Origin of the sequence: Microbacterium rhizosphaerae, assembly GCF_034120055.1 — a bacterium.
In the GTDB taxonomy this organism is placed as follows: domain Bacteria; phylum Actinomycetota; class Actinomycetes; order Actinomycetales; family Microbacteriaceae; genus Microbacterium; species Microbacterium rhizosphaerae.
On the sequence record NZ_CP139368.1, the window covers coordinates 1,884,508 to 1,942,178 of the forward strand.

53 protein-coding genes and 1 tRNA gene (2 of these 54 only partly in view) are annotated in these 57,671 nt (G+C 68.2%); 27 read left to right on the top strand and 27 right to left on the bottom strand.

Annotation, left to right across the window (positions count from 1 at the left end; all coding sequences use genetic code 11):
- A protein-coding gene (valS, locus tag SM116_RS08310; protein WP_320944134.1) for a valine--tRNA ligase crosses the window boundary here: on the bottom strand, positions 1–2,242 show its 5' portion. Its footprint begins 344 nt before the window's first position; 2,242 of the gene's 2,586 nt are visible here — the first part of the coding sequence; the start codon lies at positions 2,240–2,242; its stop codon lies beyond the left edge, outside the window.
- Between the two features lie 513 nt (positions 2,243–2,755).
- On the opposite strand from valS, the gene SM116_RS08315 reads away from it, so the two are divergent.
- Complete coding sequence (locus SM116_RS08315) at positions 2,756–3,610, top strand: endonuclease domain-containing protein (protein ID WP_320943971.1); 855 nt, start codon at positions 2,756–2,758, stop codon at positions 3,608–3,610.
- A gap of 258 nt (positions 3,611–3,868) precedes the next feature.
- Entirely contained in the window at positions 3,869–5,302 is a 1,434-nt protein-coding gene (locus SM116_RS08320) for an MFS transporter (protein ID WP_320943972.1), read from the top strand.
- Here the strand turns inward: SM116_RS08320 and SM116_RS08325 are convergent.
- Both SM116_RS08325 and SM116_RS08330 read right to left on the bottom strand, forming a co-directional pair.
- A complete protein-coding gene (locus SM116_RS08325) occupies positions 5,204–5,866 on the bottom strand; it encodes a pentapeptide repeat-containing protein (RefSeq protein ID WP_320943973.1) in 663 nt (220 codons plus the stop codon). The two genes, SM116_RS08320 and SM116_RS08325, sit on opposite strands and share 99 nt — an antisense overlap.
- Positions 5,863–7,194 carry an MFS transporter gene (locus SM116_RS08330; RefSeq protein ID WP_320943974.1) on the bottom strand — a complete coding sequence of 444 codons (1,332 nt, stop codon included), beginning with the start codon at positions 7,192–7,194 and terminating at the stop codon, positions 5,863–5,865. The genes SM116_RS08325 and SM116_RS08330 overlap by 4 nt, the downstream gene beginning before the upstream one ends.
- A gap of 407 nt (positions 7,195–7,601) precedes the next feature.
- Between SM116_RS08330 and ileS the strand changes: the two genes are divergently transcribed.
- The 4 genes from ileS to ndk are packed head-to-tail and all read left to right on the top strand — an operon-like array spanning position 7,602 to position 13,324.
- Entirely contained in the window at positions 7,602–11,003 is a 3,402-nt protein-coding gene (gene ileS, locus SM116_RS08335; RefSeq protein ID WP_320943975.1) for an isoleucine--tRNA ligase, read from the top strand.
- On the top strand, positions 11,000–12,412 hold the full coding sequence (locus SM116_RS08340; protein WP_320943976.1) for a bifunctional folylpolyglutamate synthase/dihydrofolate synthase: 1,413 nt from the start codon (positions 11,000–11,002) through the stop codon (positions 12,410–12,412). Before ileS ends, SM116_RS08340 begins: the two co-directional genes overlap by 4 nt.
- The gene (locus SM116_RS08345) at positions 12,409–12,909 is read left to right on the top strand and encodes a DUF4233 domain-containing protein (protein WP_320943977.1); all 501 of its coding nucleotides are present in this window, start codon (positions 12,409–12,411) and stop codon (positions 12,907–12,909) included. The genes SM116_RS08340 and SM116_RS08345 overlap by 4 nt, the downstream gene beginning before the upstream one ends.
- Before the next feature lies 1 nt (position 12,910).
- Positions 12,911–13,324, top strand: a complete 414-nt coding sequence (ndk, locus tag SM116_RS08350; RefSeq protein ID WP_320943978.1) for a nucleoside-diphosphate kinase — start codon at positions 12,911–12,913, stop codon at positions 13,322–13,324.
- An 18-nt stretch (positions 13,325–13,342) separates the two neighbouring features.
- Here ndk and SM116_RS08355 read toward each other — a convergent pair whose 3' ends face one another.
- The gene (locus SM116_RS08355) at positions 13,343–13,759 is read right to left on the bottom strand and encodes a hypothetical protein (RefSeq protein WP_320943979.1); all 417 of its coding nucleotides are present in this window, start codon (positions 13,757–13,759) and stop codon (positions 13,343–13,345) included.
- 68 nt (positions 13,760–13,827) lie between these two features.
- Entirely contained in the window at positions 13,828–14,472 is a 645-nt protein-coding gene (locus SM116_RS08360; RefSeq protein WP_320943980.1) for a vitamin K epoxide reductase family protein, read from the bottom strand.
- Between the two features lie 305 nt (positions 14,473–14,777).
- On the opposite strand from SM116_RS08360, the gene SM116_RS08365 reads away from it, so the two are divergent.
- On the top strand, positions 14,778–17,201 hold the full coding sequence (locus tag SM116_RS08365) for an Rne/Rng family ribonuclease (protein WP_320944135.1): 2,424 nt from the start codon (positions 14,778–14,780) through the stop codon (positions 17,199–17,201).
- Positions 17,202–17,221: 20 nt separating this feature from the next.
- Here the strand turns inward: SM116_RS08365 and SM116_RS08370 are convergent, their stop codons facing one another.
- Both SM116_RS08370 and SM116_RS08375 read right to left on the bottom strand, forming a co-directional pair.
- A complete protein-coding gene (locus SM116_RS08370) occupies positions 17,222–17,830 on the bottom strand; it encodes a TMEM175 family protein (protein WP_320943981.1) in 609 nt (202 codons plus the stop codon).
- Complete coding sequence (locus tag SM116_RS08375) at positions 17,827–18,105, bottom strand: DUF4031 domain-containing protein (protein WP_320943982.1); 279 nt, start codon at positions 18,103–18,105, stop codon at positions 17,827–17,829. Before SM116_RS08375 ends, SM116_RS08370 begins: the two co-directional genes overlap by 4 nt.
- Before the next feature lie 238 nt (positions 18,106–18,343).
- Between SM116_RS08375 and rplU the strand changes: the two genes are divergently transcribed.
- From rplU to rsfS, 9 genes are all read left to right on the top strand, one after another.
- Positions 18,344–18,652, top strand: coding sequence for a 50S ribosomal protein L21 (rplU, locus tag SM116_RS08380; protein WP_320943983.1), 309 nt, complete (start codon positions 18,344–18,346; stop codon positions 18,650–18,652).
- A gap of 18 nt (positions 18,653–18,670) precedes the next feature.
- Entirely contained in the window at positions 18,671–18,928 is a 258-nt protein-coding gene (rpmA, locus tag SM116_RS08385) for a 50S ribosomal protein L27 (RefSeq protein WP_320943984.1), read from the top strand.
- Positions 18,929–19,046: 118 nt separating this feature from the next.
- Complete coding sequence (gene obgE / locus SM116_RS08390; protein ID WP_320943985.1) at positions 19,047–20,585, top strand: GTPase ObgE; 1,539 nt, start codon at positions 19,047–19,049, stop codon at positions 20,583–20,585.
- Positions 20,582–21,421, top strand: a complete 840-nt coding sequence (gene proB / locus SM116_RS08395; RefSeq protein WP_320943986.1) for a glutamate 5-kinase — start codon at positions 20,582–20,584, stop codon at positions 21,419–21,421. Before obgE ends, proB begins: the two co-directional genes overlap by 4 nt.
- Positions 21,418–22,686, top strand: a complete 1,269-nt coding sequence (locus SM116_RS08400) for a glutamate-5-semialdehyde dehydrogenase (protein WP_320943987.1) — start codon at positions 21,418–21,420, stop codon at positions 22,684–22,686. The genes proB and SM116_RS08400 overlap by 4 nt, the downstream gene beginning before the upstream one ends.
- A gap of 54 nt (positions 22,687–22,740) precedes the next feature.
- On the top strand, positions 22,741–22,965 hold the full coding sequence (locus SM116_RS08405; protein ID WP_320943988.1) for a hypothetical protein: 225 nt from the start codon (positions 22,741–22,743) through the stop codon (positions 22,963–22,965).
- An 8-nt stretch (positions 22,966–22,973) separates the two neighbouring features.
- Positions 22,974–23,570 carry a nicotinate-nucleotide adenylyltransferase gene (gene nadD, locus SM116_RS08410; protein ID WP_320943989.1) on the top strand — a complete coding sequence of 199 codons (597 nt, stop codon included), beginning with the start codon at positions 22,974–22,976 and terminating at the stop codon, positions 23,568–23,570.
- Entirely contained in the window at positions 23,567–24,721 is a 1,155-nt protein-coding gene (locus SM116_RS08415; protein WP_320943990.1) for a hypothetical protein, read from the top strand. Before nadD ends, SM116_RS08415 begins: the two co-directional genes overlap by 4 nt.
- The gene (gene rsfS, locus SM116_RS08420; RefSeq protein ID WP_320943991.1) at positions 24,718–25,107 is read left to right on the top strand and encodes a ribosome silencing factor; all 390 of its coding nucleotides are present in this window, start codon (positions 24,718–24,720) and stop codon (positions 25,105–25,107) included. The genes SM116_RS08415 and rsfS overlap by 4 nt, the downstream gene beginning before the upstream one ends.
- On the opposite strand, the gene SM116_RS08425 is transcribed toward rsfS, so the two are convergent.
- Entirely contained in the window at positions 25,108–25,533 is a 426-nt protein-coding gene (locus SM116_RS08425) for a VOC family protein (protein ID WP_320943992.1), read from the bottom strand.
- 120 nt (positions 25,534–25,653) lie between these two features.
- Here SM116_RS08425 and SM116_RS08430 point away from each other — a divergent pair.
- The 3 genes from SM116_RS08430 to SM116_RS08440 all read left to right on the top strand — a co-directional run bounded on the left by SM116_RS08430 (position 25,654) and on the right by SM116_RS08440 (position 27,618).
- A tRNA-Ala gene (locus tag SM116_RS08430) sits at positions 25,654–25,729 on the top strand.
- Positions 25,730–26,074: 345 nt separating this feature from the next.
- Positions 26,075–27,208, top strand: coding sequence for a tyrosine-type recombinase/integrase (locus SM116_RS08435; protein ID WP_320943993.1), 1,134 nt, complete (start codon positions 26,075–26,077; stop codon positions 27,206–27,208).
- A gap of 221 nt (positions 27,209–27,429) precedes the next feature.
- Complete coding sequence (locus tag SM116_RS08440) at positions 27,430–27,618, top strand: helix-turn-helix domain-containing protein (RefSeq protein WP_320944136.1); 189 nt, start codon at positions 27,430–27,432, stop codon at positions 27,616–27,618.
- A gap of 81 nt (positions 27,619–27,699) precedes the next feature.
- On the opposite strand, the gene SM116_RS08445 is transcribed toward SM116_RS08440, so the two are convergent.
- The 17 genes from SM116_RS08445 to SM116_RS08525 all read right to left on the bottom strand — a co-directional run bounded on the left by SM116_RS08445 (position 27,700) and on the right by SM116_RS08525 (position 44,240).
- Positions 27,700–28,209 carry a hypothetical protein gene (locus SM116_RS08445; RefSeq protein ID WP_320944137.1) on the bottom strand — a complete coding sequence of 170 codons (510 nt, stop codon included), beginning with the start codon at positions 28,207–28,209 and terminating at the stop codon, positions 27,700–27,702.
- 68 nt (positions 28,210–28,277) lie between these two features.
- The gene (locus SM116_RS08450; protein ID WP_320943994.1) at positions 28,278–28,721 is read right to left on the bottom strand and encodes a single-stranded DNA-binding protein; all 444 of its coding nucleotides are present in this window, start codon (positions 28,719–28,721) and stop codon (positions 28,278–28,280) included.
- Positions 28,722–28,904: 183 nt separating this feature from the next.
- Positions 28,905–30,680, bottom strand: a complete 1,776-nt coding sequence (locus tag SM116_RS08455; protein WP_320943995.1) for a type IV secretory system conjugative DNA transfer family protein — start codon at positions 30,678–30,680, stop codon at positions 28,905–28,907.
- Positions 30,681–30,720: 40 nt separating this feature from the next.
- A complete protein-coding gene (gene dprA / locus SM116_RS08460) occupies positions 30,721–31,614 on the bottom strand; it encodes a DNA-processing protein DprA (protein WP_320943996.1) in 894 nt (297 codons plus the stop codon).
- A 147-nt stretch (positions 31,615–31,761) separates the two neighbouring features.
- Positions 31,762–33,243 (bottom strand): ATP-binding protein, encoded by a 1,482-nt coding sequence (locus SM116_RS08465; RefSeq protein WP_425563275.1) that lies wholly within the window; start codon positions 33,241–33,243, stop codon positions 31,762–31,764.
- On the bottom strand, positions 33,237–33,989 hold the full coding sequence (locus tag SM116_RS08470; protein ID WP_320943998.1) for a hypothetical protein: 753 nt from the start codon (positions 33,987–33,989) through the stop codon (positions 33,237–33,239). Before SM116_RS08470 ends, SM116_RS08465 begins: the two co-directional genes overlap by 7 nt.
- Positions 33,990–34,023: 34 nt before the next feature.
- On the bottom strand, positions 34,024–35,487 hold the full coding sequence (locus SM116_RS08475) for an SCO6880 family protein (protein ID WP_320943999.1): 1,464 nt from the start codon (positions 35,485–35,487) through the stop codon (positions 34,024–34,026).
- The gene (locus SM116_RS08480; protein WP_320944000.1) at positions 35,484–36,788 is read right to left on the bottom strand and encodes a conjugal transfer protein TrbL; all 1,305 of its coding nucleotides are present in this window, start codon (positions 36,786–36,788) and stop codon (positions 35,484–35,486) included. Before SM116_RS08480 ends, SM116_RS08475 begins: the two co-directional genes overlap by 4 nt.
- A 23-nt stretch (positions 36,789–36,811) precedes the next feature.
- Positions 36,812–37,081 (bottom strand): DUF6112 family protein, encoded by a 270-nt coding sequence (locus SM116_RS08485; protein WP_320944001.1) that lies wholly within the window; start codon positions 37,079–37,081, stop codon positions 36,812–36,814.
- 76 nt (positions 37,082–37,157) lie between these two features.
- A complete protein-coding gene (locus SM116_RS08490; protein WP_320944002.1) occupies positions 37,158–37,424 on the bottom strand; it encodes a DUF6112 family protein in 267 nt (88 codons plus the stop codon).
- A 2-nt stretch (positions 37,425–37,426) separates the two neighbouring features.
- Positions 37,427–38,659 carry a M23 family metallopeptidase gene (locus tag SM116_RS08495; protein ID WP_320944003.1) on the bottom strand — a complete coding sequence of 411 codons (1,233 nt, stop codon included), beginning with the start codon at positions 38,657–38,659 and terminating at the stop codon, positions 37,427–37,429.
- Positions 38,592–39,245, bottom strand: a complete 654-nt coding sequence (locus tag SM116_RS08500) for a hypothetical protein (RefSeq protein WP_320944004.1) — start codon at positions 39,243–39,245, stop codon at positions 38,592–38,594. The genes SM116_RS08495 and SM116_RS08500 overlap by 68 nt, the downstream gene beginning before the upstream one ends.
- A 66-nt stretch (positions 39,246–39,311) precedes the next feature.
- Complete coding sequence (locus tag SM116_RS08505; RefSeq protein WP_320944005.1) at positions 39,312–40,367, bottom strand: ParB N-terminal domain-containing protein; 1,056 nt, start codon at positions 40,365–40,367, stop codon at positions 39,312–39,314.
- Positions 40,364–41,110, bottom strand: a complete 747-nt coding sequence (locus tag SM116_RS08510) for a hypothetical protein (RefSeq protein WP_320944006.1) — start codon at positions 41,108–41,110, stop codon at positions 40,364–40,366. The genes SM116_RS08505 and SM116_RS08510 overlap by 4 nt, the downstream gene beginning before the upstream one ends.
- Before the next feature lie 537 nt (positions 41,111–41,647).
- Entirely contained in the window at positions 41,648–42,262 is a 615-nt protein-coding gene (locus tag SM116_RS08515) for a DUF2637 domain-containing protein (protein ID WP_320944007.1), read from the bottom strand.
- A gap of 23 nt (positions 42,263–42,285) precedes the next feature.
- Positions 42,286–43,185, bottom strand: a complete 900-nt coding sequence (locus tag SM116_RS08520) for a bifunctional DNA primase/polymerase (RefSeq protein WP_320944008.1) — start codon at positions 43,183–43,185, stop codon at positions 42,286–42,288.
- Complete coding sequence (locus SM116_RS08525) at positions 43,182–44,240, bottom strand: ArdC-like ssDNA-binding domain-containing protein (RefSeq protein ID WP_320944009.1); 1,059 nt, start codon at positions 44,238–44,240, stop codon at positions 43,182–43,184. The genes SM116_RS08520 and SM116_RS08525 overlap by 4 nt, the downstream gene beginning before the upstream one ends.
- A 361-nt stretch (positions 44,241–44,601) precedes the next feature.
- Here SM116_RS08525 and SM116_RS08530 point away from each other — a divergent pair, with 361 nt between their 5' ends.
- The 7 genes from SM116_RS08530 (at position 44,602) to SM116_RS08560 (ending at position 53,544) form a co-directional block, all read left to right on the top strand.
- Positions 44,602–45,237, top strand: a complete 636-nt coding sequence (locus SM116_RS08530) for a helix-turn-helix domain-containing protein (protein WP_320944138.1) — start codon at positions 44,602–44,604, stop codon at positions 45,235–45,237.
- Positions 45,238–45,328: 91 nt separating this feature from the next.
- Positions 45,329–45,844: a hypothetical protein gene (locus tag SM116_RS08535; protein ID WP_320944010.1), complete on the top strand. Its 516-nt coding sequence runs from the start codon at positions 45,329–45,331 to the stop codon at positions 45,842–45,844.
- Entirely contained in the window at positions 45,844–46,800 is a 957-nt protein-coding gene (locus SM116_RS08540) for a hypothetical protein (protein WP_320944011.1), read from the top strand. Before SM116_RS08535 ends, SM116_RS08540 begins: the two co-directional genes overlap by 1 nt.
- Before the next feature lie 113 nt (positions 46,801–46,913).
- Complete coding sequence (locus SM116_RS08545; RefSeq protein WP_320944012.1) at positions 46,914–47,924, top strand: alpha/beta hydrolase family protein; 1,011 nt, start codon at positions 46,914–46,916, stop codon at positions 47,922–47,924.
- Between the two features lie 194 nt (positions 47,925–48,118).
- The gene (locus SM116_RS08550; protein WP_425563274.1) at positions 48,119–49,201 is read left to right on the top strand and encodes an IS110 family RNA-guided transposase; all 1,083 of its coding nucleotides are present in this window, start codon (positions 48,119–48,121) and stop codon (positions 49,199–49,201) included.
- Positions 49,202–49,557: 356 nt separating this feature from the next.
- Positions 49,558–53,019, top strand: coding sequence for a MobF family relaxase (gene mobF, locus SM116_RS08555; RefSeq protein ID WP_486348216.1), 3,462 nt, complete (start codon positions 49,558–49,560; stop codon positions 53,017–53,019).
- 135 nt (positions 53,020–53,154) lie between these two features.
- Positions 53,155–53,544 carry a sulfate permease gene (locus SM116_RS08560; RefSeq protein WP_320944014.1) on the top strand — a complete coding sequence of 130 codons (390 nt, stop codon included), beginning with the start codon at positions 53,155–53,157 and terminating at the stop codon, positions 53,542–53,544.
- Between the two features lie 71 nt (positions 53,545–53,615).
- Here SM116_RS08560 and SM116_RS08565 read toward each other — a convergent pair whose 3' ends face one another.
- Both SM116_RS08565 and SM116_RS08570 read right to left on the bottom strand, forming a co-directional pair.
- Positions 53,616–54,602, bottom strand: a complete 987-nt coding sequence (locus SM116_RS08565) for an ATP-dependent DNA ligase (RefSeq protein WP_320944015.1) — start codon at positions 54,600–54,602, stop codon at positions 53,616–53,618.
- 913 nt (positions 54,603–55,515) lie between these two features.
- Positions 55,516–55,977 (bottom strand): sulfite exporter TauE/SafE family protein, encoded by a 462-nt coding sequence (locus SM116_RS08570; RefSeq protein ID WP_320944140.1) that lies wholly within the window; start codon positions 55,975–55,977, stop codon positions 55,516–55,518.
- 65 nt (positions 55,978–56,042) lie between these two features.
- On the opposite strand from SM116_RS08570, the gene SM116_RS08575 reads away from it, so the two are divergent.
- Positions 56,043–57,671: the 5' portion of a glycoside hydrolase family 2 TIM barrel-domain containing protein gene (locus tag SM116_RS08575; protein ID WP_320944016.1), read on the top strand. It continues 342 nt past the right edge of the window; 1,629 of the gene's 1,971 nt are visible here — the first part of the coding sequence; the start codon lies at positions 56,043–56,045; its stop codon lies beyond the right edge, outside the window.

Consider the following 57,671-nt stretch of genomic DNA (forward strand, 5'->3'; position numbering starts at 1 on the left):
AGATCACCGGCGCGAGCAGGCGCAGGATCGCCGAGAGCGCCAGCCGCAGCGCGAGCGCCGCAGAGGGCTGCCCCACGTCGGCGCGGTCGTACGCGCGCTCCTTGACCAGTTCCAGATAGTCGTCGCAGAACGTCCAGAAGAACGACTCCGTGAGCTCGAGCGCGCGGGCGTGGTCGTATGCCTCGAAGGCCTTGGTGGCCTCGCGCACGACGCCATGGAGCGTCGCGAGCATCGACGCATCCAGCGCGTGCGTGATCTCCGCGTCCTCCGGCACCGGGAACGACAGCACGAACTTCGCGGCGTTGAGCACCTTGATCGCGAGACGGCGGCCGATCTTGACCTGCGTGGGGTTCTGCGGGTCGAAGGCCGCATCCGCGCCGAGCCGGCTCGACGCCGCCCAGTAGCGCACCGCATCCGTCCCGTGCTGCGTGAGGATGTCGGCGGGCGTGACGACGTTGCCCTTCGACTTCGACATCTTCTTGCGGTCGGGGTCCACGATGAAGCCCGAGATGGAGGCATCCGTCCATGGCGCGCGGCCGTCCTCGAGGACGCTGCGCAGCATGGTCGAGAAGAGCCACGTGCGGATGATGTCCTGACCCTGCGGGCGCACGTCGAACGGCGCCACGAGGCTCCACAGCTCACCGTCTTCGTCAGCACCGTCGCGCTGCCAGCCGCCGGCCAGCTGCGGGGTCAACGAGGACGTCGCCCACGTGTCGAAGATGTCGCGCTCGGCGTCGAATCCGCCGGGCACCCCGCGCTGGTCCTCGGTGAAGCCCGCGGGCACGTCGATCGTCGGGTCGACCGGGAGGCTCGCGGCATCCGGGACGATCACGTGGTCGTAGTCGCGCTCGCCGTTCTCGTCGAGCCCGTACCAGACCGGGATCGGCACGCCGAAGAAGCGCTGGCGGCTGACGAGCCAGTCGCCGGTGAGGCCGCCGACCCAGTTCTCGTAGCGCACCCGCATGAAATCGGGATGCCATGACATGGTGCGGCCGAACTCCACGAGGCGGTCGCGCAGCACCTCGTCGCGCGCGCCGTTGCGGATGTACCACTGGCGCGTCGAGACGATCTCGAGCGGGCGGTCGCCCTTCTCGTAGAACTTCACGGCGTGGGTGAACGGCTTCGGGTCGCCGACCATCTCGCCCGACTCCTGCAGCAGTTCGACGATGCGCTTCTTGGCGCTGAACACCGTCTTGCCGGCCAGTTCGGCGTAGGCGGCCCTGCCGGCGTCGGAGGTGATGGCGTCCGGCGCTTCGGCGATGACGCGGCCGTCCTGGCCGAGGATCGTACGGTTCGGCAGGTCGAGCTCGCGCCACCAGACGATGTCGGTCACATCGCCGAAGGTGCAGATCATGGCGATGCCCGAACCCTTGTCCTGCTGCGCGAGCGGGTGGGCGAGGACCGGCACCTCGACGTCGAACAGCGGCGTGCGGACCGTGGTGCCGAACAGCGGCTGGTAGCGCTCATCGTCCGGATGCGCCACGAGTGCGACGCACGCCGGCAGCAGCTCGGGTCGCGTCGTCTCGATGAACACGTCGCCGTCGGCGCTGTGGAAGGCGATGCGGTGGTAGGCCGCCGGCTGGTCGCGGTCCTCGAGCTCGGCCTGGGCGATCGCGGAGCGGAAGTCGATGTCCCAGAGAGTGGGTGCGAGCGATTGATATGCCTCGCCGCGCTCGAGGTTGCGGAGGAACGCGAGCTGGCTGGTGCGCATCGTCTCGTCGGAGATCGTGCGGTACGTCTGGGTCCAGTCGACGCTGAGTCCGAGCTGGCGGAAGAGCTGCTCGAACTGCTTCTCGTCCTCGACGGTGAGGCGTCCGCACAGCTCGATGAAGTTGCGACGGCTGACGGGAAGCTGGTCGCCCGGCTTGTTCGACTTGCCCTCGCCGCCCTCGAATGGGGGAGTGAAGTCGGGATCGTACGGCAGGCTCGGGTCGCATCGGACGCCGTAGTAGTTCTGGACGCGCCGCTCGGTGGGCAGGCCGTTGTCGTCCCAGCCCATCGGGTAGAACACCGTCTTGCCACGCATCCGCTCGAACCGGACCTTGATGTCGGTGTGCGTGTAGCTGAACACGTGACCGATGTGGAGGCTGCCGGAGGCGGTCGGGGGCGGCGTGTCGACCGAGTAGACACCGGCGCGGCCGCGCTCCCTGGCCTGGGCGCGGTCGAACAGGTATGTGCCCTGCTCCTGCCACGCGGCATCCCATTTCTGCTCGAGGCCTTCGAGTGCCGGCTTTTCGGGAATGGTCACGCGTCTCTCCTCGAGCGATATATGCGGCACTGTGTGAGCGTGCCTGAGTGTGGGATGTCCCGCCAGTCTACCGGGTGGGTCCCGCAGAGGCCGCGGCCGGCATCCCCCGCTCTCAGGCCCGCTTGTCGTCGAGGCTCTTCTGTTCCTCGTCGCCGGCCCACTCCCTTTCCTCGTCGCCGGCCCACTCCCTTTCCTCGTCGCCGGCCCATTCCCTTTCCTCGTCGCCGGCCCATTCCCTTTCCTCGTCGCCGGCCCACTCCCTTTCCTCGTCGCCGGCCCACTCCCTTTCCTCGTCGCCGGCCCACTCCCTTTCCTCGTCGTGAGGCGCGGAGTGGATGCGAGGGGCGGAGTCTGCCCCGCATCCCGATCGGACTCCCTTCCTCGCATCGCCTCCGTTCGCGACGCGCTGCGGAGGATGTCTCCTCCCTCGGGCGACCGGGACGGCGGTTGTCCACGGACATCGCGGGGCGGATGCGCCTTGTGCGCAGCGCGATCGACAGTAGACGGATGCCGCTCACGACACGCGTCGACGCAGCTGTCGCCGACATCGCATCCGCCGGTGGAATCGTGCGCAGCACGACGCTCCTGGCCGCAGGGCACAGCCAGCGTGTGCTCGACGCGGCGATCGCCGGTGGCCTGCTGCGACGGGTGCGGCGCGTGTGGCTCGCCGGTCCGACCGCAGACCCGCACCGGGTGGCCGCCGCGCGCGCGGGCGTTCTGCTCAGCTGCGTGACCGAGGCGAGGCGACTCGGGCTCTGGGTGATGGATGACGAAGCCCGGGCTCACGTCGCGGCGCCGCGCCATCGAGGGCACGTCGTCGTCGCGCCCGGAACCGTCGTGCATTGGGCGCGTCCTGTCGTGCCGCGAGGCCGGGACGATCTCAGCGATCCGATAGAGAATGTTCTGGCGCTCGTGGCATCCTGCTGCCCGTTCGAACACGCCCTTGCGGTGTGGGAGTCGGCGGTGCGCAAACAACTCGTGGATCCGCTGACTCTGCGGCGGCTGCCCTTCACCGGGGCCGCGCGAGAGGTGCGCGCCCATCTGTCGCCCGTGTCCGACTCCGGATTGGAAACCCTGTTCCTCGTACGGTCGCGGCGCTGGGGCGTGTCCGTCGTTCCGCAGGTCTGGATCGCGGGGCACGACGTGGACTTCCTCGTCGGAGACCGGCTCGTGGTCCAGATCGACGGCGGCACCCACGTCGGCGCACAGCGGACGAGCGATATCGAACACGACGCCAGGCTGACGCTCATGGGGTACCACGTCATCCGGATCTCCTACGACCACGTCATCAACCGTTGGCAGCAGGTGCAGGGTGTGATTCTTCAGGCCCTCGCGCAGGGTCTCCACCAGATCCGCGCCTGAACGGCATGCGCCGCGTCCTGTGCTCGTCGTCATGAGGGGAGTCGATGTGAGGAGCGGAGTCCGCTCGGCATCTCCATCGCACTCCCTTCCTCGCATCGACTGCGCTGCGGGCGGGGCGGGGCGGGGCGCGGAGCAGGACGGGCGGGGGCGGGCTGTCGACGATGCGCTGTCCTTCACGAGCGTGGTGTTAGATCGCAAGCATGCTCAGCCTCACGCTGTGGATCAACGGCACGATCGACGACCTGTACGGGTATCACCGTGCCAGCTGACGCCGGCATCCCGCTGCGCCAGATCTTCCACGGCGCGCGCGGGTCATTCCTGGCGGCGCTCCTTCTCGCCGAGCTCGCTGCCGCCATGCAGGGCATCGCCTACACCACGGTCCTGCCGGTCATCGCGAACGATCTCGACGGCTACGCCCTGTTCGGCGCGACCCTTGCCGCGGGCACCGTCTCGGCCGTGCTGATGCTCGGGTTCTCCGCCCCGATCCTGGCGCGCGTGCGCCCGGGGACCGTGCTGCTCGCCGCCACGGTCCTGTACGTGATCGGCGCAGCCGCGTGCGTGTTCGCGCCCACGATGGTCGTCGTGCTCGCCGGCTCCCTCGTCCGCGGCATCGCGGGCGGACTCATGGGCGGCTTCGGGATGGGAGCGATCGGCGGCCTCTACGACGAGCGCGAGCGGCCGAGGGTCATGGGCCTCTTCGCGTTCGTGTGGCTGCTGCCCTCGCTCGTCGGACCCGCGCTCAACGGCGTCATCACCGAGTTCGCCGGCTGGCGCTGGGCGATCGGCTGGCCCGCCATCGCCGTCGTGGTGGCGCGCATCTTCATGGGCACCGCTGTGCGGGCGATCCCGTGGCAGCGGCGCCACGAGCCGGTCCGCCCCGTCGCGGGCCTCGTCGTGACCGGATGCCTCGCCCTCGGCGCGTGGGGATCTGCCGCATCCGGATCCTGGGCCATCGTGGCCTTCGTCGTGGGCGTCATCGGCGCGGCGGCGGCCATCATCGTCTTCCTCCTGCGCGGCGCGGCCGCGGCGCGCATCCTGATCACCTTCGCGATCCTCTGCGCCGCGTTCTTCGGCGCCTACGAGCTGCTCTCGCTCGCGGTCATCGAGGGCTTCGCGTTCACCGTCGTCTGGGCCGCGGGAGTGCTCATGGCCGGACTCATCGCGTGGTCGGTCTCGGGGCTTCGGCCCCGGCCCGATGCGCGACCGGACCGCGTCGTCGTCGGAATCGTGCTCGCGGTGGTCGCCACCGGGGCGCTCGCGGTGACGGTGGCCACCGCATCCGGTCTCGTCGCGATCGCGCTGTCGGTCGCGGCGGCGGGCCTCGCCGGCTGGGGGATGGGTCTCGCCTACCCGCTGCTGTCGACCGAGCCGTTCGCGCTCAGCGCCTCGGCGTCGACGGCCGGTGCCCTCATCGCCTTCGCGGAGACGGCGGGCACGGCGTGGGCTGCGCTGCTCGGCGGCGGCCTGTACTCCGCACTGCACACGGCCGGATGGATGCCGCGTCCGAGCCTCGCGCTCGTGTACGGCGTGTTCGCGGTCGTCGGCGTCGCAGGGCTCGTGCTGGCGCTGCGGCGGCGCCGGGGCAGGGCCGCCTCAGTCCCGGACGTCGATGCCGAGGGCCGACGCGAGGTCGGCGGCGAGCAGCTCGACCTGCCGCGACGCGAGGGTGGCCCCGCGCAGCCCCGCGGGTGAGGTGTAGGCGACCGCATCCAGCCCGCGCAGGTCGACGTGCGTCGACCGCAGCTCGCGGGTGTCGACCTCGTCCGCCCGCACGCCCTCGAAGCGGACCCGAGAGAGCTTGGCGCTGGGGAGATCCAGCGTCCCGATCACGCAGTCGGCGATCAGGACGTCGGACGCGTCGGCCTCGCTGAGCGCCAGGTAGTCGATGCGCACGCCCCGCAGTTCCACGCTGTACAGCTCGGCGCGACCCAGATCGAGCGCGCCGATCCGGCCCCCGGTGATCCGCACGTTGCGCCACGAGCCGCGCGATGCGACCAGCTCCATGGCGCGGAGGTCGGTGATCTCGACGTCTGTGAGCCGTGCCAGCGTGAGGTCGAGCCGACCGACGTCTGCGTCGGCGACGACGGATTCCGACACCGTGGCGCGCGCCGCATCCACGTCGCCGCGCAGGCCCGAGATGCGCGCCTGGATGACGTCGTCCCCGGCCTTGAGCGCATCGACCTCGTGGAGCCGCTCGGGGAGGTCCGGTGCAGAGACCCGAGGCTCCTGCGGCTCGCCGACGCGCCGGGCGCTCATGCGTTCGCGAGCTCCGGCGACTCCTGGGACTCCGACTCCGGCACGCGCGGGCGCCGCGCCGCAAGCCACGCGCACACGAGCGTGACCGCCGACAGGACGGCGAGCACGATGCCGGGGTGCCACCAGGCGTACCCGGTCGCCTGACCGAGCCCGAGGGTCACGAGGGGGACGAACCCGCTGATCGTGGCGGCGATGGCGTACGCGATGGACAGCGCGGAGTAGCGGAAGTGATCGGGGAACAGATCGTTCATGAGCCCGCCGAGCGCCGCCCACGCGGCCGTCGGCAGGATCCCGCCGATGATCATCATGCCGACGAGCACCCCGAACGAGGCGGTCTGCAGCAGGAAGTAGATCGGGAACGCGATGATGAGCGTGCCGAGCGCACCCCACATCACGACCTTCGCGGAGCCGATCCGGTTCGCCCATGCGCCGAACAGCGGGATGGTGATGAACTGCAGCAGGCTGCCGATCGTCGTCGCGATGAGCAGCTGCGTGTAGTCGTAGTGGAGCTGCGACGCGCCGTACTCCATCGTGTACGTGTTCATGAGCGAGTACGACCCGATGCCGAGCACGGCCGCGCCGATCGCGATGAGGAGCGCGACAGGCGCCTGGCGGAACATGGCGAGCACCGGCATGCGGTCGCGACGGCGCTCGGCGACGACCTCCTGGAACACGGGCGTCTCGTCGATCGACCAGCGCAGGTAGAGCGAGACGGCGAGAAGCGGGATCGCGAGCAGGAACGGGATGCGCCAGCCCCAGGCGGCGAGCTGGGCGGTCGGAAGCGCAGCGGCCATGACGAGGAACACGACCGCCGTCAGAGTCGAGCCGACCGGCGAGCCGAGTTGCGGGATCGACGCGTAGAACGCGCGCTTGACGCGGCCCGAGTGCTCGGTCGCCAGCAGGATCGAGCCGCCCCACTCGCCCCCGAGCGAGAGACCCTGGATGAGCCGCAGCAGCACGAGCAGCACCGCGCCCACCCATCCGGCCTGCGCATACGTCGGGAGGAGCCCGATGAGGCCGGTCGCGACCCCCATGATCGCGACGGTCCACAGGAGCGTCGCGCGACGGCCGAGCCGGTCGCCCATGTGCCCGAACACGATCGCCCCGATCGGACGGATGACGAACGCCAGCGCCACGGTCGAGAATGATGCCAGCGTGCTGCCGAACTGCCCGAGCGGCGAGAAGAAGAGCGGCCCGATGAAGAACGCGGAGAAGTACGCGAAGACGTAGAAATCGAAGGACTCGAGGGAAGTGCCCACCATCGACGCCCACGCGACGCGGCGCGTGGGGGACATCGAGGGGAAGAGAGCGGGGGATGCTGCGGTCACGGTGTTCGATCTTGGCACGAGTCCAACAACTCGGGAGCCGGATGCCGCATTCCCGGACCCTTCCCACGGATCCGGCGCGCGGTCGGCGCGGCGGACCGCGTAGACTTGAGCCAAAGCATCGATCCGGCCATCACCGGGGAGCTCTCGGAAGAACGATCTCGCCCCTCGACAAGCTCGGGGACCGCCCCTCGACAAGCTCGGGGACCGGGACTCGACAAGCTCGGGGACCGCCCCTCGACAAGCTCGGGGACCGGGATCTACTAGAACCGAGCGGGGCAGGCCCGTCACAGCCGCTGTGAGAGCGGCCGGATCCGTCCGGCAAGCAGGGTGGTACCGCGGTGCACCTGGGTCAGCATCCAGGACGCGTCGTCCCGGCAGAAGCATCCGACGAGTTTCTGCGAGATGACATGACGTACCCGAAGACCTCCGCCCCTTCGACAAGCTCGGGGGCCGATGCTGCGCCCGACAACGGCCCGGTCGTCCCGAGTCCGCGCTTTCCCGACATCGAGCGCGAGGTGCTCGCCTTCTGGAAGGCCGACGACACCTTCCGCGCATCCATCGCCCGACGCGAGGGTGCGCAGGAGTGGGTCTTCTACGACGGACCTCCGTTCGCCAACGGCCTGCCGCACTACGGTCACCTGCTGACTGGATACGCCAAGGACCTCTTCCCGCGTTTCCAGACGATGCGCGGCAAGAAGGTCGACCGCGTGTTCGGCTGGGACACCCACGGTCTGCCGGCCGAGCTCGAGGCGATGAAGCAGCTCGGCATCACCGAGAAGGACCAGATCGAGCGGATGGGGATCGCGACCTTCAACGCGAAGGCCCGCGCCTCCGTCCTCGAGTACACGCGCGAGTGGGAGGACTACGTCACCCGCCAGGCCCGCTGGGTCGACTTCGAGCGCGGCTACAAGACGCTCGACGTCTCCTACATGGAGAGCGTCCTGTGGGCGTTCAAGACGCTGTACGACAAGGGCCTCGCGTACGAGGGGTACCGAGTCCTGCCGTACTGCTGGCGCGACGAGACCCCGCTGTCCTCGCACGAGCTGCGCATGGACGACGACGTCTACAAGATGCGACAGGACCCGTCGGTCACCGTGACCTTCCCGCTCGTGGGCCTGAAGGCCGAGGCCCTCGGGCTCACCGGCGTCCGCGCGCTCGCGTGGACGACGACTCCGTGGACCCTGCCGACGAACTTCGCGCTCGCGGTCGGTCCGGAGATCACGTACGTCGTCGTGCCGGGCGGCCCGAACGGCGCCGCCGACATCCCGGCGGGCGATGACCCCGAGGGCGCCACCGCGCACCGGTACCTGCTCGCCGCCGACCTTCTGGCGGGCTACGCGAAGGATCTCGGGTACGACTCCGCGGACGCGGCGAAGGATGCGGTCGAGCAGACCGTGCTCGGCGCCGACCTCGCCGACGTCGCCTACGACAGGCTCTTCGACTACTACGCCGACGAGGCGTGGGGCACGCAGCGCGCCTGGCGCATCCTCGTCGACGACTACGTCACGACCAGCGACGGCACCGGCATCGTCCACCAGGCGCCGGCCTACGGCGAGGACGACCAGCGCGTCACCGAGGCCGCCGGCATCCCGCTGATCATGAGCCTGGACGACGGCGGGCGCTTCCTTCCCCAGGTGACCGATGTCGCCGGCGAGCTCTGGATGGACGCGAACCGCCCGCTTATCCGCCTGCTGCGCGACCGCGGACGACTGCTGCGCGAGGCGAGCTACGAGCACTCCTACCCGCACTGCTGGCGGTGCCGGAACCCGCTCATCTACAAGGCGGTCTCCAGCTGGTTCGTCCGGGTGACCGCCATCAAGGACCGGATGCTCGCGAACAACGAGCAGATCACATGGGTGCCGGAGAACGTCAAGCACGGGCAGTTCGGCAAGTGGCTCGAGGGCGCCAGGGACTGGTCCATCAGCCGCAACCGCTACTGGGGCTCGCCCATCCCGATCTGGAAGAGCGACGACCCGGCGCACCCGCGCGTGGACGCGTACGGGTCGCTCGAGGAGCTGGAGCGCGACTTCGGCACGCTGCCGCGCAATCCCGAGGGCGAGGTGGACCTGCACCGCCCGTACATCGACGAGCTGACGCGGCCGAACCCGGACGACCCGACCGGCAAGAGCACGATGCGCCGCATCGAGGACGTCTTCGACGTGTGGTTCGACTCGGGGTCCATGCCCTACGCCCAGGTGCACTACCCGTTCGAGAATCACGAGTGGTTCGACACGCACTCGCCGGCGGACTTCATCGTCGAGTACATCGGCCAGACGCGTGGCTGGTTCTACCTCATGCACGTGCTGTCCACGGCTCTCTTCGACCGCCCGGCCTTCACGGGCGTCGCCTGCCACGGCATCGTGCTCGGCAGCGACGGGCAGAAGATGTCGAAGTCGCTGCGGAACTACCCGGACGTCTCCGAGGTGTTCGACCGCGACGGCTCCGACGCGATGCGCTGGTTCCTGATGGGCAGTTCCGTGCTGCGCGGGGGCAACCTCATCGTCACCGAGGAGGGCATCCGCGCGGGGGTCCGCGAGTTCCTCCTGCCGCTGTGGAACGCGTGGTACTTCTTCGCGACGTACGCCAATGCTTCGGCGGGCGGGTACGAGGCCTCCTGGCGCACCGACTCGACCGACGTGCTCGACCGGTACATCCTCGCGCTCTCCGGCGACCTCGTGCGCGACGTCGCGAGCGACCTGGAGGGCCTCGACTCGACGACTGCCGCGGAGCGCCTGCGCGACTTCGTCGAGGTGCTGACGAACTGGTACATCCGCCGCTCCCGCGACCGCTTCTGGGTGGGTGCGGAGTCGAACGCCGAGGCCTTCGACACCCTGTACACGGTGCTCGAGACGCTGACGCGCGTCGCAGCTCCGCTCATCCCGCTCGTGGCCGAGCGCGTGTGGCAGGGCCTCACGGGCGGTCGCAGCGTGCATCTGGAGGACTGGCCGAACGCGGACGCGTTCGCGCCGGCATCCGACATCCGTGCCGCGATGGATGCGGTGCGCGAGGTCTCGAGCGTCGCGAACGCCCTGCGCAAGAAGGAGGGCAAGCGCGTGCGCCTGCCGCTCGCGCGCCTGTCGGTCGTGACGACGGATGCCCCGTCCCTTGCGCAGTTCGAGGGCATCGTGCGGGACGAGCTGAACGTGAAGGCCGTGGAGCTGGTGGAGCTCGAGGAGGGCACGGCCGTCGCCTACGGCATCACGCACCGCCTGTCGGTCAATGCCCGTGCGGCCGGTCCGCGCCTCGGCAGGCAGGTCCAGCAGGCCATCGCCGGCGCGAAGTCGGGCGACTGGAGCGAGGTTGACGGCGTCGTGACGGCGGGCGGCATCGCGCTCGAGCCCGGCGAGTACGACCTCGTGCTCGAGACCTCCGGCCGTCCGGAGGGCGAGGCGCTCGCGCTGCTGCCCTCGGGCGGGTTCGTGCTGCTCGACACGACGACGACGCCGGAGCTCGAGGCCGAGGGCCTCGCGCGCGATGTCATCCGCGCCGTGCAGGACACCCGCAAGGCGGCCGGCTTCGACGTCAGCGACCGCATCCGTCTGCAGCTGCTGTTCCTGCATCACGTCGACGGGGATGCCGTCGCCTCGGCGTTCGACGTCGCCGACGTCGCGGGCGAGACGCTCGCCACCTCGCACGAGGTGATCGTGAACGGCCGCGGTGTGCACGTGCCCGACGACGCGCCGCCGGAGACGTGGCATTCGATCGTGTTCGGCGCCGCCCCGGAGCACGTCGCGTTCGTGCCCGCGGGGACGTACGCCAACACGGGCGACCTCCACATCGCCGTCACCAGGACGGGGGCGCGCTCGTGAGCGACCGCGACAGGGCGAATGCCGTGTACTCGGACCTGCTGACCCGCCAGGGGGAGCGGTGGGTGCAGCCGCGTGTGGAGCGCACCCAGCGCCTGCTCGACCTGCTCGACAATCCGCAGCGCACCTACCGCGTCGTGCACGTCACGGGAACCAACGGCAAGACCTCGACGAGCCGCATCATCGAGAGCCTGCTGCGCGCGCACGGACTGCGCACCGGCTTGTTCACGAGCCCCCATCTGGAGCGGTTCACCGAGCGGATCGTCGTGGACGGCGAGCCGGCTGACGACGGCGCCATCGCCGACGCATGGGAGGAGCTGGTCCCGTTCGTCGACCTGGTCGACGCGGAGCTCGCGGCCGAAGACGACGCGCCGCTGACGTTCTTCGAGCTGCTGACGGCGCTCTCCTTCGTCGTGTTCGCCGATGCGCCCGTCGACGTCGCCGTGATCGAGGTCGGGATGGGCGGCTCGTGGGACTCGACGAACACCGCCGACGGAGACGTCGCGGTGTTCGCGCCGATCGGCCTCGATCACGCCGACCGCTTGGGCGACACCATCGCCGCGATCGCCACCGTGAAGTCGGGGATCATCAAAGACGGCGCGGCGGCGGTGTCGGCGCGGCAGGATGCGGCGGCCGAGGCCGTGCTGCGATCGGCGGCGGCCGCCCGAGGGGCGATGATCGCGTTCGAAGGCGAGGACTTCGCGCTCACCGACGACCGCCTCGCCGTCGGCGGTCAGCAGATCTCCGTCCGCGGGCTCGCCGGCACCTACGACGACGCGTACTTGCCGCTGTACGGGCCCCACCAGGCCCGCAACGCGGCTCTCGCGATCGCGGCCGTCGAGTCGCTCATCGGCGGTGCGACGCAGCCGATCACCGGCGACATCCTCGCTCAGGGGCTCGGCGAGGCGACCTCGCCGGGGCGCTTGCAGCTCGTCGGCATCGCGCCGACCGTCCTCGTCGACGCCGCGCACAACCCGCACGGCGCGCACGCGCTCGTCGAGGCTCTTCGTGCGTCCTTCGATTTCGATGAGTGGGGCGTCGTGCTCGGGGTGCTGGCGGACAAGGATGCCGCAGGCATCGTCGCGGAGATCGCTCCCATCGCCGCGCATGTCTTCGCGACGGCGCCCGATTCGGAGCGTGCTGCCGACGCGGATGCGGTCGCCGACCTCGTCGAGAGTGTCGAGCTGCCGGTCACCGTCCACGCCGATCTCGCCGATGCCGCCGAGGCGGCGCGGGCGTGGGCCGCCGCATCCGATCGTCGCGCCGTCGTGATCGCGGGGTCGGTGGTGCTCGCCGGCGAGGCGCTCGCAATCGCCACGGCAGAGGACTGGGCCCACAGGCGCGGCGGCTCCGCGCGTCGCGCCGGCGACGGCTGGAGTGCGCCCGGGGAGAAGGCCGGGTGGGAGTCATGACCGACGCGGACGCCACGCCCGCCGTGCCGGACGGGTCGCAGGGTTCGGCCGAGACTGCGCGCGAGGACAAGCCTGTGCGGCAGCGCCGGCCGCGCGGCGCTGCAGAGTCGCTCGGCGCGATCGTGCTCGGCTTCGAGTCGATCGTCGTCTTCCTCGCGGGTCTCGTCGTGTACGGCCTCAAGGCGACGCCGCCCGGGGTCGAGCCGTGGTGGGGCGTCGTCGGGGGAGCGGTCGTCGCCGTCCTGATGATCCTGCTCTCCGGCCTCCTCCGATACAGGTGGGCGATCGTCGTCGGCTGGATTCTCCAGGTCATCGTGGCCCTCGCCGCGTTCTTCGTGCCGGCGATCCTCATCATCGCGCTGATTTTCGGCGGCATGTGGGCGTATGCGACGATCAAGGGGGCATCGCTCGACCGGCGCAACGCGCTCCTGGCACGCCAGGCGGCATCCGCCCCCGAATCCCCGGCATCCCCGCCCGAATCCTCGAACGGAGTCTGACATGGCCACGGAAGAGACCCTCGTCCTCGTCAAGCCCGACGGCGTCGCCCGCGGGCTGACCGGCGCGATCCTCGCCCGCATCGAGGCGAAGGGCTACGCGCTCGTCGACATCCGCCTCGTCGAGCCCGATCGGGAGCGCCTCGAGCAGCACTACGCCGAGCACGAGGGCAAGCCCTTCTACGAGCCGCTGCTCGAGTTCATGATGTCGGGCCCCACCGTCGCGATCCGGGTCGCCGGCAATCGGGTCATCGAGGGCTTCCGCTCGCTCGCCGGCACCACCGACCCGACGACCGCCGCACCCGGGACCATCCGCGGGGACTTCGGGCGCGACTGGGGCCTGAAGGTGCAGCAGAACCTCGTGCACGGCTCCGACAGCCTCGAGTCGGCCGCGCGCGAACTCGACATCTGGTTCTGAGGCCGTCGTCGCCGGCGGTCAGCGCGAGGCGACCCGGAACGAGCCCATCGGGCCCGCGCAGCTGGCGCCGGTGTCCTTGCAGCGCGAGTAGTCCCAGTTCCAGATGCCCGCGTGGGCATCGCCGGCAGCCATGTCGGCCGGCAGCTCGAGGGTGGTGGAGAACCTGCCGTCGGCGCGGGGGTGCACCATGACGCTCACGACCGGATCGGGGCCCGTGCCGTCGGGCGCGGCGCCGACCATCCATCCGCCGGGAGGAACCGGGGCACGGCATCGGTCGTTCGTCCAGACCGTGATGCGGTCGCCGGGATGCGCGTGGTGGGGAGCGACCTTCACCATCGGGACGCAGTATGCGTCGCCGGCGGCCGACAGCGAGCACCCGTTGAGCGTGCCTGCGAGCAGCACGGCGATCGTCGCGATCGCCAGCCGCCGGATCATGGCCCTACCGTAGACCTCCGGGTCTGAAGCCCGGGGTCACGATTCGGCCTCGGCGGCCTCGGCGGCGGTCAGTGGAACATCGTCTGCCAGATGTTGACGATGGCGTTCAGGCGCGCCTGCGCGATGAGCAGGATGATGAAGTAGCTCACGATCGCCATGAGGGGCACCCAGGCCATGAGCCGGTCCGCGATCTCGCGGCCGCGTTCGGGTACGGGGAACACGCCTGTTCGGAAGAGGTGCAGCGTCACCGCGTAGAAGGACGGGATCGTCACCGCCCACGTGACCATGCACCACGGGCACAGCGTCAGCAGGACGAAGATGCTCTGGGTGATCAGCCAGCACACGAAGCCGAACGCGAAGACGAATCCGAGCCAGAAGAGGACCCAGAACCACGCGGCGAAGCGGGCGCCGGCGAGGATCGCCACGCCGACGACGACCGGCGCCATCCAGGCGGTGAGCCCGATGATCGGGTTGGGGAAGCCGAACGCGGAGCCCTGCCACGACCCGAGGTTCTTGCCGCATTGCACGAGGATGCTGATGTCGCAGGATGCCTTCGAACCCGGGTTCTCGAGCAGGTGGAACTTCTCGAGCGTGAGCTGGAAGGCGGCCCACCATCCGATGACGCCGGCGACGATGAGCCAGACGGCCAGCACGGTCGGGCGGGCGGGGGAGGACGTGTCGGATGCGACGGTCGTCTCGGTGGTCTGCGCCATGGTTCGGATTATGGCATCCATCGCTATGCCGCCCCTGCCGTGGAGGAAGCGAAGCGCGCCCATGGATCGCCGGAAACCACCGCTTTCGCGCTGACGGCCATCTTGGTGCGATAATGGAGGTCGATGCGCAGCTGCGGCCGCGCCGCACCCGCGCATCACCGAAGACTTCAGGGCGACGAGTGCCCTCGCAGTCCGCGCCACGGGCCGACTGCAGACCGAGTGAGTTCGCGGCACCGCAGGTGCGGCGCCGCACGAGAATATCGCCGGGCGACGCGCGGTGTCGCCCCGCTGGGAGTACGCCGGTGATGGCCGATGAGAACAACAACGACAACCCCGACCTCCAGCCCGAATCGGATGCGGCGTCCCTGACGACCGGTTTCGACGGGGTTGCAGACGCGTCCATAGAGGATTCCGCCGAGCCGGAGGCCGAAGCGGTCTCCGAGGTCGCGGAGCTTTCCGAGGTGGTTGAGGTCGTCCAGGTCTCCGAGGTCGCGGAGGCTTCCGAGTCCTTCGACGGCCCGGAGCCGGAGGTCGCAGAGGTCGCAGGGCCTCTCGAGGAAGCGCAGCCCGACACGCCCGCCGCTCAGGCGACGGAGCCCGCAGAGGAACACGCGCCCGAGCCGCTCGCGGCGGCCGAGTCGCCCGAGGCCGAGCCCGAGCCCGGTCCCGTCACGGCGGTCTCGCTGGGCCTGCTGCCCGAGGTCTTCGTCTCCTCGGTGTCGACACAGCTCCACTTCTACGCGCCGGAGATCACGCACATCCCGGCCGCCCCTGAGCCCGAGGCCGAGGCCGAGGACGGCCAGAGCAGCAGCTCGCGTCGTCGTCGCCGCCGCGGCCGCGACGAGGCCGCCGAGGAGCAGCGCCAGCCCGTTGCCCAGCCGCGCCAGCGCGCCGTCGAGCTCATCACCGAGCCGCAGCGCATCAAGGGCTCCACGCGTCTCGAGGCCAAGAAGCAGCGTCGCCGCGACGGCCGCGAGGCGGGACGTCGCCGCCCGGTCGTGACCGAGGCCGAGTTCCTCGCCCGCCGTGAGGCTGTCGACCGCGTCATGATCGTCCGCTCCAAGAACGGCCGTATCCAGATCGCCGTGCTCGAGGACAAGGTGCTCGTGGAGCACTACGTCGCACGCAACCAGGACGCGTCCCTCATCGGCAACGTCTACCTCGGCCGTGTCCAGAACGTGCTTCCCAGCATGGAGGCCGCGTTCGTCGACATCGGCCGCGGCCGCAACGCGGTGCTGTACTCCGGCGAGGTCGACTGGGACGGCGTCGAGACCGGCAACCAGCCGCGGCGCATCGAGCTCGCGCTGAAGTCCGGCGACAAGGTGCTCGTGCAGGTGACGAAGGATCCGGTCGGCCACAAGGGCGCCCGTCTGACGAGCCAGATCTCCCTCCCCGGCCGTTACCTTGTGTACGTGCCGGGCGGGGCCATGAACGGCATCTCGCGCAAGCTCCCCGACACCGAGCGGGCGCGCCTGAAGAAGATCCTCAAGGAGGTGCTCCCCGAATCGTCCGGCGTGATCGTCCGCACGGCCGCCGAGGGTGCCACCGAGGACCAGCTGACCCTCGACGTGCAGCGTCTCACCAACCAGTGGGAGCACATCAGCCGCCAGGTCGAGTCGATCCAGGCACCCGCCCTCCTGCACTCCGAGCCGGATCTGCTCGTCAAGATCGTCCGCGACGTCTTCAACGAGGACTTCTCGAAGATGCTCATCCAGGGCGAGGACGCGCAGCGCACGATCGAGACGTACCTCGCGAGCGTCGCTCCCGACCTCCTCGAGCGCGTGGAACGGTACGAGGGCGACAACGATCCCTTCGACCAGTTCCGGGTCACCGAGCAGATCGAGAAGGCCCTCGATCGCAAGGTCTGGCTGCCCTCGGGCGGGTCGCTCGTCATCGACCGCACCGAGGCGATGACCGTCGTCGACGTCAACACCGGCAAGTTCGTCGGCTCGGGCGGCAATCTCGAAGAGACGGTCACGAAGAACAACCTCGAAGCCGCGGAGGAGATCGTCCGCCAGCTCAGGCTGCGCGACATCGGCGGCATCATCGTCGTCGACTTCATCGACATGGTGCTCGAGTCCAATCGCGACCTGGTCCTGCGTCGTCTCGTCGAGTGCCTCAGCCGCGACCGCACCAAGCACCAGGTCGCCGAGGTCACCTCGCTCGGCCTCGTCCAGATGACGCGCAAGAAGCTCGGACTCGGCCTTCTCGAGACCTTCAGCGAGCCGTGCGAGGTGTGCGCGGGCCGCGGGGTCATCGTCCACCACGATCCCGTCGTCAAGCACCGCGCGCCGACCGGCAACGGCAATGGCGGCGGCAGCGCCAACAGCGGCAACCGCCGCACCCCGCGCTCGAACGCCCCCACGACGAACACTCCGGCGACCGGAACGCACGTCATCACGGAGGGCGTGAAATCCGCGCTCGCGCAGATCGCCGCGTCGACGATCCACCCGCACGACGAGGTTCACCTCGACGAGCTGCACGTGGATGCCGGGCCGCGCGCCGACGAGGCGGCCCCGGTCGAGCAGCAGGGGCCCGAGCGCAAGAAGCGCCGCAAGAAGCCCGACACCGCGCGCAGGGCCCCGAAGACCGAGAAGGAGCTCCTGCTCGACTCGGTGCTCAACGCCCTCCCGGAGCCCAAGGCTCCCGGACAGGGCCGCAGCCGGCGTCGCGTGACCACGGCGGGCCTGCCCGGCACACCGGTGGTGCACACTCCCGACGCCGAGTAGATCGCGCCGCGAGGGCGACGTCAGGCGGCGTCGTCCTCGCCGGGCGCGTCCTGGTGCGCCTTGAGGTACCGCTCGACGCGCCGGTCGGGCACGAGCCAGATGATCGCCACCGCGATGAAGGGCAGCAGTGCGAGCCACGGCACGATGAACGCGAGCGCGATTCCGAGCACGTAGAGGGCCGGCGAGACCCACCCCTTGAGATCGCGGCCGAAGGCCTCGCGCACGCGCTCGCCTCCCGGCTGGCGGGCCATCGTGTTCTGCAGGATCGAATACGCGATCGCCGCGCCGAGGAGATTCAGCCCGTACACGACCGTCGGCACGAGCGCGACGCGCGTCTCGGTCAGCCACGCCGTCGTGAAGGGGTAGAGCGACAGCCAGAACAGCAGGTGCAGGTTGGCCCACAGCACCCCGCCGCTGACGGTGGGATGCAGCTGGAACAGGTGATGGTGGTTGTTCCAGTAGATGCCGATGTATACGAAGCTCAGGAGGTAGGTGAGCAGGCCGAGTCCCGACGTGTGCAGGAGGTCCGCCCATCCGTCGCCCTTGGGGACCGCGAGCCCGAGCACCATCACGGTGATGACGATGGCGAGCACGCCGTCGCTGAAGGCCTCCAGCCGCGACGAGCTCATCGCAGGCCCTCGCGCCGCTCGCGCGCGGTGACCCGCAGCCCCGAGGCGATGAGCCTGCGCACGAGCTCGTGCCCGTCGACGTGCTCGGCACCGGCGCCGATCAGGCGGGCGTGGATCTCGTCCGGGACGTCGTAGTGGTCGCGGTCGAATCCGCGTCGGGGGATGCCGTTGGCCTGCGCGAACGCGTGCAGCTCCTCGACGCTCTCGTCGCTGACGAGGTGCGCCCACAGGCGTCCGTGCGCCGGCCAGCGGGGGTCGTCGATGAGGATGGCCACGCGCCGATCCTAGGGGGAGCCGGCGACGCCGAGGGCGGGACGGCGCGCCGCAACCCCGCGCTTTTGCCTGGCGGCGGGGCATCGGGTAAAGTATTCCTTTGGTGCGTGCGTCCCCGGGACTGTGGCCGACGCCCGTCCCCGAACGAGTCGCTGTGCGACCCGGAGCTGGGCCGCACCAGAACTTCCCGTCTACCCAGACAATTCGGAGCCCTCGGCTCCCAGACGAAACAGGTGTGAAGTGGTTTACGCAGTTGTGCGCGCCGGCGGCCGGCAGGAGAAGGTGTCGGTCGGGACGGTCGTCGTGCTCGACCGCCAGAAGGCCGGGATCGGCGACACGATCGAGCTCCCCGCCGTTCTCCTCGTCGACGGCGACTCCGTCACGACGGACGCCGACGCCCTCGCGAAGGTGTCCGTCACCGCGGAGGTGCTCGGTGAGGAGCGCGGCCCGAAGATCGTGATCCAGAAGTTCAAGAACAAGACCGGCTACAAGAAGCGCCAGGGCCACCGCCAGGACCTCACGCGCGTCAAGGTCACCGGCATCAAGTAAGCCAGGAGAGGCGCAGAGATGGCACACAAAAAGGGCGCAAGCTCCACCCGTAACGGTCGCGACTCCAACGCCCAGCGACTGGGCGTGAAGCGCTTCGGCGGCCAGACCGTCAACGCCGGCGAGATCATCGTCCGCCAGCGCGGCACGCACTTCCACCCGGGCTCCAACGTGGGTCGCGGTGGTGACGACACGCTGTTCGCGCTCGCCGCGGGGGCGGTCGAGTTCGGCACCAAGGGCGGCCGCAAGGTCGTCAACATCGTGGCGGCCGCGGAGTAGCCTTCGACAGGCTCAGGCACCACGCCTTGATTCGCGGGGGGCGGGCTTCGGCCCGCCCCTCGTCCATTTCCGGCAGAATCCGTAGGGATCGCCGGGACGACACAACGTGAGGAGCGGCATGGTCACCTTCGTCGATCGCGTCACCCTGCATCTGCGGGCAGGCAAGGGCGGGAACGGATGCGTCTCCGTGCGCCGTGAGAAGTTCAAGCCGCTCGCCGGTCCAGACGGCGGCAACGGCGGTCACGGCGGCGACATCGTGCTCGTCGCCGACCCCCAGGTCACCACACTGCTCTCCTACCACCACTCGCCGCACCGCGCCGCCGGCAACGGCGGCTTCGGCATGGGCGACAATCGCTCCGGCGCCGAGGGCGAGGACATCGAGCTGCCCGTGCCGGTCGGCACGGTCGTGAAGGATGCCGACGGCGAGGTCGTGGTCGACATGCTCGATCCGGGCATGCGGTTCGTCGTCGCACCCGGCGGGCGCGGCGGCCTCGGCAACGCGGCCCTGGCGACGACCAAGCGCAAGGCTCCCGGCTTCGCGCTGCTCGGCACTCCCGGGTGGGAGGGCGATGTCCTCCTCGAGCTGAAGACCGTCGCCGACGTCGCCCTCGTCGGATTCCCGTCCGCCGGCAAGTCGAGCCTCATCGCGGCGATGTCCGCCGCGCGGCCCAAGATCGCCGACTATCCGTTCACGACGCTGCATCCCAATCTCGGCGTCGTCCAGGCCGGTGACGTGCGCTACACGGTCGCCGACGTTCCCGGCCTCATCGAGGGCGCCAGCGAGGGCAAGGGCCTCGGTCTCGAGTTCCTCCGTCACGTCGAGCGCTGCACGGCGCTCGTGCACGTGCTCGACTGCGCGACGCTGGAGCCCGGGCGCGACCCGCTCACCGACCTCGACGTCATCCTCGGCGAGCTGGCGGCGTACCCCGTTCCCGAGGGTCAGGTGCCGCTCATCGACCGGCCCCAGCTCATCGCGCTCAACAAGATCGACGTGCCGGAGGCGAAGGACCTCGCCGATATGGTGCGCCCCGACCTCGAGGCGCGCGGCTACCGCGTGTTCGAGATCTCGACCGTGAGCCACGAGGGCCTGCGCCAGCTGAGCTTCGCCCTGGCCGACATCATCGTCCGCCACCGCGCGGAGGAGGCGGCGAAGCCGGCCGTGCCGCGCGTGGTCATTCGCCCGAAGGGCGCGGATGCAGACTTCACCGTGCGGGTCGAGGGCGGCACGTACGGGCCCGTGTACCGCATCCTGGGCGACAAGCCGGTGCGCTGGGTGCAGCAGACCGACTTCCAGAACGACGAGGCCGTCGGCTTCCTCGCCGACCGCCTCGAAAAGCTCGGCGTCGAGGACGAGCTGTTCCGCGTGGGTGCGACGCCGGGTGCGACGGTCGTGATCGGTCCCGGCGACGGCATCGTCTTCGACTGGCAGCCCGCACTGACCTCGGCCGCCGAGCTCATGACCGCGCCGCGCGGCACCGACCCGCGACTCGACCAGAACGCCCGCCGGACGACGGCGCAGCGTCGCGAGCGGTACCACGAGATGATGGATGCCAAGGCCGCCGCACGCGCGGAGCTCGAGGCGGAGCGCCTGATGACCACGGCCGAGCTCGAGAGCGAGCGCATCGAGCACGGCGCCGCCGAGGAGGGGCACGAGTGACCCTTCGCGATCGATCCGAGCTGCGCGGCGTCCGCCGCGTCGTCGTGAAGGTGGGGTCGTCGTCGATCAGCGGCGAGAACTCCGCGAAGATCGATCCGATCGTCCGGGGTCTCGCGGCAGCGCATGCGCGCGGCACCGAGGTCGTCCTCGTCTCGTCCGGCGCGATCGCGACGGGCATGCCCTTCCTCGCCCTCGACTCCCGGCCGACCGACCTCGCGACGCAGCAGGCTGCGGCGGCGGTCGGCCAGAACGTGCTGATCTACCGGTACCAGCAGGCGCTGCGCGAGTTCGGGATCGTGGCGGGTCAGGTGCTGCTGACGGCGGGGGACTTCGAGGACCCGACCCACCGCTCCAACGCACGGCGTGCCATGGAGCGGCTGCTGGGGCTGCGCATCCTTCCGATCGTCAACGAGAACGACACGGTGGCGACGCACGAGATCCGCTTCGGCGACAACGACCGGCTGGCCGCCCTCGTCGCGCAGCTGATCGGCGCCGACGGCCTCGTGCTGCTCAGCGACATCGAGTGCCTCTACACCCGCCCGCCGCAGGAGGAGGGCGCCGAGCCCATTCGCACGGTGCCCTTCGGCGCCGACCTGCGCGAGTTCGAGTTCGGCTCGACCGTCGTCAACAGCGTCGGAACCGGGGGAGCGGCGACCAAGGTCTCCGCCGCGCGCCTGGCCGCGTCGGCCGGAGTCGGCGTGCTCGTGACGAGTGCCGACCTCATCGACGAGGCCCTGTCCGGTGCCGACGTCGGAACGTGGTTCGCACCGGACGAGGTCGCCGTGCTGCCCCTGGCGACCGGGCCGGTGCACACCGCCGATAAACTGACGAGATGATCTCGACCGCTGCGACCGCCGCCACCGCGCGCGAGCGCATGCTACTCGCCAAGGATGCCGCGCGCCAGATCGGACTCCTCTCCGACGAGCGCAAGCGCGATGCGCTGCTCGCCATCGCGGGTGCCATCGAGTCCGCAGCCCCGGCCGTCGTGGCCGCCAACGCCGAGGATCTCGAGCGCGGCCGTGCGACCGGCCTCTCCGCCGGACTGCTCGACAGACTGCGGCTCGACGAGCCCCGCGTCGCGGCCCTCGCGGCCGCCGTGCGCGACGTCGCAGCGCTTCCCGATCCGGTCGGCCGCGTGCTCGACGAGCGCGTGCTGCCGAGCGGAGTGCGCCTGCAGAAGGTCTCGGTGCCGTTCGGGGTCATCGGCTCGATCTACGAGGCCCGGCCGAATGTGACGGTCGACATCGCGGCGCTCGCGGTGCGATCGGGCAACGCAGTCGTCCTGCGCGGCGGCACGGCAGCCGAGCGCTCCAACGCGGCTCTCATCACCGCGATGCGCGACGCTCTCGCCGAGCAGGGCATCGATCCCGAGGCGATCCAGACGGTCGACGACTTCGGTCGCGAGGGCGCCCGCGAGCTGATGAACGCGCGCGGAATCGTCGACGTGCTCGTGCCGCGGGGAAGTGCGCAGCTCATCGAGACGGTGGTGACCGAGTCGTCCGTGCCGGTCATCGAGACAGGTGCGGGCGTCGTGCACATCGTCCTCGACGAGAGCGCACCGCTGGAGTGGGCGCGCGACATCGTCGTGAACGCCAAGGTCCAGCGGCCGAGCGTGTGCAACGCCGTGGAGACGGTGCTCGTCGTCCGGGGCGCAGCATCCCGTCTCGTCGACCCCGTCGTCGCGGCCCTGCAGGATGCGGGTGTCACCGTCCACGGCGACGAGGCGGTCGCCGCCCTCGCCCCCGGTGTCGTCCCCGCGACGGATGCCGACTGGCAGACCGAGTACATGAGCCTCGACCTCGCGATGCGCGTCGTGGATGACCTCGACGAGGCGCTCGCGCACATCCGCCGGTATTCCACCCACCACACCGAGTCGATCATCACGCAGGATGACGCGAACGCCGAGCGATTCCTCGCCGAGGTCGACTCGGCGGTCGTCATGGCCAACGCCTCCACGCGCTTCACCGACGGCGGAGAGTTCGGCTTCGGCGCGGAGGTGGGCATCTCCACGCAGAAGCTGCACGCCCGCGGGCCGATGGGGCTGCCGGAGCTCACCAGCACCAAGTGGCTCGCGCGCGGCTCCGGACAAGTCCGTTCCTGACGGCATAGACTGGCACGAGCGCTCTGCGCGTCCGAACCCCGAAACGGAGCCCCGATGTCCATCGCCACACTGATCGCCTTCGCCGCCGCCGAGGCCGGGCACTCCGGCAACGTCATGCTCGAGACGGTCATGTACCCGATCATCGCGATCTCCACTTTCGCACTCCTCGCGCTGGTCACCTCCTCGTATCGCCACGTCTCCAACCGTCACGCGAACAAGGCCGAGGCGTACGCCCGCGCTCACGCGGACGAACTGCAGCAGACGGGGCACGGGCACTAGGCAGCCGAATGACGGTGACGCGGACCCGGCGGATCGGGGTCATGGGCGGGACGTTCGATCCCATCCACAATGGCCACCTGGTCGCGGCGAGCGAGGTCGCGCAGTCCTTCGACCTCGACGAGGTGGTCTTCGTCCCCACGGGTGAGCCGTGGCAGAAGAGCGAGGTCACGGACAGCGAGCACCGCTACCTGATGACGGTGGTGGCGACCGCATCGAACCCCCGTTTCACGGTGAGCAGGGTCGACATCGACCGCCCAGGACCCACCTACACGATCGACACCCTCCGCGATCTGCGCGCTCAGCGGCCGGATGCACAGCTGTACTTCATCACCGGTGCAGACGCCGTGGCGCAGATTCTCAGCTGGAGGGACCATGATGAACTCTGGGAGCTCGCCCACTTCGTCGCCGTATCGCGGCCGGGGCACGTCCTGAGCACCGACGGCCTGCCCGAACACGTCGTCAGCCAGCTCGAGGTTCCCGCCCTCGCGATCTCGTCCACGGACTGTCGGGATCGCGTCGATCGAGGTCATCCCGTGTGGTACCTCGTCCCCGACGGTGTCGTCCAGTACATCGCGAAGCATCATCTCTATCGGAGCAAGGCATGAGCACACCTGAGCAGTCAGAAACTCCTCAGCTCACGCGGAAGCAGATGCGCGAGCAGCAGCGCGAGACCGGCGCTGTGCCGATCACGTCGGTGCCCGCGCCCGCCCCCGGACCCCGGCCCGTCGCCGTCCCCCCGGTTCCGCCGCTTCCGCGGCCGGCCGAGCCGGCGGCCGTGCCCCCGGCGCCTGTTCCCGACGCGAGCGTCGACCTCGGCGTGTCGCCTCTCACGCGGCGTCAGGCCCGCCAGCAGGAACGCATCCGCACCGCGTCGGTTCCGGTGATCACGCCCGAGGTGGCCGCAGCACATCTCGCCGCGACGGCCGCACCCGCGTCAGCCGCGACGCCGACGCCGACGCCTGCGCCGGCACCCCTGTCCACGCCGCCCGCGTTCGACCAGGCCCTCACGTCGCCGGCGCCCCGGCCCACCGAGCCCGAGCCGCTCACCGCCGCCTCGTCGCTGCGTTCGCTGTTCGAGGGGACGGACGACACACCGACGGATGCCACGCCGACGGACTCGTCTGCGCCGACGCCCGCTCCCGTCGCTTCGACGCGGGCCGTACCGCCGGCGCCGCAGCGCGACGAGTTCGCAGACGCGCTGGCGAGCCTCAACAGCGGATCCACCCCGGCCCAGGGCGACCGCCCGACTGTGAGCAGCGCCTTCGGCGCGTCGATGCAGCCCGGGGGACCGTCGCCCGCTGCGGCCACGCGCGGTGAGACGTTCGACGGTGTGCTCTCGCGCGATACGTCGACGAACGGCTCCGTCGCCTCACCGCACACGCTCATCGTGTCGCAGAATCCGACGGCCGGGCCGATCTCGGCGCCGATCGCGTCGACGGGCGAGGTCCTCGTGACCGGCACGTACGCCCTGCCCGACGGCCTGGGCTCGATGGGCCACGTGCCCGGCGCGGCCGACGGCAAGGAGGTGGACGCGACCCTCGTCGACGGTGAGCTTCCTGTCCACTCGTCACCGACCCCGATCGCGGCCAGTGCAGCGATCAGCACGGCCAAGGGCCAGGATGACCTCATCCGCCCGCCGGCTCCCGAGAAGAACAGCAGGCTCATGCTCACTCTTGCCATAACCGCCGGGGCGCTCGCCCTGGCGCTGGTCGGCGTCCTCGTCGTCGCCTTCGCCACGGGGGTGTTCAACTCATGACCGCCTCCGCGCAGGGCATCGAGATGACGCAGATCGCGGCGCGCGCCGCGGAGGCGAAGGGCGGCGAGGACCTCGTCGCCCTCGACGTGTCAGGACCGCTGCCGCTCGTCGATGTCTTCCTGCTCGTCACGGGCCGCAGCGAGCGCAACGTCGCAGCGATCGCGGACGAGGTGGAGGAGCAGCTGCTTCTCGCCGGGCACAAGCGCGTCCGGCGCGAGGGCCGCAACGAGGCGCGCTGGGTGCTGCTCGACTTCGGCGACCTCGTCGTGCACGTGTTCCACGAGCAGGAGCGCGTCTACTACGGGCTCGAGCGTCTGTGGAAGGACTGCCCGACGGTGCCTCTCGATCTTCCGAGTCGTGTCGCGGCTGGGCCCTCTGCCAGCTGATCACTGCAGGCAGAACTCGTTCCCCTCGGGATCGCGCATCTGGTAGTAGTGCTCGGGCCATGGGCCCCACATCTGGTGCACCAGCCGCACGACCTCAGCGCCCAGTCCGACCAGTCGGTCGCGTTCGGCGTCGAGCTGCTCGGGCGTCGGACGGCGACCCGGTGTCGTCGCGACATCGAGGTGCAGGCGGTTCCGTCCGCTCTTGGGGCCGTCGGCGTGGTGGAAGAAGAACCGGGGACCCACGCCTGCAGGATCCTCGGCGAGTCCCACCTTCGCGAGATCGTCCTCGGTCAGTCCCGCATCCAGCAGCTGCTGCTTGAGCGGATCCTCGAACTCCTGCGGGGGGTAGCCGAACACGCCGCCCCAGAAGCGCGCCAGCCGCTGCGGGTCGTCCGCGTAGAAGGTGATGTTGCCCAGTCCCGCCATGGTGTCTCCGTCCTTTGCGGGGAGGCTACGCGCGGGTGCGGACATCCGGCCCGATTTCGTGTCGCGCCCGTCCATGCAGTAAACTGGACGAGTTGTCCGGAGCGATCTGGAACAGCGTCTGGGCCTGTGGCGCAGCTGGTAGCGCACCTGCATGGCATGCAGGGGGTCAGGGGTTCGAGTCCCCTCAGGTCCACCAAACATCCCCGGAATTCCGCGATTCTCCGCCGATTTCCGGGTCCGGATGGGGGCTCCAAGGGGACTCGGTCGCCTTTTACTCGCCCTTTTCAACCGCCGGCGTCCGCGATTAATCAGAGCGAACCGCAGCCATCGCGGTCGCCGCTACCGCGCGGCGAGGCCTCTGGCAGTCGACATCATCGCCGCGCGCGGCCGGACGCGCACACCTATATGGAAGGTCGAGGCCCCGCCCGCCTCGCTGTGGACGTCCGCTCGACACGCGAAGCGGGGTGTTGAGATGTCGCGACCGAGATTGCAGCCCGGGACGTGGGGCGAGTTCAGCAAGGCGACTCTCCCGAACGGCAAGGTGGTCCTCACCGCGCGCTATCGCAGGCAGGATGGCATCGAGTCAAAGACCACGGCCCAGGGCCTGAACGCAGCCGAAGCGAAGCGCAAGCTGATGGCCAAGCTGCCGGAGCTCGTCGCGCAAGCGGAGGCGGGCAAGTCGACCCGGTCGCGTGATAACTCGCTGACGTTCCGCGACGTCGCGCTGGAGTGGATCAGGTATGACGAACTCCGGATGGAACAGCTTGAAATCAAGCGCTCGACATTCAACGAGCACCAGCGCATCGCACGCAACATCCTGATCCCACGCCTCGGCGACAACACGCTTGACGAGTTCACGACGCGCGAGATCGCGGTCACCTACCACCAGATGGTCCGAGAGTGGCCCGCGCAAGCGCGCAACGCGAAGGGCGTGCTCTCGCTGATCATGACGTTCGCAGCTCAGATGGGGCTTGTCGATCGCAATCTCGTGAGGGAGGTGCCCGCCATCCGGCGGAAGAAGAAGGAGATCTTCGCGCCAGGCATCGACGAACTGCGGGTGTTCCGTGATGCTGTGGTTGCTTACAACGAGGATCCGAACCGTCCCGGGCCGATGCCCGGTCCACTGCTGCTCGACTCGATTGACATGATCCTGGCCACGGGCATGCGCATCGGGGAGGTGCTGGGCCTGCGTTGGGAGAAGGACGTGTTTCTCGACGACAGGTCGCCGTACGTCGTTGTTAATGGGGCGATCAAGGAAAAGGGCGGCGCGAAGCGCTGGGAGCCATTCCCGAAGACGGAGGCCGGGCGGAGAGCGATCGCCATCCCCGACTACGCCTCTGCGATACTGCTCCGGCGGATGGTCGAGAACGTCGGCGGAAGCGAGTTCGTCTTTCACACGAGAACGCGGCGACCCAACGGCCCTCAGGATGTGCACCGGTCACTTCGGAATGTTCGCCGGCACGCGAATCTGGCGGACGATTATGTGCCGCACGCCCTCCGGAAATCCGTCGGCACCACCGTTGCCGACACGATCGGGCTGGAGCAGACGGCATTGCTGCTCGGTCACGAACGGTCGCGGGTAACCGAGCAGTTCTACGCGAAGCGCACCCACGAGACTCCAGACGTGCGCCATATCCTGCAGGCTGTCCACGAGAGCATTCTCGCCAGCGAGTAGCCAAGCCGGTGGTTGGGGAGAGCGACGGCAGTCGTCGCGGCTCTCGAGTGGCGACCTAGGCAATTCGCAATACCGTGGCGCCCTCCGGCGATGTCACGGTACACAACGGTTCGAGGCTAACCTTGCGGGTTGCCTAGGACTTCCTGGGGTGGGCGGCGTACCTCCTCGGTATGGACGTAGAGAACATCGCCACAGATAACCCCTGGGGGCTTGAGTCCCTGATGGACGTAACGGAGGTAGCCCGCCATCTGCATGTCCCGGTCTCGACTGTCTACGACTGGCGCACTCGGGGTGTTGCCCCTCGCGCATATCGCTTCGGCAAGCACCTCGCGTTCGCCGTGTCGGACGTGCGCACCTGGATCGAGCAGCACCACGAGCCGGAATTACCGGCCCGATCCGACGGATCGTAGAGGTCGGGGGATGCACAAGGAGCCGATCGTGCCGTCACACCCCGGGACAGTTGTGCTCCAGGTCGTGGGCGAACCTGCCGCTTATGCCGCAGGTCCGCCCATGGCGGCGTAGAACGCTTGTTCTGCTGCGCGGCGTTTGGCGACGTCCGCGGTGACGAATGCGATGAAGTCTTCGTCGCGGTCGGTGATCGCAACGTCTTCAACCGGTTCTGCGGCCTCTTCTCCTGGCCATGAGGTTTGGCGGGTGGCGCGGTCGCGATCGAGTCGCGTGCCGGAGTTGGTGACCCAGTCGTGGAGTCGCTGGCGTGCGTTGGCGAAGTCGCTGTGCCATCCGAAGGGGGCGGATGCGTGCTGGTCGGGGTCGTACGCGGCCAGCCAGTGAAGGTGCAGGGCGGATAGTTCCCACACCAGCTCCGGGTGGCGGTGCCACAGGGGAGGGATGACGGATGCCGGCAGCCCGTAGGTTCGGCGGAGCCAGTTCACCCAGCTGTTGAGCTCGATCCACGCGATCTCGGCCTCCTCGGCGGTGAGGAGATTCCAGTTCACCGGGCGCGGCGGGTCTGCGGTGGTCGGTCCGTCGTCGTCCTCCATCGACGGCGGCGCGGATGGCACCCCGGGCTGGTCAGGATACGAGTTGGGGTGCGGCGACATCCCGGTCCTCAGATTCCCATCCCGGTAGTAGTTGCTGCTGATTCCTTCGCCACCGTTGTGCGGGTGGTGGCGTCGCGTTCTGGCGCCTGCCTGCGCCGGCTGCGGTCGACTTCGTAGTTGGTGCGGGCGAGGTCGTGGCCGAGCTTCTTGGCCACGAACTCCTCAGTTTCGATGGCCTGGCCGTCGCGTTCGATCGTGAACTTTCGGGTGTAGCCCTCGGCGATGAAGCTGTCGCCCTTCGCGAGCCGCGTGAGCGCACGCTCCGCGGTTGCTCGATAGGCGACCATGTCGTGGAAGGTCGGCTCGAGTTCGGTGAAGGTTCCGTCGTCGTTGCGTCGGAAGGTGGGTTGTCCGATCCGCACGTAGAGGCGGGTGTCGCCGCTTTCGGTGACGGTCTGTTGCGGGTCAGAGGCGATGAATCCGGAGATCGACTGTTGGGTGTGCAGAGCCATGGGGCTGGCCTCTCGTTCTAGATGAAGCAGGGAGATCCGCTTCATCTGAGAGGTGTGCACGCGCAGCGTGAGGTGCAACGTCGGAGATGTGCTGATGGGTATGGGCGGACTTCGTGACCGGTTGCCCGGTGAGCTGGCGTCGTGGCCTCGTTCGGCAGTCGCGATGGTCGAGAAGGCGATGGCTCACCGTGGAGGTTCGCGCAGCAACGACTCGAGGTCGCGGCGGTCGTTCAGCAGTCGCTTCGCGTCCGGTCGCGAGGTCCAGATGCGCAGCCGGGTGACGATCGGCGGGGCGGCGCGCAGCATGACGAGGCCGGTGCCGAATGGCAGGGTTCGGATGATGTCTGGCGGCATGATGGCGACTCGGCGAATCGATCGCTGCGCTGACCGCGAGCCGCGGTCGCCCACGGTGGTGGAGTCTGTGGTTTCGTCCCGGTCGCCGATGAGGGTGGCGAGGTCCTGGAGGTCGCGGGAGTTCGACGCGCCGCCGAGCACGACTTTGACGATGGAGGCGTCCCAGATCGCGCCGGCCGCGTTGTCACTCCATTTCGAACGCGCCTGGGTGAGCGATTGGAGCACGGGCATCGTGGTGATACCTGTACCTCCGCCCTCGGCCATGAGGGTCGGCAGCGAGGGAAGCGGGGCGAGGTTTCCGATCTCGTCGAGGGCGAGTAGCAGCGGGGGATCGAGGCGCGCGCCGGGATTGCGGGCGGCGATACGTCGCGCTGATTCGACGACATCCTCGACGAACGCCGCGACGAGAGCTGCCGAGTTGTTGGCTCCGGCTCCCGTTGCGAGCAGATACAGCGTTCCGTTGCTCCGCAGGAAGGTGTCCGGGTCGAAGGACTCGCCGTCGGCCGGCGATACGGCTGCGAGGACGCGTGGGTCGGCGAGGGCTCCCAGGGCGAGGGACACTCCTTGCCAGATCGAGTCACGCGTTCGCGGGTCGGACTCGAGCATCGCTTGAAGCGAGTCCGCCCAGCCGGTCGCCGCACGCGGGTCATTCACGAGGATTGCGACCGCCTCGGATGCAACGGCCGGGTCGAGGGTCCACCGGAACAGCTCGCTGGGGGGTCTCTCAGCCAGCGCGGCCGCGTGCAGAAGTGATTGGAGTGCGGTGCGGGTCTTGGCTTCCCAGAATCCGCCCGAGTCAACACCGCCGGCCGACAGCCCTGTGCCAGAGGCCAGGCCGGCGGCACGGATCATCGCGGTCAGGGGGTTGTCGCAGCCGCGGATCGGCGACCAGCGCAGGCCGGCCGGGACGCCCTCGGCGAGCTGCTGCGGATCGAAGACGGCGACAGGACCGAGGCGTTCCCGGGCGCGAAGGGTCGCGGTGAGATTGTCGGGCCGGGTGGAGGTGGTCACGACGGCTCCGGGTGCATCGAGGATTGCGTTGATGACGATGTGGGCGCCCTTTCCCGACCGTGGTGGGCCGATGACGAGGATTGAGTCCTCGACGCTTGCCCATACGGAGGTGGAGCGGGCGTGGCCGATCAGGTAGCCGACGTCGGCTGGCTTCGCGTTCGTGAGGGACGGTCGCAGGTGCGCTGCCCGTCGCATCAGCGCCGCCTTCGATGCCGCCTTCGCGACGGCGTGTCGACCTGCGATTCCGGGGATGCTGTGGGGGTCTGATGCCGTGTTTCGGTGAACTTTGCCCAGGAGCCGCCAGACCAGGGTGACTGCGCTCGCAGCGGAGAGCAGGAGCACGGCAGCACAGCACCAGTAGGCGACGGGATTGAGTCCAGGTGCGTTCAGTGCCGCAGCGGGATCACCCGCATTCAGCAGTACGGCGAGGCCCGAATCGATCCCGGCAACGGGTTGGCCGATACCTGTCAGCCAGGTCGCGACCGACCCGGCCGCACGAAGTATCAGGGCCAACGCAGCTCCCGTCAACAGAATGCCGAGGCCGAGGTTTGTCAGCTCATCGCCGAGGGTGGTCACCTCCTTTGGTGCGGTCATTGCGAAACCAGACCCGTGCTCTCGCGGGCCGAGCAGCTCATCACAGGGAGATGTCGGGCTCGAGCCGGAGTCGCCGGCCGGGCGCAAGCGAATAGTCCAGGTAGCGGTCGGTCACCACCGTGCTGGTCGAATCGAGAAGATCCGTCGCGTCTCGCGCGTCGGTGACGATGGTCGCGATCCCTTCCTGCAGCAGTCTGTGACAGCCGGCACTGGCCGGGCTCGTCACGGGTCCCGGCACGGCCCCGATCGGCCTTCCGAGCGCGTGGGCTTGCGCCGCGACGTTGAGCGTGCCGGACCGGTAACCGGCCTCGACGACCACTGTTGCGCCGGCGAGGGCGGCGAGTATCCGGTTGCGTTGCAGAAAGCGCCACCGGGTGGGCGAGGAGCCGGGTGGAAGCTCGCTGAGCAGAAGCCCGCCGCCATCCTTGATCCGTTCGAAGAGCTGCTGGTTGCCGACGGGGTAGTACAGGTCGAGTCCGTTGGCGAGGACCGCGACAGTGGACCCGGGCTCGGCCATCATCGCCGCCCGGTGGGCGGCCCCGTCGATGCCGTAGGCGCCCCCCGAGATGATGATTCGGCCCTGGGTCGCGAGGTCGGCGGCGAGTTCCATCGTGATGTGCTCGCCGTAGCTCGTCGCTGCGCGCGCTCCGACGAGCGCGATGCGTCGGGCGGTCACTCCCTCGAGACCGCTCGGCGTGCCGCTGAGCCAGAGCGCGATCGGGGCATGGATGCCGAGCTGTTGCATCTCGGCTGGCCAGTTGAGATCCTCGACGCTGATCATTGCGAGGCCGCGTCGATCCATGTCCTGCCGAATGCGATCGACCTGCCCGGGGTCAAGTCGGGGCGCGAGGCGGCGTCGCCACAGCCCGCCTTCCGCCGGGTCGACTGCTCCCGGCAGTGGCCCGTCGGCGGTGACCAGAGCGAGAGTTTCCACGGCACCGACCCTCGAGATGAGGGCCCCTGTGACCGCGTCGCCCGGTTCCGAGATTGCCGCGAGGCTGATCCGTGCGAGTCGGTCTTCGGACCATGAGTCAGCCATGAGATGCCTCCTTGTGATGAAGGTGCGCGCGCAGTGCCCCGCCTATGCGGACATCCGGGCGGTGGTGTCGAAGATCGCCAGCTCGTCGGGATGCAGCTGGTGCTGAACGACGAAGCTGCGGTCTTTCACGCGCCACAGGCCCTGGCCTGTCCCGAGCGTGGGGAGGAGGTTCATCTCGGTTCGTGTGAGCCCGAGAGCCGCACCGGTGGAGCCGAGCTGATCCGGTTCTTGTCGGTAGACGATGCGGGTCTCTGCGTTGGCGAGAAGTGATGAGGCAAGCGCGCGCATGGCCGAGCCGGAGTCCCCGACGTTATCGAGGTCAGAGAGCTTGTGGAAGACCAGCATGTTGGCGATCCCGAAATGACGTGCCAGCCGCCATTGCGCATCCATACGCCGCAGCAGCGACGGATAGGCCATCAGTCGCCACGCCTCGTCGTAGATGACCCACCGCTGACCCCCAGCGGGGTCGGCCAGCGCTGACTCCATCCACGCCGACGAGCACGTCATGAGCACCGAGATAAGCGTGGAATTCTCCGCGACCCGCGACAGGTCGAGGGACATCATCGGCAACGACGGGTCGAATCGAACGGTCGAGGGGCCATCGAAGAGCCCGGCGAGATCTCCGGCGACCAGGCGTCGAAGAGCGTGGCCCACGAGGCGGCCGTCGTCGGCGAGGCGTTGGTCCCTATCAGCAACGGGGGCGGGGGAGAGGATGCGGTCCACGACCATAGGGAGGATGGGTACCTGGCAGCTGCGGACGACGTCGTTCAGCGCGAGATCGATCGCCGTGTGCTCCAGAGGGGTAAGCGAGCGGGTCAGCACCGTCTCGGCGAGGGCGCCGATGAGGTCGCGGCGGCGAGCGGCCGTCTGCGCGGCCCATTCGGAGTCGGACAGCGACGAGGCGCGGTGTCCTTCGTCCAAGGGGTTCAGGCGGTGCCGGAGCCCGTGTCCGAGGATGATGGCGCGACCGCCGACCGCTTCCGCCACCGCCGTGTGCTCGCCCTTGGGGTCGCCAGGAACGTAGACGCGTCTGCCGAAAGGAAGGGATCGGGTGTACAGCGACTTCGCGAGCGAGGACTTGCCCGATCCGACGATGCCGGCCAGGACGACGTTCGGTGCGGTGATGAGGCCTCGCTGATAGAGGACCCATGGGTCGTACACGAACGAGCCGCCGGAGTAAAGGTCCTGTCCCACGAACACGCCGGCGGCGCCCAGACCAGCCTCCGCGAGAAACGGGTAGTGTCCTGCGAGGGTGGCTGAGGTGTCCTGATGCTTCGGCAGTCGCAGTCGACCAGGGGTCCGCATCGCTGTCGGGCCCGCTTCGCCTGCGGCGGGCAAGTACGCGGCGGTCTTCGCCTCGGCGCGCTCCGCGGCCCATTGCTCCTTCGCCTCTCGCGCGAGCGCTTTCCGCGCGTCCGCCTCGAGACGCGTTGCCGCGCGTTGGCGGCCGCGTCGCTGGCGACGACGCTCGTCCGCCGGACTGACGAGGGGTGTGGCGTGCAGGCGTTCGTCGACGCTCACAATGCAACGCTCCGACCGTGCTCGCGGTGAGCTCGTGGTGGCGAGCAGAACCATGCCGGCACCGGCGAGGCCGCCGGCGGTGTACCTGGAGCGTGTTGCGGCTGGGCCGCGGCTGCGTCGGGCTCGTAGCGGCGGTGCAGAGAGACGTAGCCGAGCGTGGGGTTGAAGGTGATCGCGTATCCGGACTGAGGGTCTAGTGCGACGCGGTCGGTGGGGCTCGTCGGGATCGTGTCGTAGACGTATCCGTTGACCAGGGCGTCCTCGGTGGACTCGTCGCCCCTGTCCAGTCGTGAGAGCTGGCGGATGACGACGGCAGCGCCGAATCGGTCTATCAGCTGGAGCGCCTCGGTTGCTTCCGCCTTGTCGAGGAAGACGACGTTCACCCAGCGTTCGGTGCGTTCGGCAGGCACCCATGCGACGTGTCCGCATCTTTGGGATGCCTCGTCGACCTGGCCTTCGGCTGCCTCGAGGAGTTCCCGCGCTCGCACGAGGGCCCATGCCGCGCTGTCCGACTCTCGGCCGCCGAGGCTGACGTCGCCGTCCTCGGACCTTGCGTGCTGCCGTAGGCGGAGGTGGGCGTGCGCGAGCTGATCAGTGACCTGTACGAGCGATCGGACGGAGCAGAGTAGTTCCCCGAGGATGGGATAGAGGCTTGCGGGGTCCTCGACCGTGATCGTCGAGTGAGCGAGGTCGTTCAATGCAGCCGAGACGTGTTCGGCGGCGCAGCGAGCCGATTCATCCGTTTCCATCAGGTGCTCCCATCGTCGATCCAAGTTGCGCCCGTCATGCCGGCCTGCATAGCGGTAGTGCTGCGGCGGCGAATGCCTGAGCCTGCTGGCCGACGAGCGTGCGTACCTCGCAGGAGGCTTGTATTGCGGCCTGTTCGATCGCAGCGACTGCCATATCAAGGTCGGTGCGCGTGCGGGCGGAGATGCTGACGAGCCCGATTGTCCGGAGCACGCCGTGACCGGCTGTGAGGTCGGCCTCCTGCTGCAAGATGTCGTCGTACTCGGCGGTGGCGGCGGCATCCTCGATCTGCCCGATCCGTCGTCGCTGGTGGGCATCGCTGATCAGCTCCGTCTTCTTTCGACGGATGTCCCGCGCGGCGTGATCGGATCGCACGGGGATGTAGTGCAGGGCGATGGTGCGGAGAACACCGTTCGACAGCACGAGGGGAGAGAGGAAGCCTGGGAACACTTGCGACCGCGGCCATTCACTGATCCAGAGGACGGTGTGAAATGCCGTGTCAGTACGAAGGCCATCCCAGCTCTCTGTCACGGCCAGCGGCCCCGCATCCGCGAGCGAGCGCGCGATATTCGGATGCCGTTCCAATGTGAGGCTCGCCGACGGGTCATACGCGGATCTCAAGATCGTCGCGACCTCGGCTGGCCCCTGCCAGCGCCCGACCGTCAGATCGGCCGAGCGCAGGGCAGCCGTGATCGCCTCCATCTCCTGGCGCAGGACGGCAGCCGCACCCCTCATGCCCCCTCCGCTGGCGCGAATCTGTTTCGCCGCGGCGTGCATGTCCAGAGCGAGGCTGATCGTTGTTGCGTGTCGTTCGCCTGCGGGACCGGCCCGCTCGATCAGCTCGTGATAGGTCTTTGCGGCCCAACTGCCGTCGTCTGCCCCATGCCCATCCCACCAATCGTCGAGGCCTGTTCCCGAGTCGAGGAGAGTGCGTTCGGAAACCTGAAGCCGCGAGATGCGTCCCGAGCGGCAGGTCCCCGCGAGGACACGGCCCCAGCCGGCTACTCGTCGATGTTGCTCCGCGGGATCGAGGAGAACGAATGCTGGATGCGACACGGTGAGGACCGCGGTCAGCGTCCGCAGGTGCGGGTCGTGGACCATCGCTGCACCTGACTCGTCGTCGACCCATTCACGCAAGGCCGCCGCGTCTCCGGGAAGGGCCAAGGTACCGGCCGGGCGGGGACGTTCGACCCGCTTCCGGAACGCGAGTTGACGGAAGATGGCGCGGCTGCCCCATCGGCAGAGCACGGGGCTCCACTCCACGAGCTTCCGACCCCCGATCCCGACGCTGGCGAGCAGGACGGCCAAGCCCCAGATGGGGGTGGTCCATGCCACGCCGCTGGCTCCGGAACTGTAGAGCGCGATGACGGTTGTCAGCACCGCGATCGAGACGGCGACGAGTTGGGGAAGGGAGAGTCCCAACAGAACTCCCCGCCGCGCGAGGCGAGAGAACTGCACCGGGCTCAACTCGAAGCGAGAACTGGTATCGGGTCGGGTCATGGCCTGACCTCACCTTGTCGGTCGGGAATCCGCACCGGTGGACGAGATGCGGAGGACGGATGCGCGGCGGCCCCGATGGACGGAGCTTCGTGTACGTTGCCGACAGCGCGTGGCGACCTGGCCAGGTTCCCGGTGCCGTCTGCGGGCGCATCCGCGTTGCGTGCCACTGCGCCGCCGAGTTTCGGTCCGGCTGTCGCGGCTCCGCGGACGAGGGCCGCCCCGCCCGCGATCCCCGCACCGATCGCGCCCGCGCCCGCAGCGGCGTCGGTCACCGACGCAGCCCCACCGGCTGGGGCCATTTCGCCGCCCGCGCCGGCGCCGCCCTTTCCCGCAGCGCCGAGGATCTTCGTGGCGTTGCCGGCCAACGGAGCAGTCGGGATGGGAACCGGCCGATTCAAAGACGACTTCGCCTCTTGCTCGCTGGACATCGCGTGATGCACGTCAAAGCCGACGAAGCTGAGGAACTTGTAGGTGATGTAGGGCGCGAATGCCGCGATGAACATCAGCACGATTCCTGCGATCGGGTTGCTGATCGACGCGAGGTCGGCGTTGATAGGCGCCGAAACCTGGGCCACCGCGACGAGGAAGATCACGACGAGCACGAGCTTCGAGAGGATGAGCGCGACGACGAACGCACCCCACCTCGCGAACCAACCTTTGGTTGTGTCCCACGCCGCACCCGCCAGCGCGATCGGACCGAAGACGATCGCGACCAGCAGGAGGGCTTTGCGGATCAAGAGTGAAAACCAGACGATCGCCGCGGAGCTGATTGCGAGTCCGGCAAGGAATATCGTCACGATTGCGCCGCCGCCGGGTGCAGCAATGTTGACCGCGGCCAGGCCTGCGACGAGGAGTTCGATGCGGTCCCCGATGCCGGACATGGTGTTGCCCGTTGCCTGCACGATGCCGATCGCGAGCTGGTCGGTGATCTCGAGGAGCAGCCCCGTCACCGAGATCACGAGGAATGACCCGAGGATCGATTTGGCCAGGCCGAGCCCCGCCCGAGGCAGGGCCCCCGGATCGCGTCGCACCAGCCCGGTGATCAGTTGCAGGCAGAAGAAGATCAAAGTCACGAAAACGGCGACACCGAACAGCACGTTGAAGACGCTGACGTATCCAGGCTCCTGGATGTTCACGAGCGTTGTGGTGTCGAAAGCGCTCCAGACGGCGCTGAACAGCTGCGCCGCAGCTGAGCCCATGGCGTATGCCAGCCAGTCGAAAGGCGCGGTAACGAGGGAGGCGGCGCTGTCGCCGACCGTACCGCAGACGGCGGCGATGACGGGAACGTCGCAGACGCTCATGGAACCCCTCCATCCGATGGGGATCAGACCGAATGTCCGACACTCCAGAAGAAGTTGATGAGCGTGACAGCCGCGCCGCAGGCGACCGCTGCACCGCAGGCGACGAGCACGCCGAGCTTTCCGCGGGAAGCCAGGTGCGGGTTGGACGAGTTCGCGCCGAAGCCCCACACGATTGCAGCAACGATCAGTGCAAGTGCGGAGAGGATCAGGCCGATGGTCATGACGGCGCCGACGATCACGCCCAGCTGCGCGATGCCAGGCAATCCGGTGGTGTTCGGGTTGATGTTGATCACGATGGGCTCCTCGGTCAGCGGAACTGCTTGACAGACAGGAGCGCCGGCGTCGCCCGGCCGGTTAATACCCGGCTCGTTACAGGGACGCCCCGACACCCAGCAGGAAGTTCACGATTGCGACGCCCGCGCCGGCGAGCGCAGCGGTGGCGCACGCGAGCCCCACGCCCGCGCGTCCGCGCGCGGCTGCCTGATAGTGCCCGTGGCTTGCAGCCAGCGCCCACGTGACAGCGCACACGATCAGCATGAGTACGGAGGTGATCAGGGCGATCATCAGCAACGCGCCGACGATGTCGCGCAACTGCGCTGCTCCGCCTACGGCACCGAAGTTCGGGAAGATTGCCATACTCACCGTCCCGTCGGGACGCAGCCGGCTGGAACGATTGACTCGCCCTCGAGTCCTTTGGCGTCATGCGCTGCGAGCCACTGCACGGCGTCCACCGGCGGCTGCGTGGCACCGCCAGGATGAATCTCGAGGTGCAGGTGGGTTCCTGTTGAACGCCCTGCCGAGCCGACGTCGGCGATGTGCTGGCCCGCGACGACCGTATTGCCCACGGCAACGTGGATGCCCATATCCCACATATGTGCATAGAAGGAAGCGACGGGTTGCCCATCGACTGTGTGCTCGATGATGATCAGATTGCCGTAACCCCCGCGCGGACCGGCGAACGCGACGACGCCGTCAGCGATGGCGAGAATCGGCGTTCCTCCGGCGGCGGCGAGGTCGCTGCCCTCATGGAACGTCCGCTTCCCGGTGAACGGGTCGGTCCTCCATCCGAATGGCGACGCGAAGGTGTAAGTGCCGTCGGGAAGTGGGAACACGATGCGAGATGTCTCCGGCACATGAGGGTCGGCTGCGGACGGGGTGGGTGCACGGGTGAGTGCGCGCAGCACTTCTTCTGCGACCGGTTGATAGTTCTGGTAGCGGTTCGGATGGGCGCTGACCTCGACAGCCTGCGCGGCGACGCCCGGATCGAGCGTCTGCCATCCGACGAAGTCCAGAAGCCCGCGCGGAGATCCGTTGTTCGGCCCGCTCGGTCCGCCATAGAACGCTCGCGCCTGATAGCTGGGATCCATGAGATCGGCTACCCCGCCCCATCCTGCTGTGGGACGCATCTGGAAGATCCCGAGCGAGTCGTGGTCCGACCCGATGCCGTCGTTTGGGAACTCGACGGACGTGGGGTACGCCGACGGGTTCGCGAGCATCCGTAGCGTCGACTCCGTCAGACCTGCCATGAGTGCAATGAGTACCCCGGTGGGTCCGACGCCGGCGGTGTGTGCGCCGACCGTGATGATCGTTGCTGCGTGCGTCAGCTGCTGTCGGTCGATGGTGATGGACTGACCGTCGCGCGTGCGGGCGGTCAGCGAGTCGGGGATGGGCCCGACGCTGAGGTCCGCGAGGACCGTGCATGAGACGGCCGAAGGGTTCATCAGCGTTGCGACGGCAAGCATTCCGAGCGACGGTATGGCGACCAGGAAGGCGAGCAGGATACCGGTAATCTTCGTCATGAGGTCACTGAAGGGACGCGTCCAGGCGCGAGAACCGCAGCAGACGGCAACACGCCGTGCCCGGGCAGGCAATGAAGACCGTGAATGTCACCCGGGTTTCGGTTTCGGCAGGCTGATCGCCCCACGTGCCCGCGCGATGTCTTGTGCCGACGATCGTGTAGGCGGTCGCGCCCGGGGGCAGCTGCCCTGCTGCGGCCTGCGCCACCGCCGTCGTCCACGCATGCGGCACGCGGGCGGTGTCTATGGTGAGCCATTGCCGGGTGCCGTAGGTGCGGAGCTGCTCCCATTGTTCGATCGTGGGCAGGTAGGCACGGACGTCTGCGGCGAGCCCGTCGGCTTCTTCTGGATCTGCGGCGTCGACGATTGCCTGCTCCCACTCCGAGGTACTGGCCGGGCTCCGGGTGTCCCAGGTGAAGAGTGCCTGAGCCGCCTCGCGAGCGAACGCCTCAGGGTCATATGAGCGGGGGAGTGGCCGCGGGTTTCTGATGGGTGCGGCTGCGGGGGTCAGCGTCGCGGTGGGACGCGGATTCGTGGACTCATGCGCGGAGGCAGGCCCGCGGAGGAGGCCGTAGGCGCCGACACCGATCAGCAGAGCGAGGACGACCCCCGCCGCGATCGAGGTGATCAGCGCGGTCCGACGGCGGAATGGTGCGTGCATCTTGGATCCCGTCGGCTCGGTGGATGTAGTCGACGAGAAGGTACGCGTCGGGCGACCTGGCGAAGGTCAGCCGGCTCGACGAGCGTCGGCCGAGTCGACTCCTCGGAGGTCTCGAACACGGTCTGCGAAGGCGGCGGTCCCTTCGAGCGTGCGCTCGAACCGTTGCCACTCATCATTAGTGAGACCTGATGCGATGACCGACGGGTCGTATTTCTCCCACCAGCAGTCAAGGTCATCCCAGGTGAAGACGAACCGCTTGAGTTCTGCGGAGGGGCGGTTGCCCGCGGTGCCGGTCTGGGACGAATCAGCTTTGGCGCGGCTCAGCGATTTGATGACGAATTGACGTGGCTCTTCACCCCACGCCGGCTCGTCCCCGTTTCGGATCCGGGCGGCGGCATCAGCGGCGGCAGCACGGTCCACTGCAGGTTGATCGGATGAGTTGGCGATCCCGTCCAGTTCGGAGAGGATTTGCACTCCGCTGATTCGACGAAATGCGGGCAGGACGGGCGCGCCGTTCTCAACGGCATCAAGCTCGGCTTGTGCCCGTTCGCGGATGGCGAGCGGAATGCCGTCATCTTCCGCGATGTCTTGCAGTCGGCCGATTCGTTCAAGCGTCGTGAACGACCGGCGTCCCGTGACCAGAAGGGCGGCTTGGGTGCGGGTGTCTCCGTCGTTCCTCTTGAGCGGTGCCGTTAGCGTAACGGCGCCGTTCGGGCCGTCGGTCTCGGCTGTCTCGCCGAAGCGGGAGGAGTGCTGCCGGCGTGCGGCATCCTCCGCGAGAAGCGACTTGCACTCACGATAAAGAGCGGCTGCTTCGGTCGGCGAGAGTGGTTTGTGAAGCGCGTTCTCGTCCTGTTCGGCAAGAAGCTGGGTCAAGCGATCCGAAACGCCCGCGCGCACCCAGACATTGATCTTCCGTACGCCGAGCTGCCGGAGCGCGGCAAGGCGCCGGGCGCCGCACACGAGCACCCCTTCGGGTGTGACGGTGATCGGCTGCAGCAGGCCCTGGCGGTCGATCGACTCTGCGAGAGCATCGATATCGCCCAGGTCGGCGCGATGCCTCGATCCGACGCGAATGGAGTCGATCGACCGCTCGAGCTCGATGTGCCCTTGCTGCTTCATGATCGTCGGCAGGGCACATTCTCGAGGAGGCCGGTCAACAGTCGATCATCGTGGAGGAGCGTCTCCAACGATTCGCCCACGAGGAGGCGTAGAAGGATGCCTCGCCCCGCTGAGGTGTGCTCTTGAGCAGGATCAGGGCAACCGAGCAGCGCGCGAAGCATCGCGCGCCAAGAGCTCTGGGGAACATCGAGCAAGACACGCGCAGTGTAGTCGCGTCGGAGCTGCTCGAACGCCGAGATGCGGGATGCGACGTCGGCGAGTCGCGCACACACGTACTCGACGCCGGCCCGAGCGGTATCGGCGGGCCACCCGACGAGCGCAAAGAGAGCAATCGCATCTTCCATCGCAGACTCGACGGCTCTGGCGCCCGCGCACTCTTCTTGGTCCGGAGGCAGGACCCGGAGTGCGGGGTGGTAGTCCACGAGGGCGTTCTCCCGGTCGCTGAAGCGTTCCGCGTCGTGGAAGGCCGAATACCGAGGACGGCGCGCCTGCTGCACGGAACACATCAGCCCGCGGGCGCGCTCCTCGGCAATGCACGTCACTTGCACGGCGCGGGTTACGATGGCCCACGGGTCATCGGCATGGCGGGTTGAAGCGGCACGCATGGCATCGAATGCGGCAGTCGCCGCCTCCCAGGGATCCAGCCCATGTTTGCGAGCAAGTGCTGCATAGCGCCGCGCTGCATAGCTCATGAGCTCCGCGACTTCCGCGTCGCTGCGCCATGAACTCTCGCCGTCGGCCATCCGGGCCAGGATGGCACGGAGGCCCTCCGAGCTCTTGTACGAAGGGTTCCGACCGTGGATCGTTTCTCGCATCGCTGCACCTCCCGCAGGGAAGGTGCGCACCGTGTCCTTCGCATTCGAGCCGGCCCTGGAATCAGCGCTGCCTGACATCGGTCACCGCCGCGATATCGACTCGCGGGCCTGGTTTGGTCGCCGCCGCCCGAAAGCGGACAGCGGCGGGAGCGACGAGCTCCGATCCCGGATTGCGCGGCGCGAGACTTCGACGGGATGCCGCACACGGCGAGCCAGCTCGGCCTCGAAGTCGATGCCCCGGCCCGCCATAAGTCCGGTTCCCGACTCGAGCAGGTCGGAGACACGGACCCAAGTCACCCGGTGTTCTGCAGCGGTGGGGTGCTCGGGCACAGTATGCCCACCACTGGCGGCGGTGACCTCGTGTGCAACGTGTCCAGAGTGTGGATCTGCGGGTTCGGTGAGTTCATTGATCGGGCTCGACAGAACCGGGTCGGACCAGTCCGCTCCGTGGGTGGCATCCATTGCTCATGTCCTCTCCGTGAGTTCACGCTGCGGTTCCGAAACAGACACGCGGTCCCTCAGCCAGCGCCCGACCGTAGAGGGGTGAACGCCGAGTCGTTGCGCGATGGCGCGGTTCGACCAGCCGGATGCGCTCAGTTCTGCGGCACCGGCGGGGCCGACTTTCATAGCGGCGGTGTGCTCTTCGGCCGTGACGACGTCGAAGCGCATGTCTGGCTCCGACACACGTTCTGGGGTGGCCGACGTCGAGGCATGGCGGGCGAGCACCGACGTGAGGTGGGTGATGGCGAGCAATACCAGTGGAGGGACGGCGGCCACCGCGGCGGCAACCACGACGGGTACCTCTGAAGTCGCCATCACTACCGCGTGCAGCGCATTTCCCGTGACGGAGATCAGAGCTCCCGCGAAGAGCAGCACCCACGGGTACCAGGCTCCGCGGGAACCTCCCAGCACAACGACCGCGACCGTCGCGACAACGATGATGCCGTCGACGATCAGCGGCCACGCCCAAGCCTCCTCTGCGCCGAGGCCGGACCGTCGCGCCAGGTCCGCGAGCGACGTGAAGGACAACCAGAAGGCTCCCGCCGCGATGAAGACGGTCCCCACCACCGCCGTCATCATGGCGAGTTGGATACCGCTGCGTCTCATTCGCCCCATGGCATTCTCCGCATATCCCGGTCCGAGGCGGGGTGCGTCCACGGACTGAATGAGCGGATACTCACTCCACCGGTCCCGCCCGAGGTGTGCCTGCACGCTGAGTAAACCGTGCGTTCGATTTCACGCTCGCCGAGACCGATTCGGGCGGCCGCGGGCCCGAGAACGTCGATGATGGCGTCCGCCCGAACTCCCACCTCGCTGAGGCGACAAGCAGCCCAGAACAGACCGTGGTTGCGCTCGCCTTCGCGAAGTCGTCCGATCCAGTGAGCGAGCAGTTCGCCGCTGGGGGCGCCGGAAGAATCGCGTGGGGCGGGGGTGGGACGAGGGTCCACAAACTCTCGCAGCGCTCGCGCGTCGATCGGCCGCGTCTGAGCGGCCGATAGTGAGAAGAGCCGGTAGGCGGCGACTCCGTTCGATTCGACAGCGACGGACGGAGGCACGACAACGTAGCCCCCGGCTCCGCGGAAGTCGATGTGAGCGCTCGCGGCTTGCCAGCATCGCTGAGGAGCGTGTGCCGTGGCGGGGAAGTAGATATGCATGCCGCCGGACGGCGTGCGAACACGCGCGATCTCCCCGTCGAGCAGTCCGGCGTTCACCGCGCGGTGGAACGCCGCGAAGCCCGTGCCGTCGCGCTTCACGTCGATGTCGACCACATCGATGCCCGACCGTGGGCCGGTTGGCATTCCGATGTTCGCTTGAGGCCATCGTTGCCACCAGGCAGATATCGCCTCCGCGTCGAGGCAGGCGTCAAGATGGCCGGAGTGTGTGAGCGGTCGTTTGCCTCCCGGTTGGCAGGGGAAAACCGGCAGCCCTGCGGCAGCGAACTGCGGCGCCGCATCGCGCGTGCTCAGCCGGGGAACAGCGAGTAGAACGTCGGCGAGGCTCACGAGAGTCCCCGGCCCTGCTGGATAACACGGTGCGCATCGATCCACGATGCTGCGACATGCGGGGATCCTGTGACGGGCGCGGAACGATCAAGTCCCGGCGGGTCGCCCGCGCTGACTTGTTCGGTCGGAAGCGCGTCCAGAATGGCGACGGCCGCACGCCGCACGCGCTCGCCAGTCTGCTGCACCATCGCTACGGCGTCGGAGCCGGGGACGGCGGACGCCCATCCCGCGACGTACGGCACTGTGTAGTCCCGGGTATCCATTCCGTGCGCCGCGGCGACGATGAGCGCCACGGATTCGGCCTCCACCTCACCGATGCCGCGATGCGCGAGGGCTTCGTGGTCGGGGCCATGCAGCCTGATGTGGCCGAGCTCATGCGCCAGTGTCTTCACCCTGGCGGACTCATCCATATCTTCTCGGACCGCCACGTGACGTCGCGCGAAGTCGGTTTGGCCATTCGCGCCACCCAAGGACGCGGCGGACGGCGCGAGTGTCAGGCTGAAGCCCTCGCGATCGATGAGGCTCGCGATCCCCTCCCACAGGCCCTCAGGCGCAGCGCCCTGAAGGAGCTGGGGTCGCGGGAGTTCGGCGATTGGCGGTCCATCGGTCTGTGATACGTCCCACACGTACGCGGGCCGGGTGCCGACCACGCCTGACCGTACAACCTCGCCTGGGCGGGGCCGTTCGCGCGCGTCGAGCCGGCGCCATGACGCGGTATCCAGCGGAGTAGATGACGCGAAGCGAGCCGTCCTTGGAGCGAAGATCATGTAGCCGTGCTGGCCTGCTCGTACGGTCCGCCCCAGCTTGTGCCACTGCTGGAAGCCCGCTACATGTGTCGGCATCGGGTCGGGGACCGTGCCGGCTTCGAATGCGGCGCTGTGCTGCGCCCAGATGAGCAGAGTGTTGTTGAACGACCGCGAGCGGAAGTGAGCCGTGAACTCGAGCGCCCGTTTCCAATCATCACTCGCGATCAGGGCTTCGACAGAGCGGACGAGTCGCTCATGCAGCTCACGCAGTTTCGCCTCTGAATCGGACCTAATCATCTGGTCGGACACAACGTTCACCTTCCTGAGTGGCCGCGCCGCGACGTGCGCGTTCGTGACACTTAGGTGCTCCATGGGGAGCTGATGAGGCGCATCGCGAGACCGCACCGCCGATTGCGGGGTCATCAGAACGCGACGTGCAAGACTCAGCGCGGGACGCTAGTCGGGCGCGCCTTGGTCGACCGCGACGGTCGACGAACTGCTTGGCTGAGGTTGTGCCGCTCCGCTCTTCACCTCCTCGCTTGAGCGTGATTGCGTACTTAGAACATGATACTCTTGCGTGTGCGCGAATAGACAAGAGATTTGTGAGCTTCAGCGGCGATAATCTGTCAACGTGGGGAGACGCTCGCTCGGTGAGGCCGGTGCCTGGTCAATGGACCTGGTCCGAGCAGTGGCGACACTTCGCGATGCTGCGGGCATGACCAACCAGGAGCTCATTGAGCGCACCGGTATGTCGTCCAGCTACTACTACGCGCGGATGCGAGGCAGTGCTCCGTTTGATGCGAATGACATTGAGAACCTGGCTCTCGCGCTTGGGACACACCCACACGAGATCTCTCGTGTCGCCGCGTCTCTCAGCCCAGACGATGACATTGAGCCCATCGTGGAAACGCGCCCCTGCGAGCTCGGTCGCCGACTTACTGCCATCGCCCACGCGCCTCGCGTTGATGGAACCGCGTTCGACGCCGATGGGCTGATCGTGAAGCTCGCGGAGCGGGGAATCTCCCTGGATGTCGCGGACTGGTCAGCCCTTCTCGACGGGACCGCCGGTCCTTCCGTTCGAGCTCGGTTGCTCGAGGCCGTCTGCGACTACGCCGGAATCCCTGCGGCATACCTTCTGGACCTCGATGACGGCGGTGCCGCCGAGGTGGCCGAGGCTAACCTCGAATTCCGCGAGGCGCTGCGGAGCTCAGGAGCGGATTCGATGTCCGCCCGCGCCGTCGGCGAGGTTTCTCCGGCGGCTCTTCGCGCAATCGCGCAGACTCTTCGATCGATCTCTGCGCGGTGAGACAGACGCTCCCGCTCGACTGCGCAGGCGCGTAGAGTGGAGGGAAGTCGAGCGATCGCATCGCAGGCGGTGCGGTCAGAGGTGAACTGCCATGACCTACACCGCGTCTCGCAACCAGCGTGAGCTCCGCAGCCGTGCAGAGACTCAGCTCGAACGCCTGAAGCTTCCCTCGGACCCCGAGCTCACCGATATCGTGCGCCAAGTCGCGCTCGCGAGCGGTAAGCGGATCGACGTCGAGCCAGTGGGCGACAAGGACTGGGAGAACATCACGGGGCTGGTGTTGCTGACGTCCGACTCCGCCAAGATCCTGGTCCGGAAGTCAGACCCGCGGTGGTACCAGTTCCACACTGTGCTGCACGAGTTGTCCCACGTGGCGTTCGGGCACACCGGCTGCGCGACGCTTCCGGTATTGCACCCTGGGCAGCAGCATGTTCGTGCGGGGCAAACGGTACTCGCGCGGGGGATCGTGACGCCCGACTTCGAGGCCGACCTCGACTTCAGCGATTCTGGCCTCGTGATGGAAGCGGAGGCGGAGAAGCTGTCGCAGATGCTGTCACGGCTGGTGCTGCGCCCGCGTCACGGACGCGACGAGGCGGTGTTCGGCTGATGCAATTCCGAATCGAGACCGTCGCATTCTTCGCACTGCTCGTGCTCACCCTTTTGCGGCTCCCCTCCGCGGTCCGTGAACCATCGAGCCGATTGACCTGGCTCGCTACGATCACTGGACTGGGAGCCATCTTCATGGTCGGTGTCGTTGTTCCGATTGCAACTGTCGACGGTTGGCTGGGTGGCTCGAACTTCGTCAACCTCGTTCAGAACCTCTTAGCGACGACGGCGTTCTGGTTCGTCATGCAGGCATCGCGCACTCTGGACGGCACCCGATTCAACGGGCGGAGCCTATGGGAGCTGCCGGCAATGTTCGTGTCCTTCACGATCCCGTTCCTCTTGATCGCTCATCGCGGTCCCACGTCTGGCGACTTCGTGAGGGAGACTGCCGGCCAGGTGGGCTTGTGGGCGTACGCGTCGATCTACATGGCCTGGGTGATCGTCATCATGATCCGGATGCTGCGCGGAATCCATGGCCGGACGCCTCGCCCGTACATACTCATTCGGGTCGGGGCTTGGGCGATCCTTCTCGCGAGCCTCATTGAGATCGTCTACCTCACGCTCCGAGTCACGCGGCAGGATCGGACGGCTCCTGTGGAGTTGGTCGGCAACCTGTTCACGTTCCCGTTCTACGGGGGAGTCCTGCTCGTGTGCGCGGGCATCATCGCGTTCGCGGTCGCTCGCGCGAGTCGTCGGCCGATGCATGCGGCCCTCGGCCGACTCCTGAAGCGAGCGAACGTCGGTCGGGGGATGACGCTCGCCGCCATACCCGACGAGGATCCCGTACACGAGGCATATCGGCTCGCGGTACGTCTCACCGACATCGCGAACAGCCAGCCTCTGAGCAAGAGCGAGCGAGTCCTCCTGCGGGCGACGGCCGAGATGCTGGATCGTCAGATGAGAGCGCCTACGGTCGTCAGGATGACGAGCGCGGAGGAGAAGGTAGTCGCCGAATGATTCCTGTGATTGTCGCTGCAGCCGTCCTCGTCGTGCTGCTACTGCCCGTCGGATGGCTCATCCGGAAGCTCGCCCTCCGCGTCGTGGGAGTTGCACCTCGGCGAAAGGTGATCGTGGCCCGCCGCATCGGCGAGACTGTCGAATTGCCTCAGAGCGCACTCACGAGCGCTGCCGGAACTTATGGGCTGTGGTTTGGCGATAGCTTCGAGCACCACGCGCTCATCGGCGCCGTTGAGCGCACCGGCGAGCAGCGTGTGATTCGTCGGCTACTGAGCGCAACCGTCTCGGTGCCGACGGAACCATTCGAGGCGCAGTGGACCGGCCACGTTATGCACAGTCCGTCGGAGATCGACGCGAAATGGGAGGACGTCACGGTGCCTCTCCGCGACGGCACCGCTGCGCCCGCATGGCTGTTCCGTTCCGCGGACTCGGGCGCGGCGTGGGTCATCCACGTGCAGGGAATCCGAACCTCCCGGCTTGTGACCCTCCGCTCCGTCGAGGCAGCCGAGCGCGCTGGTCACACCTCGCTCGTGATTACGTACAGAGGGGCCGGCGACGGGCCGGCCACCGCCGTGTCCTCCCTTGGTCAGCACGAGTGGAGCGATCTGGCCGACGCGGTTGAGTTCGCTCGGTCGCATGGTGCGCCCGAGGTGTACGTCGTCGCATGGTCGATGGGTGCAGGAATCGCGCTCGAGCTGCTGCGCAGAGATCCGAAAGCCTTCGAGCGACTCGCGCTGGTGGCCCCGGCGACGAACTGGAGACGCATCGTGCGACGCGGCGTCGATCGCGCCGGCATGCCCGGTTTCGTGGCTCCGATTGTGACCTGGGCCTTGGGATCCGCAGTCGGCAGCAGGGTGATCGGGATGCCGGCCCCACTCGACTTCGACCGCCTGGACTGGAGCAACGGGTTCAGCGTAGAAATCCCAACCCTTGTCTTGCACTCCAAAGGAGACGAGGAGATCCCGTTCGAGCTCACCGAGGAATTCGCGGTCGCGCACCCGAACGTGACCCTGGTGGAAACCAAGAGCGCTCCCCACGGATGGGAAGCGAATGTCGACCCCGAGTTGTTCCAGTCGACCCTCACATCCTGGCTCTCCGCTCGCAGCCCCCATTCGCACCAATAGTCGCCGGCATCATCGAGTTGGCCCCCAGCAACATCGGTTGCAGACATCGCCGCCTCGTCTGACCTCGCCTCTAGACGGTATGTAGTGGCCGCCTTCTGGTGAGGGGGTCGCGGGACGGGGCCTCGCTCACAAAGCTCGTGGGTTACCGGGCGGAGGTGGTCCGCCCGGCCTATCCGACAGTTGTGGGAGGCCCCGTGTTCACTGAGCGTACGAGTGTTGGGCTGGATGTGCACGCCCGTTCCGTCGCGGCGGCGGCGATCGATGGTGTGACGGGCGAGTTGTTCCAGACGAAGCTGCCGCCGGGCAACGACCGGATTCTCGAGTGGGTGCGTGGGGTGCCGGGCCCTGTCGCGGTCGCGTACGAGGCCGGGCCGACGGGGTTCGGACTGCACCGGACGCTGACGGCGGCCGGGGTGCGGTGCGTGGTCGCGGCGCCGTCGAAGTTGCAGCGCCCGTCTGGGGATCGGGTGAAGACCGACGCCCGCGACGCGGTGCATCTGGCGCGGTTGCTGCGGTTGGACGAGATCACGCCGGTCTCGATCCCGACCGCTGATCAGGAGGCTGCGCGGGATCTGGTGCGGGCACGGGAGGACTGCCGCGGGGATCTGATGCGTGCCCGGCACCGGGTGAGCAAGCTGCTGCTACGGCACGGGCTCGTCTATGACGGCGGCGCGGCGTGGACGGGCAAACATGACCGGTGGCTCACCCAGCAGCATCTGGCCGGCGCCGCGTCACGGGCCGCGTTGGACGCCGGGTACGAGACGGTGCTGCAGGCCAAGGCGCGACGGGACCGGCTGGATCGGGCGATCACAGACCTCGCTGCGGACAGCGAGTTCACCCCGGTCGTGCGTCGGCTGGGTTGTCTGCGCGGGGTGAGTACGCTGACCGGGTTCGCGCTGGCGGTCGAGATCGGCGATTGGGCACGGTTCACCGGCAACAGCATCGGCTCGTTCGTCGGGCTGGTCCCCTCCGAGTTCTCCTCCGGGCAGTCCCGCGTGCAGGGGCCGATCACCAAGACCGGCAACGGGCACGCCCGCCGGCTGCTCGTCGAAGCCGCCTGGCACCACCAGCCGCAGTATCGGGTCGGCGCCGTCCTGCGCGCCCGGTGGGAACTCGCGTCCGCAGCCGCGAGAGCTCGCGGGGATCTGGGGAACCGGCGGTTGCATGACCGGTGGGTGCGGTTCGGGCAGCGCCGCAAACGACACACGATCGCGAACATCGCCGTCGCCCGCGAACTGGCCGGCTGGTGCTGGTCCCTGGCCGTCATGGACGACTGATCCACACAGCCGCTTCGCGACCCGACCACCGGTGGCAGCGCGAGGAGCGACCCGCGACTGTTCTATGAGCAGCCAGCCCTGCGGCCGGCGACGCTCGTTCCTAGACACGCGGTCCCACTCCTGCCGAAGAACCGTCCTGCGGTAACCAACCCGCGAATATCAGACTGACCGCGCGTCGAAGACACGCTCACCGGACAGCCCCGACCCGCGAAGCAAGAGGCGCCGCCCGGGCACCAACCCGGACGGCGCCTCGCCATGCCCCCTTGACAGGGCACCACTACATATCAGAACGAAGCCGCCACGCCTCTTGCAGATCGAGGATGCGCACCTCCTCCGTGAGTGACGGGGGTGTGGCGGTGACGGTTTCGATGCGGGTGATGAGTGCGGGCGACGGCTACAAGTACCTGCTCCGTACCGTCGTGGCGGGTGATGGAGCACGCTCACTGTCCACGCCGTTGACGCGGTACTACAACGAGGAGGGGACACCGCCCGGACGCTGGATCGGCAGCGGTGTGTCTTCCTTGAGCAGCAGCCTCCACGTAGGCGACATCGTTACGGAGTCGCAGCTGCAGCTCCTCATCGGGATGGGGCGTCATCCCCTCAGCGGCGAGCCGCTCGGTCGCGCCTATCCCCACTATGGCAGCGACCCGAAGGACGAGGGCGCGGCTTCTCGTCAGCGCGCGGTTGCTGGGTACGATTTCACCTTCTCGATTCCCAAGTCCGCGAGCGTGCTGTGGGGGATTGCGGATGCACGCGTGCAGGAGATCATCGTGGGGGCGCATCACCGCGCGGTCGCGCATGTCGTTGCGTACATGGAGCGGGAGGTTGCGGCGACGCGCACCGGTGCAACCGCGGGCGACGGGGCTGTTGCACAGGTCGCCGTGACGGGTCTCATCGCCACGGCCTTCGACCACTTCGACAGCCGCGCGGGTGATCCGCACCTGCACACGCATGTCGTGGTGAGCAACAAGGTGCAGACCGCGCTGGACGGGAAGTGGCGCTCGCTCGACGGTCGCCCGCTGCACGCGGCGGTCGTCGCGTTGTCGGAGTTGCACGAAGCGATCTTCACCGACGAACTCACCCGTGCGCTGGGCGTGTCGTGGGAGCCACGCGAGCGGGGTCGCGATCGGAACCCGGCCTGGGCGATCACCGGCATCCCTGACGTGCTCGTCGCCCACTTCTCGACCCGCTCGCACGCGATCAACGACGAAACCGACCGGCTCATCGCCGCATTCATGGGCTCGCATGGTCATCGCCCCAGCCCGGCCACCGTCATGAAGCTGCGCGCGCAAGCAACGCTCGCCACGCGCCCGGAGAAGCAGGTCCACTCGCTCGGTGAGCTCACCGCGGGATGGCGTCAGCGCGCCAGCGTGCTCCTCGGCCAGGACGCGACGACCTGGGCTCGCGCCCTCACGGCGCGACACGGATCCCGAATCCCACCGCTCCGCGCCGCCGACCTCTCGCCCGCATTGATCGCCCGCCTCGGCGGGACGGTCGTTGCCGCGGTGGCGGAGAAGCGGTCCACGTGGCGGCACTGGAATCTCGTCGCCGAAGCCGCACGTCAGACCATGCCGATGCGGTTCGCCTCCGCATCCGACCGCGAAACAGCCGTAGAGCTCTTCGCCCAAGCAGCCGAGAAGGCCTCCCTGCGGCTGTCTCCGCCGGAGATCGCGGAGAGCCCCAGCGAGTTCCAGCGCCCGGACGGGTCCTCGGTGTTCCGTGCCCGGCGAAGCGCCGTCTTCACCGCCAGCATGCTGCTCGAGGCCGAAAGTCGTCTGATCGCACGCTCTCGTGACACATCCGCCCCGCGTCTGACGATGCCGCCGCAACCCCGTCGGCAGGGCGGGAACACGCTGTCGCTGGATCAGGCGGTGGCGCTGGAGAAGATCGCCGCCTCGGGACGGACCGTGGATGCCCTGGTCGGGGCAGCAGGCACCGGGAAGACCTCCGCGATGCGCGCACTGCGCGATGCGTGGGAGTCGACGTACGGTCGCGGGTCGGTCGTGGGTCTGGCGCCTTCTGCCGGCGCCGCGCACGTCCTCGCCGAAGACCTCGGCATCCCGACCGAGAACACAGCCAAGTGGTGGACGACTCACCTGACACGGGGCGTGTCGTTCGCTGCGAGGCAACTGGTGATCATCGACGAAGCGTCGCTGGCCGGAACACTTTCGCTGGATCGCGTCTCAAGCGTTGCCGCGGAGGCCGGCGCGAAGGTGCTTCTGGTCGGCGACCACGCGCAACTGCAGGCCGTCGATGCGGGCGGCGCGTTCGCGCTGCTCGCACACGATCGTGACGACGTCCCCGAACTGGTGGATGTGCACCGGTTCCTGCAGTCCTGGGAGAAGAACGCATCCGTCCGGCTTCGCGATGGGGATACCGACGTCATCGAGGAATACGCCAACCACGGCCGCGTCGTGGAGGGCGAGTCGGACGCGATGATCGACGCCGCCTACCGGGCCTGGCGCCGGGATGTCGGTGCAGGCAGGGCGAGCATCCTCGTCGCCGATTCGAACGAGGCCGTCACCGCGCTGAACGTGCGCGCCCGAGCCGAGCGCCTCCTCGACGGCGATGTTGCAGGGGCCATCGAGGTGTCCTTGCATGAAGGCACCGCAGCAGCGGTGGGTGACATCATTCTGACCCGCCGCAACGACCGCACCCTGCGGGCCGGTCGGTCCTGGGTCCGAAACGGCGACCGATGGACCGTCCTCAATGTGCTGAAAGATGGAGGAATGCTGGTGCGCCGCGCCGATCGCCGGGGGAGCGCGGCAGTCATGTTGCCGGCGGGGTACGTCGCGGAGCACGTCGATCTCGGGTACGCGATCACAGCCCATCGAGCCCAGGGGATCACCACCGACACCGCACACGTACTCGTACACAGCGGGATGACGCGAGAGAGCCTCTACGTCGCGATGACCCGCGGACGCGTAGCCAACACCGCGTACGTCGCCGTCGACCGCCCCGAGGACACGCATTCCCGGCCGCATCCCGGCGAACCGCGCGGCGCCACGGCGGCGACGGTTCTCCACGGCGTGCTGCAGCACGTGGGCGCGGAGCTTTCCGCACACGAGACCATGGCCGCCGAACAAGACCGTTGGGGGTCCATCGCCCAACTCGCCGCCGAGTACGAGACGATCGCCGCTGCCGCGCAACACGACCGTTGGGTGTCCCTGATCCAGAGATCGGGGCTGACGACGGCGGAGGCTGCACGCGTCGTCGCCTCGGACGCGTTCGGTCCGCTGACGGCCGCACTCCGGCGCGCCGAAGCATGCCATCACGACGTCGAGCTCCTGTTCCGTGCCCTCGTCAGGACCAGGAGCCTGGACGACGCCGTGGATATCGCGGCGGTGCTCGAGTCGCGGCTGGACAAGGCCCTCGCTCGCGGAACTACGCCGCACGGGGGGAGGGGCGCGCCGCGCTTGATTGTCGGACTCATCCCGGAGTCGCTCGGTCCGATGACATCGGAGATGCAGCGCACCCTGGACGAACGCCGCGTGCTCATGGAGCGACGCGCTCAACGACTCGTGGAGCAGGCGATGGGGAATGGGGACACCTGGATCTCAGCTCTTGGTGCCGTACCCGAGCGACCGGCCTCCGCCGCGTGGAGGCGCCAAGCGCGAGTCGTTGCCGCGTATCGGGACCGATACGCAGTCAGCGGAAGAAGCGCGCTGGGCTCTGCGCCGACCACGACAGCCCAGGAGCGCGATGCCACGCAGGCACGCGCGGCGCTTGACGCGGCGCGGCGGCTGGCCCGCAATGATCGCGACGAAGCCCGATGGACGCGGCGGAGCGCTCGCGAATTGGCCGTGCCCGGGAGGTAGGCCTTTCGGATGTCGTCGCCCCGTTCTACTCTGGCCACAGGCAATCTCATGCGCACCGTCGCTCCCGCGACGGCTTGACGGCCGTCCGGCTCGTCCTCCCAGGTTCTCGTTGCCGAACTCATGGAGGGCAGCCGCATGTTCGCATTGATCTGGATGCTCAGCATCCGTCTCCGCTCGTTTCTGCGTCGGTTCATGCCGACCAATATCCTCCTCGCGGCGATCTTCACTCGGCGAGGACTGAAGTGGGGGATGCTGACGGCGCCCCTCGCCATCCTGTACCTCGTTGGTGCGGCACTTTGCGCGGGCTTGGTGCGCGAGGGCGCCCCCGGGTGGATCAACCTCCTCGTTCTGCTCTTCCTCTGGAACGCGGCGAAGTTCGCCTTCGCTGGTCCACTTAGCCTCGTATGGCTGATTCGGGTGCGGACTCTTGAAGGCCGCGCCCGCCGCATAGTGCGCCTGCCGGTTGCAAGCGATCGCGCGGTGCTGGAACGCATTACTCGGTCGCAGGCCCGGGTTCTTCACTGAAGATCACCGTGCCGCACGGGGCGATTTCGTTCACCTCTCATTCGGGCCGGACTTCAAATGCGGAGCTTGGGTCATTCGCGGGTGAAGTCCGGTACGGGGAGGTCGGGTCTGAGGCGTTGGAAACGAACGGTGTGGCGGAATGCTTCGGCGGTTCGGGCGGCGTCGGCGGAGACTTCCGCGATCACCGGTTCGACGAGGGTCATGATCGTCGGGTCGCCGCCGGCTCGGAACCGGCCCAGGGCGGCTTGGGACAACTGAGTCGGCCAAGGGTGGGGTCGAGAGGGCGGGGCAAGCAGTGACCCGAGGGTGTGAGCCTGCCCGTGGTTCAGCGGTGCTGACTGGCCGGTGACGCGCAGCCGGCCGTCGAGTACCGCACCGACCACGATAGAAGCAGGCTCGCGGATCGTGCCGATTACCGCACCGAGCACGACATCGACCGTCTCACGGCGCTTCACCTTCACCCAGAGGCGCTCACCCGGCCGGTAGGGCTGGGCTCCGCCCTTGACCACGAGCCCCTCGATCCCCGCCGCCGCCATGTCTGCCGACCAAGCTTCTGCCTCAGCGCGGTCGGTGGTCATGGGGGAGAGCAGGATAGGAGGGGCCGCGGCGTCGAGGGTTTCGACGAGCAGTTCTCGCCGGTCGTCGAATCGCAGGCGGCGGGCGTCCAGGCCGTCGAGGGCGAGCACGTCGAACAGGACGAGGTGGGCGGGCAGCTCGCGCGCCAGGCTTCGCGCCCGCCGGGCGCCGGAGCTGAGCCGCTTCAGCAGCGCATCGAACGCGAGGCGTTCGTCCCGCCAGATGACGAGCTCCCCGTCGAAGATCGACTGAAGCGGCAGCTGATCGCGGGCCGCGGCGACGATCTCCGGGAAGATCCCCGTCAGGTCCGTCCCTCGGCGGGACCACATCGACGTGACCGCGTCGCACACGATCGTCACCCGGAACCCGTCCCACTTCGGTTCGAATCGGCAACCGCCGGGCAAAGCGGTCTCGGCGGGGATCGCATCAGCCGCCCGCGCGAGGACCACCTCAGGCGGGAATCGGATGCTGGCCGGGATCACGCCATCCACGGTAGGCGCGGCGTCGAACGCGGGGTAGGGCGCCACCCGTCTGCAACTCAGAGCGATCCCCAAACGAGCATTGCATGGCCGCCGGGCCAGTCCCGTGGGACTCACCCCGTAGGACTTGACCTGCGGCGAGTGCAGACATTATGGAACCCGTGGATACTGACGCGCGGGCGGAATGGCTGTCGAACCAGTCGATTGGACGGGTGCAACTTGCTCAGGAGCGGTCAAACGCTTTGGTGGCTCACATCAGCCGCTGGCGGAAGCCCGACTCCATGAAGACGAGCCTGCACCGCAAGGAGGCGCCCGAGTGCGGCTGGGTATGTCGAAGTGGATGCGGTTGACCCGCCTCCGCGGCTCGAGCAGTGGGGTGTGCAGTTAGGCGAGATTGCGCACCACTTGCGCAGCATACTGAACACCTCTCTCCACCGGATTGTGAAAGCCGACGGCGGAACCCCAGCGACGTCGAGGTCGACGGGTCTGCGGCCGCGTGATCCGCGCCGCTTGCGGTGACCATTCTGGTCGTCGGGTTCGGGATCACCGCCTAGATCCCTCTTGAGCAAAGCGTGCGCCGCATACTCCTTGATTGACGTCACCGAAGCCAAATTGGTGACGGGGCTGTTCGATTGGAACGGAATCCGCCTTCCCGCCGGTGCGTCACCGCAATGCTGTGGGCACTCACTGCTCTATCCGGCCTCCCGGTGCAATCGTCGGTTGCCGATGACCGTGCCTGCGACGCCCGGCCTTCTGGCGACGAGGCGCCATGGGCGGGACGGACTGGCTCGTACCTGACCGCGGAGCGGTCACGTGCGAGACCAAGCGGATATCGGTCGTCGTGGCACGGACGCAAATGACCCTCACTACAGCACTTCCCGCGGAACGATCGGCGTAAGAGCTGTAGCGAGGGCCCTCACGGCACGAGCAGGTAGGCGGCACCGAGGATCGTGAGGATGAGCACGATGCGGTCGAACAGCAGCTGATGGATGCGGGGGATCATCCATCTGCCGATGAGTGCGCCGACCACGACCAGGGGAACGAGGACCGCATCCAGAAGCAGGACCGGCCCTGTGATGAGCCCGAGTCCGATGAGGATCGGGAGCTTCACGATGTTGACGATGGCGAAGAACCACGCGGCCGTGCCGAGGAAGACCTTCACCGGCGTCCGCATCGCGAGGAGATACATCGACATGACGGGACCGCCTGCGTTCGCGACGGTGGTGGTGAATCCGCCGAGGGTGCCGTAGCTGATCGTCGCCACGACGTTGGTGTGCGTGATCGCCTCGGTGGATGCGGAGCGCCTGCGCCACAGCGTGATCGCGACCATCGCGAGCAGGATGATGCCGATCACTGGCTTGACGATCGCGTTACACAGGCTCCGGCATTTATCGACCCGTCTGGCTCGAGTCGCGCCCCCGCACGCGGATCTCCGATGACGGCGTGCGGCTTGTCACGACATCGATCCACCCGGACGCCGTTATCGAGTTCGAGGTCCTCACGACCGGAGTGGGCAAACAGCTCCGAGTGGAGATCGAGTACTCCGACGCGGCGGGCCTCGCGGGGGTCGGACGAGCCGACGTGTCGATCGCCAGGGCACGCGGACAGCTCAGCATTGCTTCTCCCAAACTGTGGTCCGCCGAGCGGCCTCACCTGTACGACGTAGCCGTCAGACTGTTCGACGGGAACATGCTGATCGAGGACCAGCGTCTTCGCAGCGGCATTCGCACGGTCGCGGTCGACCCGACAAATGGTCTGCGGGTCAACGGCGAAAAGGTGCTCCTTCGTGGTGCATGCGTCCACCACGACAACGGGGTGCTCGGCGCCGCCACTCACCGCGACGCCGAGCGACGTCGGGCACGTCTGTTGAAGAGCACCGGCTTCAACGCGATTCGTTCCTCCCACAACCCGCTCTCGCGCGCGTTTCTGGACGCCTGCGACGAGTTCGGGCTTTACGTCCTCGATGAACTCACCGACGTGTGGTACCAGCACAAGACTCCCTACGATGGCGCAGCCGACTTCGACACCGCATGGCGAGACGATGCACGCGCAATGATCGCCGAGGACCGAAATCGCCCCAGCGTGATCATGTACTCGATCGGGCACGAAATCGGCGAGACGTCGACGCCGCGCGGGATCGCGCTCACCACAACAATGAACGACTTCTTCCACGAACTGGACCCGACACGACCCACGACAGCGGCGATCAACTTCCTGCTGAACTGGATGCTGGCGTCCAGGGGCGCATCGCCTTTCCAAGGTGAATCAACCGAAGTCGAAGTCGCCGAGAAGAAGTCCTCCACGGCGGCCAACGCGCTCGCGGCACAGATCGGCAGCATGATGAAGCTGATCGCTCGACTCCCCAAAGCCGACAAGGCCACACGCGATGCTCTCGCCGCCACCGACATCGCTGGTTACAACTATGCCTACTCTCGCTACCGCGGCGACCGCCGCCGCTACCCCGGTCGGATCATCCTCGGCACCGAGTCATTCCCTGGCGACCTTCCCGCCATCTGGAAGCAGGTGCAATCCGTCCCCGGAGTGATCGGTGACTTCATCTGGACCGGGTGGGACTACCTCGGCGAAGTGGGACTCGGATACTGGTCATACGGTGACGAACCAGTCACCACAAGCAAACGGTTCCCCGGCGTGCTTTCCGGATCCGGTGTGCTCGACATCACAGGGCTCCCCAACGCAGCGGCGCTGCTCGCTCAAGCCGTGTGGGGCACACTAAGCGCCCCGGCGATCGCCGTCCGACCGCTCGACCGCGCCGGGCAACGTATCGGCAAGACCCCATGGCGCAGCACGGATGCGATCCCGAGCTGGTCGTGGCGCGGGATCTCTGGCAAGGCCGAAATCGAGGTCTACTCAGACGACGACCAGGTCGAATTGCTCCTGAACGGGCGGTCGCTTGGCAGGAAGCGCGCCGGCCGTCGAGCAGGGTTCGTTGCCCGGTTCTCGGTGTCATACGAGCCCGGCACGCTCGAAGCAGTCGGCTTCCGCCGCGGGCGAGAAGTGAGCAGATCCAGCCTCAGTTCCGCCCGCACCCCCCGGCTTCGCCTCCGAGCTGAG

Excerpts from the sequence above, each read along its gene's own strand:
- SM116_RS08315 (WP_320943971.1), top strand. The coding sequence starts at position 2,756 with ATGCCGCTCACGACACGCGTCGACGCAGCTGTCGCCGACATCGCATCC.
- SM116_RS08325 (WP_320943973.1), bottom strand. The coding sequence starts at position 5,866 with ATGAGCGCCCGGCGCGTCGGCGAGCCGCAGGAGCCTCGGGTCTCTGCA.
- ileS (WP_320943975.1), top strand. The coding sequence starts at position 7,602 with ATGACGTACCCGAAGACCTCCGCCCCTTCGACAAGCTCGGGGGCCGAT.
- SM116_RS08345 (WP_320943977.1), top strand. The coding sequence starts at position 12,409 with ATGACCGACGCGGACGCCACGCCCGCCGTGCCGGACGGGTCGCAGGGT.
- ndk (WP_320943978.1), top strand. The coding sequence starts at position 12,911 with ATGGCCACGGAAGAGACCCTCGTCCTCGTCAAGCCCGACGGCGTCGCC.
- SM116_RS08355 (WP_320943979.1), bottom strand. The coding sequence starts at position 13,759 with ATGATCCGGCGGCTGGCGATCGCGACGATCGCCGTGCTGCTCGCAGGC.
- SM116_RS08360 (WP_320943980.1), bottom strand. The coding sequence starts at position 14,472 with ATGGCGCAGACCACCGAGACGACCGTCGCATCCGACACGTCCTCCCCC.
- SM116_RS08365 (WP_320944135.1), top strand. The coding sequence starts at position 14,778 with ATGGCCGATGAGAACAACAACGACAACCCCGACCTCCAGCCCGAATCG.
- SM116_RS08370 (WP_320943981.1), bottom strand. The coding sequence starts at position 17,830 with ATGAGCTCGTCGCGGCTGGAGGCCTTCAGCGACGGCGTGCTCGCCATC.
- rpmA (WP_320943984.1), top strand. The coding sequence starts at position 18,671 with ATGGCACACAAAAAGGGCGCAAGCTCCACCCGTAACGGTCGCGACTCC.
- obgE (WP_320943985.1), top strand. The coding sequence starts at position 19,047 with ATGGTCACCTTCGTCGATCGCGTCACCCTGCATCTGCGGGCAGGCAAG.
- SM116_RS08400 (WP_320943987.1), top strand. The coding sequence starts at position 21,418 with ATGATCTCGACCGCTGCGACCGCCGCCACCGCGCGCGAGCGCATGCTA.
- SM116_RS08405 (WP_320943988.1), top strand. The coding sequence starts at position 22,741 with ATGTCCATCGCCACACTGATCGCCTTCGCCGCCGCCGAGGCCGGGCAC.
- nadD (WP_320943989.1), top strand. The coding sequence starts at position 22,974 with ATGACGGTGACGCGGACCCGGCGGATCGGGGTCATGGGCGGGACGTTC.
- SM116_RS08415 (WP_320943990.1), top strand. The coding sequence starts at position 23,567 with ATGAGCACACCTGAGCAGTCAGAAACTCCTCAGCTCACGCGGAAGCAG.
- rsfS (WP_320943991.1), top strand. The coding sequence starts at position 24,718 with ATGACCGCCTCCGCGCAGGGCATCGAGATGACGCAGATCGCGGCGCGC.
- SM116_RS08425 (WP_320943992.1), bottom strand. The coding sequence starts at position 25,533 with ATGGCGGGACTGGGCAACATCACCTTCTACGCGGACGACCCGCAGCGG.
- SM116_RS08440 (WP_320944136.1), top strand. The coding sequence starts at position 27,430 with ATGGACGTAACGGAGGTAGCCCGCCATCTGCATGTCCCGGTCTCGACT.
- SM116_RS08445 (WP_320944137.1), bottom strand. The coding sequence starts at position 28,209 with ATGGAGGACGACGACGGACCGACCACCGCAGACCCGCCGCGCCCGGTG.
- SM116_RS08450 (WP_320943994.1), bottom strand. The coding sequence starts at position 28,721 with ATGGCTCTGCACACCCAACAGTCGATCTCCGGATTCATCGCCTCTGAC.
- SM116_RS08455 (WP_320943995.1), bottom strand. The coding sequence starts at position 30,680 with ATGACCGCACCAAAGGAGGTGACCACCCTCGGCGATGAGCTGACAAAC.
- SM116_RS08470 (WP_320943998.1), bottom strand. The coding sequence starts at position 33,989 with ATGGAAACGGATGAATCGGCTCGCTGCGCCGCCGAACACGTCTCGGCT.
- SM116_RS08475 (WP_320943999.1), bottom strand. The coding sequence starts at position 35,487 with ATGACCCGACCCGATACCAGTTCTCGCTTCGAGTTGAGCCCGGTGCAG.
- SM116_RS08480 (WP_320944000.1), bottom strand. The coding sequence starts at position 36,788 with ATGAGCGTCTGCGACGTTCCCGTCATCGCCGCCGTCTGCGGTACGGTC.
- SM116_RS08490 (WP_320944002.1), bottom strand. The coding sequence starts at position 37,424 with ATGGCAATCTTCCCGAACTTCGGTGCCGTAGGCGGAGCAGCGCAGTTG.
- SM116_RS08500 (WP_320944004.1), bottom strand. The coding sequence starts at position 39,245 with ATGCACGCACCATTCCGCCGTCGGACCGCGCTGATCACCTCGATCGCG.
- SM116_RS08505 (WP_320944005.1), bottom strand. The coding sequence starts at position 40,367 with ATGAAGCAGCAAGGGCACATCGAGCTCGAGCGGTCGATCGACTCCATT.
- SM116_RS08510 (WP_320944006.1), bottom strand. The coding sequence starts at position 41,110 with ATGGCCGACGGCGAGAGTTCATGGCGCAGCGACGCGGAAGTCGCGGAG.
- SM116_RS08515 (WP_320944007.1), bottom strand. The coding sequence starts at position 42,262 with ATGATGACGGCGGTGGTGGGGACCGTCTTCATCGCGGCGGGAGCCTTC.
- SM116_RS08530 (WP_320944138.1), top strand. The coding sequence starts at position 44,602 with ATGGACCTGGTCCGAGCAGTGGCGACACTTCGCGATGCTGCGGGCATG.
- SM116_RS08535 (WP_320944010.1), top strand. The coding sequence starts at position 45,329 with ATGACCTACACCGCGTCTCGCAACCAGCGTGAGCTCCGCAGCCGTGCA.
- SM116_RS08540 (WP_320944011.1), top strand. The coding sequence starts at position 45,844 with ATGCAATTCCGAATCGAGACCGTCGCATTCTTCGCACTGCTCGTGCTC.
- SM116_RS08560 (WP_320944014.1), top strand. The coding sequence starts at position 53,155 with ATGTTCGCATTGATCTGGATGCTCAGCATCCGTCTCCGCTCGTTTCTG.